This is a genomic window from Kitasatospora sp. NBC_00240, assembly GCF_026342405.1.
In the GTDB taxonomy this organism is placed as follows: Bacteria; Actinomycetota; Actinomycetes; order Streptomycetales; family Streptomycetaceae; genus Kitasatospora.
In genome coordinates this window covers 1890728-1947706 of sequence record NZ_JAPEMU010000001.1, presented here as the reverse complement: position 1 = coordinate 1947706, position 56979 = coordinate 1890728, and the positions used below count along the sequence as shown (strand labels likewise).

The 56979-nt window shown below is 73.4% G+C and carries 48 protein-coding genes, 7 tRNA genes and 1 pseudogene (2 of these 56 only partly in view); 37 read left to right on the top strand and 19 right to left on the bottom strand.

Annotated elements, in window-relative coordinates; translation table 11 throughout:
• A protein-coding gene (gene cobA / locus OG689_RS08155) for a uroporphyrinogen-III C-methyltransferase (RefSeq protein ID WP_266318984.1) crosses the window boundary here: on the top strand, positions 1-1203 show its 3' portion. Its footprint begins 54 nt before the window's first position; only the last 1203 of its 1257 coding nucleotides appear in the window; the start codon falls outside the window, past its left edge; the stop codon is at positions 1201-1203.
• 75 nt (positions 1204-1278) lie between these two features.
• Here cobA and OG689_RS08150 read toward each other — a convergent pair whose 3' ends face one another.
• Complete coding sequence (locus tag OG689_RS08150; RefSeq protein WP_266318983.1) at positions 1279-4053, bottom strand: SpoIIE family protein phosphatase; 2775 nt, start codon at positions 4051-4053, stop codon at positions 1279-1281.
• Positions 4054-4285: 232 nt separating this feature from the next.
• On the opposite strand from OG689_RS08150, the gene OG689_RS08145 reads away from it, so the two are divergent.
• A complete protein-coding gene (locus OG689_RS08145) occupies positions 4286-5092 on the top strand; it encodes an RNA methyltransferase (RefSeq protein ID WP_266318982.1) in 807 nt (268 codons plus the stop codon).
• A gap of 680 nt (positions 5093-5772) precedes the next feature.
• Here the strand turns inward: OG689_RS08145 and OG689_RS08140 are convergent.
• Positions 5773-7005, bottom strand: a pseudogene (locus tag OG689_RS08140) (serine/threonine-protein kinase); the annotation flags it as partial.
• A 616-nt stretch (positions 7006-7621) separates the two neighbouring features.
• Here OG689_RS08140 and OG689_RS08135 point away from each other — a divergent pair.
• Positions 7622-7813 carry a hypothetical protein gene (locus tag OG689_RS08135; RefSeq protein WP_266318981.1) on the top strand — a complete coding sequence of 64 codons (192 nt, stop codon included), beginning with the start codon at positions 7622-7624 and terminating at the stop codon, positions 7811-7813.
• Between the two features lie 324 nt (positions 7814-8137).
• Here the strand turns inward: OG689_RS08135 and OG689_RS08130 are convergent.
• From OG689_RS08130 to OG689_RS08110, 5 genes are all read right to left on the bottom strand, one after another.
• Positions 8138-8209: transfer RNA gene (locus OG689_RS08130), tRNA-Val, on the bottom strand.
• 40 nt (positions 8210-8249) lie between these two features.
• Positions 8250-8321 (bottom strand) — tRNA-Val (locus OG689_RS08125).
• Positions 8322-8361: 40 nt separating this feature from the next.
• Positions 8362-8433, bottom strand: a tRNA-Val gene (locus tag OG689_RS08120).
• Positions 8434-8466: 33 nt separating this feature from the next.
• Positions 8467-8540, bottom strand: a tRNA-Cys gene (locus OG689_RS08115).
• 40 nt (positions 8541-8580) lie between these two features.
• Positions 8581-8653, bottom strand: a tRNA-Gly gene (locus tag OG689_RS08110).
• Positions 8654-8971: 318 nt separating this feature from the next.
• Between OG689_RS08110 and OG689_RS08105 the strand changes: the two genes are divergently transcribed.
• The 3 genes from OG689_RS08105 to OG689_RS08095 all read left to right on the top strand — a co-directional run bounded on the left by OG689_RS08105 (position 8972) and on the right by OG689_RS08095 (position 11900).
• A complete protein-coding gene (locus tag OG689_RS08105) occupies positions 8972-10021 on the top strand; it encodes a chorismate-binding protein (protein ID WP_266318980.1) in 1050 nt (349 codons plus the stop codon).
• Positions 10022-10121: 100 nt separating this feature from the next.
• Positions 10122-10937, top strand: a complete 816-nt coding sequence (locus OG689_RS08100; RefSeq protein WP_266318978.1) for an aminodeoxychorismate lyase — start codon at positions 10122-10124, stop codon at positions 10935-10937.
• A gap of 120 nt (positions 10938-11057) precedes the next feature.
• Positions 11058-11900, top strand: coding sequence for a GNAT family N-acetyltransferase (locus OG689_RS08095; protein ID WP_266318976.1), 843 nt, complete (start codon positions 11058-11060; stop codon positions 11898-11900).
• A 20-nt stretch (positions 11901-11920) separates the two neighbouring features.
• On the opposite strand, the gene OG689_RS08090 is transcribed toward OG689_RS08095, so the two are convergent.
• Positions 11921-12421, bottom strand: a complete 501-nt coding sequence (locus tag OG689_RS08090; protein ID WP_266318975.1) for a DsbA family protein — start codon at positions 12419-12421, stop codon at positions 11921-11923.
• Between the two features lie 108 nt (positions 12422-12529).
• On the opposite strand from OG689_RS08090, the gene OG689_RS08085 reads away from it, so the two are divergent.
• Entirely contained in the window at positions 12530-13015 is a 486-nt protein-coding gene (locus OG689_RS08085) for a hypothetical protein (protein WP_266318974.1), read from the top strand.
• A gap of 93 nt (positions 13016-13108) precedes the next feature.
• On the opposite strand, the gene OG689_RS08080 is transcribed toward OG689_RS08085, so the two are convergent.
• On the bottom strand, positions 13109-13678 hold the full coding sequence (locus OG689_RS08080) for a CGNR zinc finger domain-containing protein (RefSeq protein WP_266318973.1): 570 nt from the start codon (positions 13676-13678) through the stop codon (positions 13109-13111).
• A gap of 343 nt (positions 13679-14021) precedes the next feature.
• On the bottom strand, positions 14022-14435 hold the full coding sequence (locus tag OG689_RS08075) for an SsgA family sporulation/cell division regulator (protein WP_030056266.1): 414 nt from the start codon (positions 14433-14435) through the stop codon (positions 14022-14024).
• A gap of 195 nt (positions 14436-14630) precedes the next feature.
• Here OG689_RS08075 and OG689_RS08070 point away from each other — a divergent pair, with 195 nt between their 5' ends.
• The 3 genes from OG689_RS08070 (at position 14631) to OG689_RS08060 (ending at position 15521) form a co-directional block, all read left to right on the top strand.
• Positions 14631-15092, top strand: coding sequence for a TIGR02611 family protein (locus OG689_RS08070; RefSeq protein ID WP_266318971.1), 462 nt, complete (start codon positions 14631-14633; stop codon positions 15090-15092).
• 75 nt (positions 15093-15167) lie between these two features.
• Positions 15168-15239 (top strand) — tRNA-Val (locus OG689_RS08065).
• 210 nt (positions 15240-15449) lie between these two features.
• A tRNA-Val gene (locus OG689_RS08060) sits at positions 15450-15521 on the top strand.
• Between the two features lie 147 nt (positions 15522-15668).
• Here OG689_RS08060 and OG689_RS08055 read toward each other — a convergent pair.
• Positions 15669-16436 carry an exonuclease domain-containing protein gene (locus OG689_RS08055; protein WP_266318970.1) on the bottom strand — a complete coding sequence of 256 codons (768 nt, stop codon included), beginning with the start codon at positions 16434-16436 and terminating at the stop codon, positions 15669-15671.
• A gap of 235 nt (positions 16437-16671) precedes the next feature.
• Here OG689_RS08055 and OG689_RS08050 point away from each other — a divergent pair, with 235 nt between their 5' ends.
• The 4 genes from OG689_RS08050 to OG689_RS08035 all read left to right on the top strand — a co-directional run bounded on the left by OG689_RS08050 (position 16672) and on the right by OG689_RS08035 (position 21236).
• Complete coding sequence (locus tag OG689_RS08050) at positions 16672-17256, top strand: DUF4365 domain-containing protein (protein WP_266318968.1); 585 nt, start codon at positions 16672-16674, stop codon at positions 17254-17256.
• Positions 17257-17290: 34 nt separating this feature from the next.
• Positions 17291-18448 carry a hypothetical protein gene (locus OG689_RS08045; protein WP_266318967.1) on the top strand — a complete coding sequence of 386 codons (1158 nt, stop codon included), beginning with the start codon at positions 17291-17293 and terminating at the stop codon, positions 18446-18448.
• Positions 18449-18606: 158 nt separating this feature from the next.
• Complete coding sequence (gene thrS / locus OG689_RS08040) at positions 18607-20583, top strand: threonine--tRNA ligase (protein ID WP_266318966.1); 1977 nt, start codon at positions 18607-18609, stop codon at positions 20581-20583.
• 92 nt (positions 20584-20675) lie between these two features.
• Positions 20676-21236 (top strand): HIT domain-containing protein, encoded by a 561-nt coding sequence (locus tag OG689_RS08035; RefSeq protein WP_266318965.1) that lies wholly within the window; start codon positions 20676-20678, stop codon positions 21234-21236.
• A 115-nt stretch (positions 21237-21351) separates the two neighbouring features.
• Here OG689_RS08035 and OG689_RS08030 read toward each other — a convergent pair whose 3' ends face one another.
• Positions 21352-23001 (bottom strand): hypothetical protein, encoded by a 1650-nt coding sequence (locus OG689_RS08030; protein WP_266318964.1) that lies wholly within the window; start codon positions 22999-23001, stop codon positions 21352-21354.
• Positions 23002-23196: 195 nt separating this feature from the next.
• Between OG689_RS08030 and OG689_RS08025 the strand changes: the two genes are divergently transcribed.
• Positions 23197-23631, top strand: a complete 435-nt coding sequence (locus OG689_RS08025) for a DUF393 domain-containing protein (RefSeq protein ID WP_266318963.1) — start codon at positions 23197-23199, stop codon at positions 23629-23631.
• A 190-nt stretch (positions 23632-23821) separates the two neighbouring features.
• Here the strand turns inward: OG689_RS08025 and OG689_RS08020 are convergent, their stop codons facing one another.
• The 4 genes from OG689_RS08020 to OG689_RS08005 form a co-directional block, all read right to left on the bottom strand.
• Positions 23822-24610, bottom strand: a complete 789-nt coding sequence (locus OG689_RS08020) for a hypothetical protein (protein WP_266318962.1) — start codon at positions 24608-24610, stop codon at positions 23822-23824.
• Between the two features lie 241 nt (positions 24611-24851).
• The gene (locus OG689_RS08015; RefSeq protein ID WP_266318961.1) at positions 24852-27173 is read right to left on the bottom strand and encodes a bifunctional polysaccharide deacetylase/glycosyltransferase family 2 protein; all 2322 of its coding nucleotides are present in this window, start codon (positions 27171-27173) and stop codon (positions 24852-24854) included.
• A gap of 35 nt (positions 27174-27208) precedes the next feature.
• The gene (locus OG689_RS08010; protein WP_266318960.1) at positions 27209-27784 is read right to left on the bottom strand and encodes a hypothetical protein; all 576 of its coding nucleotides are present in this window, start codon (positions 27782-27784) and stop codon (positions 27209-27211) included.
• Between the two features lie 371 nt (positions 27785-28155).
• Positions 28156-30222 carry an elongation factor G-like protein EF-G2 gene (locus OG689_RS08005; RefSeq protein WP_266318958.1) on the bottom strand — a complete coding sequence of 689 codons (2067 nt, stop codon included), beginning with the start codon at positions 30220-30222 and terminating at the stop codon, positions 28156-28158.
• Between the two features lie 276 nt (positions 30223-30498).
• Here OG689_RS08005 and pgsA point away from each other — a divergent pair, with 276 nt between their 5' ends.
• The 16 genes from pgsA to OG689_RS07925 all read left to right on the top strand — a co-directional run bounded on the left by pgsA (position 30499) and on the right by OG689_RS07925 (position 46552).
• Entirely contained in the window at positions 30499-31158 is a 660-nt protein-coding gene (gene pgsA / locus OG689_RS08000) for a phosphatidylinositol phosphate synthase (protein WP_266318956.1), read from the top strand.
• Positions 31155-32138 (top strand): phosphatidylinositol mannoside acyltransferase, encoded by a 984-nt coding sequence (locus OG689_RS07995; protein ID WP_266318955.1) that lies wholly within the window; start codon positions 31155-31157, stop codon positions 32136-32138. The genes pgsA and OG689_RS07995 overlap by 4 nt, the downstream gene beginning before the upstream one ends.
• Positions 32139-32158: 20 nt before the next feature.
• The gene (locus tag OG689_RS07990) at positions 32159-33346 is read left to right on the top strand and encodes a glycosyltransferase family 4 protein (RefSeq protein ID WP_266318954.1); all 1188 of its coding nucleotides are present in this window, start codon (positions 32159-32161) and stop codon (positions 33344-33346) included.
• A 162-nt stretch (positions 33347-33508) separates the two neighbouring features.
• A complete protein-coding gene (locus OG689_RS07985) occupies positions 33509-33877 on the top strand; it encodes an isomerase (RefSeq protein ID WP_266318953.1) in 369 nt (122 codons plus the stop codon).
• 74 nt (positions 33878-33951) lie between these two features.
• The gene (locus tag OG689_RS07980; RefSeq protein WP_266326956.1) at positions 33952-34452 is read left to right on the top strand and encodes a hypothetical protein; all 501 of its coding nucleotides are present in this window, start codon (positions 33952-33954) and stop codon (positions 34450-34452) included.
• A gap of 136 nt (positions 34453-34588) precedes the next feature.
• On the top strand, positions 34589-35500 hold the full coding sequence (gene pdxS / locus OG689_RS07975) for a pyridoxal 5'-phosphate synthase lyase subunit PdxS (protein ID WP_073921495.1): 912 nt from the start codon (positions 34589-34591) through the stop codon (positions 35498-35500).
• 89 nt (positions 35501-35589) lie between these two features.
• Positions 35590-36222: a pyridoxal 5'-phosphate synthase glutaminase subunit PdxT gene (pdxT, locus tag OG689_RS07970; RefSeq protein ID WP_266318951.1), complete on the top strand. Its 633-nt coding sequence runs from the start codon at positions 35590-35592 to the stop codon at positions 36220-36222.
• Positions 36223-36301: 79 nt separating this feature from the next.
• Positions 36302-37060: a YebC/PmpR family DNA-binding transcriptional regulator gene (locus OG689_RS07965; protein WP_266318949.1), complete on the top strand. Its 759-nt coding sequence runs from the start codon at positions 36302-36304 to the stop codon at positions 37058-37060.
• A 144-nt stretch (positions 37061-37204) separates the two neighbouring features.
• Positions 37205-37789, top strand: a complete 585-nt coding sequence (gene ruvC / locus OG689_RS07960) for a crossover junction endodeoxyribonuclease RuvC (RefSeq protein WP_266318948.1) — start codon at positions 37205-37207, stop codon at positions 37787-37789.
• Complete coding sequence (gene ruvA / locus OG689_RS07955) at positions 37786-38397, top strand: Holliday junction branch migration protein RuvA (RefSeq protein WP_266318946.1); 612 nt, start codon at positions 37786-37788, stop codon at positions 38395-38397. The genes ruvC and ruvA overlap by 4 nt, the downstream gene beginning before the upstream one ends.
• A gap of 187 nt (positions 38398-38584) precedes the next feature.
• Positions 38585-39694, top strand: a complete 1110-nt coding sequence (gene ruvB / locus OG689_RS07950) for a Holliday junction branch migration DNA helicase RuvB (protein ID WP_266318944.1) — start codon at positions 38585-38587, stop codon at positions 39692-39694.
• A 167-nt stretch (positions 39695-39861) separates the two neighbouring features.
• Entirely contained in the window at positions 39862-40281 is a 420-nt protein-coding gene (gene yajC, locus OG689_RS07945; protein WP_266318942.1) for a preprotein translocase subunit YajC, read from the top strand.
• Between the two features lie 237 nt (positions 40282-40518).
• A complete protein-coding gene (secD, locus tag OG689_RS07940) occupies positions 40519-42246 on the top strand; it encodes a protein translocase subunit SecD (RefSeq protein ID WP_266326954.1) in 1728 nt (575 codons plus the stop codon).
• A 4-nt stretch (positions 42247-42250) separates the two neighbouring features.
• Positions 42251-43363, top strand: coding sequence for a protein translocase subunit SecF (gene secF, locus OG689_RS07935; RefSeq protein WP_266318940.1), 1113 nt, complete (start codon positions 42251-42253; stop codon positions 43361-43363).
• A gap of 25 nt (positions 43364-43388) precedes the next feature.
• Positions 43389-43940 (top strand): adenine phosphoribosyltransferase, encoded by a 552-nt coding sequence (locus tag OG689_RS07930; RefSeq protein WP_266318938.1) that lies wholly within the window; start codon positions 43389-43391, stop codon positions 43938-43940.
• A gap of 179 nt (positions 43941-44119) precedes the next feature.
• A complete protein-coding gene (locus tag OG689_RS07925) occupies positions 44120-46552 on the top strand; it encodes a bifunctional (p)ppGpp synthetase/guanosine-3',5'-bis(diphosphate) 3'-pyrophosphohydrolase (RefSeq protein ID WP_266318936.1) in 2433 nt (810 codons plus the stop codon).
• Between the two features lie 67 nt (positions 46553-46619).
• Here the strand turns inward: OG689_RS07925 and OG689_RS07920 are convergent, their stop codons facing one another.
• Positions 46620-47849, bottom strand: coding sequence for a DUF349 domain-containing protein (locus OG689_RS07920; RefSeq protein WP_266318934.1), 1230 nt, complete (start codon positions 47847-47849; stop codon positions 46620-46622).
• A gap of 262 nt (positions 47850-48111) precedes the next feature.
• Positions 48112-48930 (bottom strand): peptidylprolyl isomerase, encoded by an 819-nt coding sequence (locus tag OG689_RS07915; protein WP_266318932.1) that lies wholly within the window; start codon positions 48928-48930, stop codon positions 48112-48114.
• A gap of 315 nt (positions 48931-49245) precedes the next feature.
• On the opposite strand from OG689_RS07915, the gene OG689_RS07910 reads away from it, so the two are divergent.
• The 4 genes from OG689_RS07910 (at position 49246) to OG689_RS07895 (ending at position 53627) form a co-directional block, all read left to right on the top strand.
• Positions 49246-49953: an MBL fold metallo-hydrolase gene (locus OG689_RS07910; protein WP_266318930.1), complete on the top strand. Its 708-nt coding sequence runs from the start codon at positions 49246-49248 to the stop codon at positions 49951-49953.
• A gap of 11 nt (positions 49954-49964) precedes the next feature.
• On the top strand, positions 49965-51227 hold the full coding sequence (gene hisS / locus OG689_RS07905) for a histidine--tRNA ligase (RefSeq protein WP_266318929.1): 1263 nt from the start codon (positions 49965-49967) through the stop codon (positions 51225-51227).
• Complete coding sequence (aspS, locus tag OG689_RS07900; RefSeq protein ID WP_266318927.1) at positions 51224-53020, top strand: aspartate--tRNA ligase; 1797 nt, start codon at positions 51224-51226, stop codon at positions 53018-53020. The genes hisS and aspS overlap by 4 nt, the downstream gene beginning before the upstream one ends.
• 100 nt (positions 53021-53120) lie before the next feature.
• Positions 53121-53627, top strand: coding sequence for a GNAT family N-acetyltransferase (locus tag OG689_RS07895; RefSeq protein WP_266318926.1), 507 nt, complete (start codon positions 53121-53123; stop codon positions 53625-53627).
• Here the strand turns inward: OG689_RS07895 and OG689_RS07890 are convergent.
• Positions 53600-54556, bottom strand: coding sequence for a LysR family transcriptional regulator (locus tag OG689_RS07890; RefSeq protein ID WP_266318924.1), 957 nt, complete (start codon positions 54554-54556; stop codon positions 53600-53602). The two genes, OG689_RS07895 and OG689_RS07890, sit on opposite strands and share 28 nt — an antisense overlap.
• A gap of 408 nt (positions 54557-54964) precedes the next feature.
• Here OG689_RS07890 and ppk2 point away from each other — a divergent pair, with 408 nt between their 5' ends.
• On the top strand, positions 54965-55777 hold the full coding sequence (gene ppk2, locus OG689_RS07885; RefSeq protein ID WP_266326952.1) for a polyphosphate kinase 2: 813 nt from the start codon (positions 54965-54967) through the stop codon (positions 55775-55777).
• Positions 55778-55839: 62 nt separating this feature from the next.
• Positions 55840-56979: the 5' portion of a replication-associated recombination protein A gene (locus OG689_RS07880; protein ID WP_266318922.1), read on the top strand. The gene runs 372 nt beyond the window's last position; the window shows 1140 of its 1512 coding nt (coding positions 1-1140); it begins with the start codon at positions 55840-55842; its stop codon lies off the right edge, out of view.

The window sequence follows — 56979 nt, the reverse complement described above, 5'->3', positions numbered from 1 at the left end:
CCGTACCCCGTCGGCCTGCTCCTCGACCGCCGCCGGGTGGTCGTGGTCGGCGGCGGCCAGGTGGCCCAGCGCCGGCTGCCCGCCCTGATCGCCGCCGGTGCGGACATCCAGCTGATATCGCCGACCACCACCCCCGCCGTGCAGGCGATGGCGGACGCCGGCGAGCTCACCTGGCACGCCCGCCCGTACACGGAGGGCGACCTGACCGACACCTGGTACGTGCTGGTCGCCACCGACGACCCGGCGGTGAACATCGCCGTCAGCGCCGAGGCCGAGCGGCTGCGGGTGTTCTGCGCCCGCAGCGACGACGCCTCCGCCGCCACCGCGTGGACCCCGGCCTCCGGCCACGACGGCGGTGCGACCGTCGCGGTCCTCACCGGCGACCCCCGCCATTCGGCCGCCCTGCGCAACGCCATCGTGGACGGCCTGCGGGACGGTTCGCTGGCCGCCCGCCAGTACCGCGAGCGCCTCCCCGGGGTGGCCCTGGTCGGCGGCGGCCCGGGCGACCCGGACCTGATCACCGTGCGCGGCCGCCGGCTGCTCGCCGACGCGGACGTGGTGGTCGCCGACCGCCTCGCCCCGCGTGAGCTGCTCGCCGAGCTGGCCCCGCACGTCGAGGTCATCGACGCCTCCAAGATCCCCTACGGCCGCTACATGGCGCAGGAGGCGATCAACCGGACGCTGATCGAGCACGCCAAGGCCGGCAAGTTCGTGGTCCGGCTCAAGGGCGGCGACCCGTACGTCTTCGGCCGCGGCGGCGAGGAGCTGCTGGCCTGCGCGGAAGCCGGTCTGCCGGTCACCGTCGTCCCCGGCATCTCCAGCTCGATCAGCGTCCCGGCGGCCGCCGGCATCCCGGTCACCCACCGCGGGATGACCCACGAGTTCACGGTGATCTCCGGCCACGTCGGCCCGGACGAGCGGTCGCTGACCAACTGGGACGCCGTCGCCGGGATGACCGGCACCGTGGTGCTGCTGATGGCCGTGGACAAGATCGGCGCGATCGCCGCCCGGCTGATCGAGGCCGGCCGCTCGGCAGACACCCCGGTCGCGGTCGTCCAGGAGGGCACCACCGCCGGCCAGCGGCGGATCGACGCCACGCTCGGCACGGTCGGCGCGACCGTCCTCGCCGAGCAGGTCCGCCCGCCCGCGGTGATCGTGATCGGCGAGGTGGTCGGCGTCCTCGCGGACGCCTTCCGGCTCTGACCGCGACGCCCCGGCCCCGCACGGGGGCCGGGGCACGCGTGGCACCCCTCGGCCGGGCACCGGGCCGGCCGGGTCCTACGCCAGCGGTTGCTCCGTCCAGATGACCTTGCCCGAACCCGTGTACCTGGTGCCCCAGCGCTCGGCGAACTGGGCCACCAGGAAGAGCCCGCGCCCGCCCTCGTCCATGGTGGCCGCGTACCGCAGGTGCGGCGAGGTGCTGCTGGTGTCGGAGACCTCGCAGATCAGCGTCCGGTCGCGGAGCAGCCGGACCCGGATCGGTCCGGTGGCGTAGCGGATCGCGTTGGTGATCAGCTCGCTCAGGATCAGCTCGGTGACGAACGCCGCCTCGTCCAGCCCCCAGTCGGCCAGCTGCGCGCTGACGGCGGCCCGCACCCCCGACACCGCCGCCGGGTCGGAGGGCACCTCCCATTCGGCGACCCGGTCGTCCGACAGCACCCTGGTCCGGGCCACCAGCAGGGCGATGTCGTCGGTGGGACGGCTGGGCAGCATCGCGTCCAGCACCTCCGTACAGGTCTCCTCGGGGGTGCGGCCCGGGTGGGCCAGCGCGGCGCGCAGCAGGTCGAGGCCGACGTCGATGTCCCGGCTGCGGTCCTCGACCAGCCCGTCGGTGTACAGCACCAGCAGGCTGCCCTCGGCCAGCTCCAGCTCGGCCGTCTCGAAGGGCATGCCGGCCAGCCCGAGCGGCGGCCCGGCGGGCAGGGTGGGGAACTCCACCGTGCCGTCGGGGTGCACCACGGCGGGCGGCGGGTGGCCGGCCCGGGCCAGCGTGCAGCGCCGGGAGACCGGGTCGTAGACCGCGTACAGGCAGGTCGCGCCGGTGACCGGGGAGTCGCCGAGGTTGGCCGCCTCGTCCTGGTCGATCCGGTTGACCAGCTCGTCCAGGTGGCCCAGCAGTTCGTCGGGCGGCAGCTCCAGCGCGGAGAAGTTGTGGATCGCGGTCCGCAGCCGCCCCATCGTGGCGGCCGCGTGCAGGCCGTGCCCGACCACGTCGCCGACCACCAGCGCGACCCGGGTGCCGGCCAGCGGGATCACGTCGAACCAGTCCCCGCCCACACCCGCCTGGGCGGGCAGGTAGCGGTGGGCGACCTCCAGCGCGTTCTGCGGCGGCAGCGTGCGGGGGAGCAGGCTGTGCTGGAGCGTGACCGCCATCGCGTGCTCGCGGGTGTACCGCCGGGCGTTGTCGACGCAGACGGCGGCGTGCGCGACCAGCTCCTCGGCCAGCGAGAGGTCGTCCTCCTCGAAGGTCTCGGTCTGCTCCAGCCGCCAGAACCGCACCACCCCGAGCAGCACGCCGCGCGCCCGCAGCGGGACCCTGATCAGCGAACGCACCCCGTACGCCACGATCTGCGCGGCGCCCTCCGGGTCCTGCGTCCGCCAGTGGTCGGCCCCCGCCAGGTCGGGCTCCAGCACCGCCAGCCCGCCGCTGAGGCTGGCGGCCAGCGGGGTGTCCGGCACCACGTCGAACAGCGCGCCCACCGGCTTGAACGGCGAGCCCGGGGTCACCGCGCCGAACGCGGCCCGGCGCATCCGGCTGATGCCCGCCGGCGGCTCGTCGCCGTCCAGCACCTGCTCCGCCAGGTCGACGCTGACGAAGTCCGCGAACCGGGGGACCATCACCTGCGCGAGCTCCTCGGCGGTCCGGGTCACGTCGAGCGTGGTGCCGACGGTGACCCCGGCGTCGTACAGCAGCCGCAGCCGGCGCCGGGCCACGTCCGCCCGCCCGGCCAGGCCGAGCAGCTCGGTCGAGTCGCGCAGGGTCGCCACGCTGCCGGGCGGCCCGCCGTCGCGGTCGGTCGGCCGGATGTTGACCGCGATCAGCCGCTCGCCGGCCGGCACCACGTCGTCCGTGACCATCCGGCCCGAGGCGAACAGGTCGGCCATCGCCGGGTCCAGGCCGATCTCGCCGACCGGCCGCCCCTCGGCGTCCGGCGGCAGGGCGAGCAGCCGCCGGGCCTCGTCGTTGGCCAGCAGCAGCCGCCCGCTGCCGCTGAAGATCAGCACACCCTCGCGGACGGCGTGCAGCACCGCGTCGTGGTGCTCGTACATCCGGGTCATCTCGCCCGGGTCCAGGCCGTGCGTCTGGCGCCGGAGCCGCCGGCTGACCAGCGCCGTCCCACCGGTGGCCAGCACCAGCGCGCCCGCGGCGGCGCCGAGGACGATCGGCAGCTGGCGGTCCGAGGCGCTGACCACCCGGTCGATGGTGATGCCGGCCGACACCAGGCCGACCACCTGCCCGCTGGGCGCCCGTACCGGGACGATCGCCTGCACCAGCGGGCCGATCGTGCCGGTGATCTGCTCCACCACCACCCCGCCGCCCAGTGCCGGCTCGATGTTGCCGACGAACTTCTTGCCGATCCGGTCCGGCAGCGGGTGGGTGTAGCGGATGCCGTCGGTGTTCAGCACCACCACGAAGTCCACCCCGGTCTGGATCCGGACGGACTGCGCCTTCGGCTGGAGGACGGCGGTCGGATCGGGGCTCTGCAGCGCGGCGACGATGCCCGGCGAGTTCGCGAAGGTCTGCGCGACGGCCACCGACCGGTTCTTGGCCTCCTCGACGCTGTCCCGGTTGGACTGCACCACCAGCGCCACCACGGCGGCCGCCACCAGCAGCAGCACCACCAGCACCTGGAGCGCGAACACCTGGCCGGCCACGCTGAGTCGCGACGGGGCCGACCGGACCCAGTGCCTGGTCGCCCAGATCGGAGCCGTCCTGCCCGGGCGTCCCGAGGGATCGCGCGACGCGCGCGGCTGATCAGGCCGACCCGACGGGTGACCGCCGGCCGAGCCAGCGGCCGGGCGCGCCCCGGACCGGCCCGGAATTCGGGCCATATGCCATGTCTACACTGCCTGCGGCGAGCCGGCCAAGGGAGCTGCGGCGCGCCGGTCCGCGCATTCACCGGCGCCGCTCCGGCCGCCGGGCGCCCCCGACCTCGCCGGTGGACGGCCCGGGCGGCCGCGCGGCCGGTCACCGCCTGTGCCCGCCGGGGCCGCCGCGGCTCCCGGGTGGCCCCGGCAGGTCGCCCGTTTGGCCTTGGCCACCGTGACCGGGCAAGATCGCAGGGTGTCCGAACCCCGCACCGTCACCGACCCCGCCGACCCGCGCCTCGCCGACTACACCGGTCTGACCGACGTCGAGCTGCGCCGCCGCCGCGAACCCGCCGAGGGCCTGTTCATCGCCGAAGGTGAGAAGGTCGTCCGCCGCGCGCTGGCCGCCGGCTACCGGATGCGGTCGATGCTGCTGACCCCGAAGTGGCTGGAGGTGATGGGCGACCTGATCGCCGACGCCGAGGCCCCCGTGCACGTCGTCGAGGCCGCCCTCGCCGAGCAGGTCACCGGCTACCACGTGCACCGCGGCGCGCTCGCCTCGATGGAGCGCAAGCCGCTGCCGCCCGCCGCCGAGGTGCTGGCCGGCGCCCGCCGGGTCGCCGTGCTGGAGGGTCTGGTCGACCACACCAACCTCGGCGCGATCTTCCGGAGCGCCGCGGCTCTCGGCATGGACGCCGTCCTGCTCTCCCCGGACTGCGCCGACCCGCTCTACCGGCGGGCCGTCAAGGTCTCGATGGGCGCCGTGTTCGCCGTCCCGTACGCCCGGCTCGAACCGTGGCCTGCCGCCCTGGACACCGTCCGGCAGGCGGGGTTCCAGCTGCTCGCCCTCACCCCGGCCGAGTCGGCCGTCTCGCTGGCCGACGCCGCACCCCGCCGGCTGCCCAAGGCCGCCCTGATGCTCGGCGCCGAGGGCGACGGGCTGACCCGCCGCGCCCTGGAGGCCGCCGACCACCAGGTGCGGATCCCGATGGCGCACGGCATCGACTCGCTGAACGTCGGCGCGGCGGCTGCGGTGGCCTTCTACACCGTCACGGCGGGCTGACCGCCGGGGCCGCCCGGGAGGGCGCCGGGACGGCGTGGGCCCGGCGCGGATCAGCCGCCCGTGCCGCCGGAGACGCCGGCGCCGGGCCAGGACTCCTCCCAGGTGCCGTCGCCGCGCACCGTGTAGCGGGTGGAGGAGACCGCGCCGGTCTGCGAGACCCGCTCCTCGCGCACCAGCGAGCCGCTGTCGATCCGCCAGCTCGCCACCGCCTGCGGGTTCGCGGCGGAGGAGCGGGCGGCCAGCGCCACGGGCGCGCCACCGCTGAAGCCGAAGAGCTGCACCAGGTCCACCGGCACCGACCCCTCGGCCCGCCGGAGCACCACCAGCGCCGCCGCAGCGCCCCGGTACTGGGCCGGCAGCACGGCGCTGAGCGCCACCTGCGGGCCCTCGCCGGCCGAGCGGCCGTCGCGCAGCCGGATGCCGCTGCCGCCCGCGGGGTCGGGGAAGCTGCGGTTGGGCCAGTCCACCGCGGGCAGCGCGCCGACGGCCGGGCCGAGCCCGGCGTCGGGGCCCGGCGGGTTGCCGCGCGCGGCCGCGGCCAGCGCCGCCGTGGACTGCGGGGCGGGCGACCGGTCGCCGGCCGACTGCGGGTCGCCGGCCGGCTGGGTGGCCGCCACGTCCACCGACAGCCCGCCCGGGGCGGCCGGGGCGGAGGCGGCCGCAGGGACGGCGCCGGGCCGGCCGAGACCCTGGTCGGCGCGGTTCTCACAGCCCTGGGCCGCGGCGATGGCCAGCGCCACCCCGACGGTCACTGTGACGAAGACGATCACCCGCTGCCGCAGCAGCCGCTGCCGGGAGCCGCTCGGACGGCCGGGCGCGGGCGTGTGCTGGCGGTCCCGCTGACCGCCGGCGCGGCCGGGCGGCGGGGTCTGCTGGCGCGGCCTCAGCGGCCGGGTTCGCTGCGCGGCGTCCGCGCGGGGCAGCGGCGAGGTGTCCGGCTGGCCGTAGGGCCGGCGCCCGGCCGCCGGGCGCTCCGCACCGGCCCGGACCCGGGCCCCGACGGCCGGACCGGGCTCCCGCCCGGGCGCGGGTACCGCCTGCGGCGGGGCGGCGGCCGGGCGGGCCGGCGCGATACGCCCGCCGGTCGCGGCGGCGCCCCGCGCGGCCAGTTCGCTGAGCCGCTCGTGCAGCGCGGCGGCGCCGGGCCGCTCGGTGGGCTCCTTGGCCAGACAGGCCTTCACCAGCGGCGCCAGCTGAGGCGGTACGGCCGACAGGTCGGGCTCCTCGTGCACGACCCGGTAGAGCATCACCTCGGAGGAGGCACCGGAGCCGAACGGGGAGTCCCCGGTGAGCGCGTAGGCGAGGGTCGCGCCGAAGGCGAAGACGTCGGTGGCGGGTGTGACCGCCGCCCCGCGCACCTGCTCGGGGGCGAGGAAGCCGGGCGAGCCGACCGCGGTGCCGACGTGGGTGAGTGTGCTGGCGCCGCGCGACCAGGCGATGCCGAAGTCGATGATGCGCGGGCCCTTGGGGGAGAGCAGGATGTTGGACGGCTTGAGGTCGCGGTGCACCACCCCGGCCTCGTGCACCTTGACCAGCCCGTCCGCCAGCGCGGCGCCGATCCGGGCCGCCTCCGGCCAGCCGAGCGGCCCCTCGTCGCCGACCCGCTTGTACAGCGAGGGTCCGGGGACGTACGCGGTGGCCAGCCAGGGCCGGTCCGCCTCGATGTCCGAGCCCATCACCCGCGCCGTGCAGCCGCCCCGGATCCGGGAGGCCGCCGCGATCTCGCGCGCGAAGCGGGTCCGGAACTCCGCGTCCTCCGCCAGCTCGGCGCGGATCAGCTTGAGCGCGACCCGCTGCCCCCGGCGGTCGGAGCCGAGAAAGACCACGCCCATGCCGCCGGCCCCCAGCCGCCGGTGCAGGCGGTACGGTCCGACGATGCGGGGGTCCTCACGCCTCAGCCGCATCATCGCCATCTTCGTTCCCGTCAGCCCGTGGGTGAGACCCCGTCGGTTGGGGCATCGTCAGATCCTGTCCGGCACAGCTTACGGACTGCCTGCTGCGGTGTGCTGATACGCAACACCCCAACGGCCCGTGGGATTGTCGGATCTTCCCCTGCCGACGGCCGCCGTACCCGCGCTGACCAGCTGCGGGAGCGGTTCCGTGATGATCGCCCGAGGGTCCTCCACAGGCCGCTCCAGGGCCTCTTCGCGCGCTCCCTCGGGGTCGCTCTCAGGGTTCCCTCGGGGATGTGATCCCCGTCATCTCCCCCTGCGGTAGTAGGCCGCCGGGCCGGGCGTCATCCTCCGGGATGCCCGGGGAACCGTACGCGGGCATGACGCGCGGGTACCCCCCTGCGCCATAGCGTTGCCTTTAGCGGTGGGCGGGAGGCTCGTCCCCCGAGGTAGACCGCCCACCGCGCCAACCACGGGCCGCTTCCGCGGCACCCGTGCCACACCGGGAGCACCCAGCACCAGCAGCACGAACAGCACCAGCGGTCGAGCGGCAACGACAGTGCGCCGCACCGACAGCAGGCCGGTTCCACCCGGCAGAGCACACCACCGATCACCGGAACGGGTAGGAGCAGGGCAGATGGCACCGCAGGTCACCGGACCAACCCGCCGCCGGCCTTCTGCGGCCCGGCGCCCGGGCGCCCAGACCAGGCACCCGGCCGTCGCGCTGGCGATGGCGCTGCCCTGCGCGGTGCTGCTGGTCATGCTGTTCGGCGGCTGGGAGCAGATGGCGACGCAGGCCCAGGCCGTCGCCGACCTGATCGGGCACTGACCCCCTGGGGACGGGGAGACGGTGCCGGCCGAGGCGCCGCGCCCGCGATGACACGCGGACGGGCGGGAGCGGAGCGCGGAGCGCCTCGGCAGACGGAGTTGCCGCGTACGGATGCCGGTGAGGGCGCCCGTACGCGGCTCTCCCACGTCCGGGCCGCCTCGGCGTGGTTCCCTCGCCGGGCTCCTCGGTCGGGTGCCCCTGCCGGGCCGATGTGCACGGACGTCACGCCCGCCCGGGGGCCGCAGGCCGCTCCCGGCTTCGCCGCGGATGCCCGGACACGAAGAAGGCCGTGATCCTCGCGGACCACGGCCTTCGGTCGAACTGTGCGCGATACTGGGATTGAACCAGTGACCCCTACCGTGTCAAGGTAGTGCTCTCCCGCTGAGCTAATCGCGCCTGGTGAGGCGGTACTACGGCGAACCCCGAGAGGTCCGAGTGCGCGATACTGGGATTGAACCAGTGACCCCTACCGTGTCAAGGTAGTGCTCTCCCGCTGAGCTAATCGCGCCTGGTGAGGCGGTACTACGGCGAACCCCGAGGGGATCGAGTGCGCGATACTGGGATTGAACCAGTGACCCCTACCGTGTCAAGGTAGTGCTCTCCCGCTGAGCTAATCGCGCGGGGAGGGCTCCTGGCGAACCAGGGGCACCTCTTGGAGGTGGAGACGGGATTTGAACCCGTGTAGACGGCTTTGCAGGCCGTTGCCTCGCCTCTCGGCCACTCCACCAGGCAACACACGAAGGACGATCTTACACTGTCCTTCTTCGAGCGGACGACGAGATTCGAACTCGCGACCCTCACCTTGGCAAGGTGATGCTCTACCAACTGAGCCACGTCCGCCTGTCTCCCGGGGGCTTCACCGCTTTTCTTCGGCTGCGCTCCCTGGCGACGTGTTGAACTCTAGCGGATTCCCGGGCCAGCTAAAAATCCGTTCCCGCAGCGTGCCGCGGGGATGCCCCCCGGGTGGTGCTCCGTCAGCCCGCCCGGACCCTCCACCCCGACGTTCGCGCCCGCTCCCGGCGCCGGGCGCCCGGCGCCCGCACGCCGGGTGCGCCCGCGCCCCGCGCGCCCCCCGACCTACACTTCAGGCACCGCAGCCCACTCCTTCGCCGCGCCCCACCACCGCGCGGCACAGCACCGAATCCGCGCAGGAGCACCGTGTCCGGCCCAGCACTTCCCCCCAGCCCGCTCGCCCGCTTCGGCGGCCGCCTCGCCACCGGGCTGCGTGACGTCACCTCGGACCCGGCCGCACTCGACTCCGCCGGCTTCTGGGCCGTCGCGTACGACTTCGAGGGCCGCCTCACCTGCGCCCGCTTCGACGACGTCCGCCCGGCCCCCGCCCCGCCGCGCACCGAGGGCTGGCACGGCCCGGGCCCCGACAGCTGGCACAGCTCGCTGGACCGGGACGCCTACACGGCGGGGGTGCGCCGGATCCGCGACCACATCGCGGCCGGCGAGGTCTACCAGGCCAACCTCTGCCGGGTGCTCTCCGCACCGCTGCCGGACCCGGACCGCAGCGACGTCGACGCCCTCACCGGGCTGCTCGCCCACGGGAACCCGGCCCCCTACGCCGGCACCCTGCGGCTGCCCGCCCACGGCGTCGAGATAGCCACCGCCTCGCCGGAGCTCTACCTGCGCCGGGACGGCCGCACCGTCTCCTCCGGGCCGATCAAGGGCACCGGCCGTACCGAGCACGACCTGCTGGACAAGGACCACGCCGAGAACGTGATGATCGTGGACCTGGTCCGCAACGACCTCGGCCGGGTCTGTGCGACGGGCACCGTCACTGTCCCCGACCTGTGCGCGGTGGAGAAGCACCCCGGCCTGGTCCACCTGGTGTCCACCGTCGAGGGCCGCCTGCGGGAGGGGGCGGGCTGGCCCGAGCTCTTCGACGCCACCTTCCCGCCCGGCTCGGTCACCGGCGCGCCCAAGTCCAGCGCCCTGCGGATCATCGAAGACCTGGAACGGGCGCCGCGCGGGCCCTACTGCGGCGCCGTCGGCTGGGTCGACGCCGACCGCGGCGAGGGTGAACTCGCGGTCGGCATCCGTACGTTCTGGATCGACCGGACCGACGCCGCCGCGCCCGTCCTGCGCTTCGGCACCGGCGCCGGCATCACCTGGGAGTCGGACCCCGCCCGGGAATGGGCGGAGACCGAACTCAAGGCCGCCCGCCTGGTCGCGATAGCGTCTGGCCAGGGCGCCCCCTAGCCTCGCCCGGCCGGGACGGTTCCGCGGTCCGACAGCCCCGCGGTCCGACAGCCCCGCAGTGCAACAGCCCCCACCCGCCCTGCCCTAGGAGCAGCCACCGATGATCTGGGTCAACGGCTCACTGGTCGCCACCGACGCCGCCACCGTCTCCGTGCTCGACCACGGACTCACCGTCGGAGACGGTGTCTTCGAGACCGTCAAGGCCGAGGACGGCCGGCTCTTCGCCCTCACCCGCCACCTGGAGCGCCTCACCCGCTCCGCCCGCGGCCTCGGGCTGCCCGACCCCGACCACGACCTGGTCCGCGAAGCCTGCGAGCAGGTGGTGGCCGCCAACCCGATGCCGCTCGGCCGGCTGCGGGTCACCTACACCGGCGGCACCTCGCCGCTCGGCTCCGAGCGCGGCGACCAGGGCACCAGCCTGGTGGTCGCGGTGGGCACCGCCGCACGCCGGGCCGACACCACCGCCGTGGTCACCGTGCCGTGGCGGCGCAACGAGCACAGTGCCGTGGCCGGCCTGAAGACCACCTCCTACGCCGAGAACGTCGTCGCCCTGGCCGCCGCGCACCGCGAGGGCGCCACCGAGGCGCTGTTCGCCAACACCGCCGGGCAGCTCTGCGAGGGCACCGGCTCCAACGTCTTCGTCGTCCTCGGCGGGCGGCTGCTCACGCCCACCCTCGCCTCCGGCTGCCTTGCGGGCATCACCCGCCGGCTCGTCGTCGAATGGTGCGACGCGGAGGAGACCGACCTCCCGCTGTCCGCGCTGGCGGAGGCCGAGGAGGTCTTCCTGACCTCGACCCTGCGGGACGTCCAGGCCGTCACCCGGATCGACGGCCGGGAGCTGCCCGGCCCCGGTCCGGTCACCGCCAAGGCCATGATCCGATTCACCGAGCGCAGTGCCGACGACCTCGACCCCTGAGCGCCCCCGGCCGCCGGCCGGGCGCCGCCGGGCCCCGGCCACGCGCCGTCGGCCCCGGCCCGCCGTTCTCGGTGCGCCGGGCGGGGTACAACCACCGGGCAGCGGGGAAGGGACCTCGGCATGACCACCACCCTCCGTCCGGAGAGCCCCGAATCCCCGGTCCCCGGCGGCGGCCGCACCCGGCGCTGGCAGATCTGCGCCAACGGCCGGCCGGTCGGCGCCCTGCGCACCACCGCGACCCCGCGCGGCGACCAGTCCTGGGGGAACATCTCCGAGCTGGAGGTCCGCGAGGGGCACCGGCGCGGGCGCGCCACCGTCGGTGCGCTCGCCGCCGAGGAGGTGCTGCGCGGCTGGGGCTGCAGCCGCGTCGACGCCGACATCCCGGAGACGGCGACGGCGGCCCGCCGACTGGCCGAGGCGCTCGGGTACACCGAGCGGATGCGGAACATGACCAAGGGCCTGGCCGCCGGGCCGGCACTGCCGCCGGGCCTGGCCGCCCGCCCGGTCGACGCCGTGGGCTACCCGGCCTGGCTGGCCGAGGCCAAGGACGGCTATCTGCACGACCTGTGCGCCTCCGGGCTCACCGAGGACCAGGCGCGCGCCAAGTCCGACGCCGACCACGCGCATCTGCTGCCGCAGGGCCACGCGACCCCCGGGGTGGCCCTGCGGCAGCTGTACGACGCCGACGGCGGGCTGCTCGGCAGCCTCTGGGTGGCCCTGCACCAGCGCGACCTGCCGGACGGCCGGCCGCTGGCCTGGGTGATGACCGTGGAGGTGGCCCCGGACCGTAGGGGCCGGGGCCACGGGCGCACGCTGATGCTGCTGGCCGAGCGCGAGTGCCTGGCCGCGGGCGTCCGCGACCTGGGCCTCAACGTCTTCAGCAGCAACGAGGTGGCGGTCGGCCTCTACACCTCGCTCGGCTACGCCGTAACCAACCGGGTGTACGGCAAGCCGTTGTGCTGACGGATCGTGCCGACCGGACGTCAGGACACCTGGTGCTGCCCGATGATCTCGAGGATCCGGGCACGCAGGCCGTCCTGGCTCGCGCCGCCGTCCAGGCGCTGCCCGGCGATCACGTAGGTCGGGGTGCCGCTCACCCCGATCGCCTTGCCCTCGGCCTGGTCGGCGTCCACGATCAGGGTGTGCCGGCCGTCGATCAGCGCCAGCTCGACCTCCTCGGCGTCCAGGCCGGCGTCGCGGGCCACCTCGACCAGCAGCGCCTCGCCGCGGGTGCCCAGCTCGTTCACCCGGGCCAGCAGAGCCTCCACGTACGGCCAGCCGAGGCCCTGGGCGAACGCCTCCTCGGCCGCCTGCGCGGCGGCGTACGCGTGCTTGTGCTTCTCCAGCGGGAAGTGCCGCAGCTCCACCGGCAGTGCGTCGCCGTACTCGGCGCGCAGGGCGCGGATGTCGTCCAGGGCGGTGCGGCAGTCCGGACACTGGAGTTCGCACCAGAACTCGAGCCGGGGGAGGGAACCATCGATCATTCCCCCAGTGTTCCACTAGTGGGCGGCCCGCCACGGAGCGGTGCGCCCCGAGCGACGCGGACGGGAGGCCTGCATGTCCAGGACCGACGAGCGCGTGACCGGGCAGCCGTGCTGACCGCGGCGGCGGCCTTCACGCTGACGGCGGCCGGCGTGGCCGTCGCGGGCCTGACCGCGTACCGGCGCCGGTACCTCGCGGCCACCCGGTGGTTCGCGGTGGCGCTGCTGCCGGCCGGCCTCTACCTGACCGGGCTCTTCCCGGTCGCCCGGACGATCGGCGGGGAGATCGCCGACTGGGCGACGCAGCTGGTGTTCGATCCCCGGGTGTGGATCGGCATCGCGCTGCTCGCGCTCTCCACCGGCCTGCTGCTCGGCAGCCGCGGGGTCGCCCGTCGCCGGCTCAAGGCCTCCGCGACGGCGTCCGGTGCGCCGGCGGCGGCGGGTGTCGCACCGGCCCGCCCGGCGGTCACCGGCGCCCGGCCCCCGGTCGGCGGGACTGCGAAGGCACCGGGTCGTCCGGGGACGGCCGCGTCCGCGGACGACGGCCTCGGCGACTTCGCCGACATCGAGGAGATCCTCCGCAAACGCGGGATCTGAGCGGCCGGCCGGGCCCCTACGAGCGGGAGGCCGGCCCCGGTAAGCGCTCCCCCCGGGCCAGGAGGCCGCGGGGCACGCCCGGCCGGCGCCGCCTCAGGCGCTGGGCACCGTCTCGGCGGAGCGCTGGCGGGCCCGGTAGGCGGCGACGTGCAGGCGGTTACCGCAGGTCCGGCTGTCGCAGTAGCGGCGCGAGCGGTTGCGGGAGAGGTCGACGAAGACCCGTGCGCAGTCCGGTGCCTCGCAGTTGCGCAGCCGCTCCCGCTCGCCGGCCATCACGATGAACGCGAGCGCCATCCCGAGTTCGGCCGCCAGGTGGTCGCCCAGGGCCGCGTGCGGGGCGAAGTAGTGGATGTGCCATCCGTGGTGGTCGTGGTTGGTCAGCCGGGGAGTCGTCCCCGCGGCCGCGACCACGGCGTTCACCAGCTCGGCGGCCTGGTCGGTGGAGCCGGCCGAGAACACCTCCCGCAGCCGGGCGCGCAGCTGCTGCACGGCGCGCAGGTCGGCGGGGGTGAGCGAGTCGATCTCGCTGATCTCCTGGCCCACCACGAAGGCGTCGAGCGCGGCCACGTCCGGCAGCAGCTCGCTGCCGCAGGCCTCCGGCGACGTGTTGAGGAGCTCGACCAGAATGCTCAGTGCGCATTCGGTGTCATGGGTGATCAGCACGTGGGGGCTCCTCGCGCGGCGGGCGGCTCTCGGCCACCCGCGTCGACTGTCACCCCAGACCTTACCGGGCGGCGGGCGCCGCCGGGGGAGCTCCCGCGGGTCGGACGGCGGCCGGACGCCCGGGCACCCGGCAGACAGGCCGGCCACCCGTGAGGGCGGCCGGCACCGGTGCCGGGTGCTTCCGGGTCCCCGGTCCGCCCCTGGAAGGGAGCGGACCGGGGACCCGGCCCCGAGGCCGCGTCGTGCGCGGCGAGACGTGCGGCCGTGCCCCCGAGTAGGACGGCCGCGGTACGGCAGGGGGGTGTCACCTCGCGCTGCGGCGGGGTGGCGCCCTGCGGCGGGGTCAGCTTTCGGCGAGGATGTGCGACAGCTCCCGGTCGAGGTCGAAGTGGCGGTGTTCGGTGCCGGGGGGCACGGCGGCGTCCGTTCGCTTGAGAAAGGACTCAAGCGCCCGGGCCGGGGCTTCCAGCAGGGCTTCTCCTTCCGGAGAGCTCAGCGCGATGCAGACCACTCCCTGCCCGTGACTGCGCGAGGGCCACACCCGGACGTCGCCGGTACCGGTGGGTCGGTGCAGCCCCTCCGCAAGGAGATCTCGGGCGAACACCCACTCCACGGTCTCGTCGGCACCGGTGTGGAAGGTGGCGTGCACGGCATAGGGGTCGGCGGTGTCGTAGCGCAGGCCCGCGGGGACGGGCAGCGAGGACTCGCTGGACACGATGAGGCGCAGGTGCAGCTCGCAGCTGACCGTGGTGTTCATAAGCGCCATGGCCTTTCGCTCAGTGTGCGCTCGGGGAATCGCACGTCGGCGAACGGACCATCCCACCTCCAAGACCGATGTAAACCCCTCTGTCCCGATTCGAGGGCGAGTCGTACCCCTTCCGGCGCATTGCGGAATCGGCACGGTGCGGAGGGCGACCGATTACCGGCCCGGCATCTCGGCTAGTTTCCTGACATGGCTGTACGAAGCGACAGGACGGGAACGGGTGAGGCCGTGCAGGACGGGACGGGGACCGGTCAGGACGCGCCGGACGGGCAGGACGGGGGCCGGCCGCTGGGATCCAGGGCGCCGCACTTCATCCGGCGGTCGCGGCCGCTGCACCTGAGCTGGCAGGTGGTGATCTTCCTGGCCGGCCTCGCGGTCGTGGTGCTCGGTGTGGTCATGCTGCCGCTCCCCGGACCGGGCTGGGTGGTCATCTTCCTGGGCATGGGCATCTGGGCGACCGAGTTCGTCTGGGCCCAGCTGGCCCTTCGCTGGACCAGGCGCAAGGTGGCCGAGGCCGCGCAGAAGGCGATGGACCCCAGGGTGCGGCGGCGCAACCTCACGTTGACCGCCGTCGGCCTGGCGGTGATCGCCGGGCTCGGCGGCTGGTACCTCTGGAAGTACGGGCTGGCCATGCCCTGGAACGTGACCTGAGCCGCCCGGCCGACGGGTCCGGGCGAGGGGTGTTCGGAGCAGCCTTCGGGATGCGGTAATGTTTTCCCTGCACCCGGGCGATTAGCTCAGCGGGAGAGCACTTCGTTCACACCGAAGGGGTCACTGGTTCGATCCCAGTATCGCCCACCGGAATGCATTGGTGAGACGTGGAGCCCCGGCCATTAAATGGCCGGGGCTCCACGTCTTTTTCCGATAATCCCGGTCCGCCGGCGGTGAATCCGACTGAGGCGCAGTCATCTTCCCTGCGGTGCGCGAGTTCTGCGGGTCCGCCAGCTGCGGAGGGCGGGCAGGTTGCGGGGCGGCCCCCGAATGGTGCTAGTCTTCTTCTCGTTGCCCGGGCGATTAGCTCAGCGGGAGAGCACTTCGTTCACACCGAAGGGGTCACTGGTTCGATCCCAGTATCGCCCACCCGGACAGCACGGTTGATTCACAACCGGCAGCGCATAGGCCCCGATCGGTTCACCGATCGGGGCCTGTCGCATGAAACGGCACCGCCATGGGCGCCGGGCCGCGGCCCCGCGACCGTCAGGCTGCCACGCCGCCGCCTCGCGACCGTCACGCCGCCGCTTCGCAGCGGTGCTCCGGCGACAGCCGCCGGCCGCAGGAGCACCGCACCGGGCGCAACGGCCAGGACAGGTCCACCCGTTCCGGCGTGCCCGAGCGGTCGAACCACGCCTGCAGCCCGCGGGCCTGCGCCGCGTGCCAGACCCGCTGCCGCAGGTGCAGGTCGTCCGGACCGATCGCGCCGAGCGCCCCCGGGTAGCGGGCGGCCAGGATGCGGACCAGGTCCATCGCGGCCGTGGCGTCGGCCGCGGCGTCGTGCGCGCCGGCCAGCTCCACCCCGTAGTGGGCACACAGGTCGGTCAGCGTGCGGCGCCCCTTGCGGTACCGGTCGACATGCTTGTCGAGCACCCGCGGATCCAGTATCACCAGCTCGGCCGGGCCCAGGCAGTCGGCCAGCGTGATGCCCCGGTGCCGGCGCAACTCGCGGTCCAGCAACGTCAGGTCGTACGGCGCGTTCATCACCACCACCGGGGTGCCGGCCCGCGCCTGTTCACCGAGCGCGCGGGCGACCTCGGCCACCACGGTGCGCGCCGGCCGGCCCTCGGCGCGGACCCGCTCGTCGGTGATGCCGTGCACCGCGCGGGCGCCGTCCGGGATCGGCACCCCGGGGTCGGCCAGCCAGGTCGTGGCCTGCGGCACGGCGCCGGGCGCGAGTTGGACGACCAGGGCGGCCGAGACGATGCGATCGGTCTCGACGTCCACGCCGGTGGTCTCGGTGTCGAAGGAGGCGAGCGGGCCCGTGAACCATTGCTGCTGCATAACTGCCCCTCAGGTACTGCCCTCAGGAGATGCGGACTCTCAACCGGAGCCGGGGAGACCGGGCGGGCGGACCGCCGAGGACCGGCGGTGCGCCCGCCCGATCTCGTCCTGTCCAGGTGATACCCCGTTCTGACAGGCCCTCAACCGTTTGCCGCCGGCCTGCTCGGGGATGATTCCGACGGCGGTCTGTTCGAACGGGGCGGGCGCCGCGCGCCGAGGTGGGGAGGCGGGAGCCATGGCGCTGACGCAACCGCAGTCCGGGGACACGACGCGGGCCGTGAGCACGGCCGGAGGAACGGCGGCCGCGCCGCGCGGCAACCTGGCGACCACCGCCTGCATGGAGACCCTGCAGGTGGCCTACCTGCACGCGGTCGCCGCGGCGGCCGGCTGCTCGCTCTCCCAGCCCTTCCCGGACAACGGGATCGACTGGCAGGTCAGCCACGGCTCCCCGGCGCACACGGTCGACGACGAGGTCACCGTCAAGATCCAGCTGAAGGCCACCCAGCAGATCGCGGCGGCCCCGGCCGGGCCGCACTTCAGTTTCACGCTCGACAACGCCCACCTGCGCAAACTGGCCCGCGCGCAGGTCGCGGTGCCGAAGATCCTGGTGGTCATGCTGCTGCCGCGCCAGGTCGACCGGTGGCTGCAGGCCCGGCCGGACGCCCTGGAGCTGCGGCACTGCTGCTACTGGGTCAACCTGGCCGGCCACCCGGTCACCGGGCAACGGCGGACCAACGTGCGGGTGCCGGTGGCCAAGGTCTTCGACGACCGCGCACTGTGCGAGATCATGGCGAGGGTCGGCGCGGGCGGCAGCCCGTGACCGGGCGGCGCCCCCGGCTGGGAGGAGCGGACACATGACGGGTACCCGGATGTCCGAGGACGGGGCGCCGGCGCTGCCGGACCCCGCGGCGGTCGACCCGGCGGTGCTGGCCACCCTGCTCGCCCGGCACGGCTGGGTGCGGCGCGGCGGCCCGACGGCCCGTTACGGGCGGTGGACGCCGCCGGGCGACAGCGACCCCGGCACCAGCGTGCTGGTGCCGGCCGGTGGCGGGTTCGACGACGCGGTGGAGCTGCTCGGCGACGCGGTGACCGCCCTCTCCCGCTCGCACACCCCGTCCGCCCGCTCGATCCTGCTGGCGCTCACCGTGCCGGGGGACGAGATCCAGTGGCGGCGCGAGCAGCCCGGCGTGCCCGGTGCGGTGACCTGGGAGGGCGAGGAACGGCTGCACGAGGCGGCCCGGGCGATGCTCTCCGCCGCCGCCAAGGCCGCCCGCACCAGGGCCGCCTACTTCGGCGCCCGGTTGGACGGCTGGGCCGGGGACTTCGTGCAGCGGGCCCTGGTGGTCGGGCCCGCCGCAGCCGGCGGCCTCACCGCCTACACCCCGGCGCCGGAGGGCCGAGCCGCCGTCACCACGCTGGTCCGGGCACTGGAGGCGATGCGCGACGCCGTCGACTACCGGCGGGTCAGCGGCGGACTTGAGGCCTTCGAGAACGCCGTGCAGAGCGGCGTCAGCCGCGAACTGGTGGAGGCCGTCCAGCAGTTGGTGCGCGGCGCGACCGCGGCGCAGGTGTCGGTGGCCTGGTCGGCCGCGGTCGGCACCCCGGGCGGTTTCGGCGACCGCCGGATCGCCCTGGAGTTCTCCCCCGGCGACCTGCCCGCCCTGGAGGAGGCCGCCGAACTGCTGGAGCGGATCGAGCCGGCGGTGACGGTCACGGTGGTCGGTGTGGTGGTGCGGCTCAAGCGCGGCGGCCCGACCGGCCCCGGGTCGGTACGGCTGCGGGTGCTCAGCGGCGCCGAGGTCGCCGAGGTGAAGGTCCGACTGGACGACCGCGCGTACCGGCTGGCCGCGGAGGCCCACCTGGCCGGCGTCCCGGTCCGGGTCGGTGGCCGGCTGGAGCGGCGTGGGGGGTTCCGCAAGCTCGGCCGGCCGCACGGCCTGGAGCTGGTCCGGCTGGAGGACGCCGAGCGCGAGCGGCTGCTCAAGACGCTGGGGGAGGGCGCTCCGGACTGAGCGGCCCGGCCCCTGGGGGGCGCACCCTACCGCCGCCCGCGGCCGCCGCGGGCGGCGGAACCGTATATGGGTGCGCGAGGCGGTCGCCGCTCTCGGTACCATCGTGAACGCGCAGCGAAGTGCTGCGTCTCACGCTTCCAGCACGTCAGGAGAGACCGGTGACGGACGTCCGGGTAATCATCAACCGCGAACCCGATCGGGAAGAGCGCGTGGTGACCACGGGCACGACGGCCGCCGAGCTCTTCGCCGACGACCGCTCGATCATCGCTGCCCGGGTCGCCGGCGCGCTCAAGGACCTCGCGTACGCCGTCCAGGACGGCGACGAGGTCGAGCCCGTCGAGATCGGCAGCAAGGACGGCCTGGACATCCTGCGGCACTCCACCGCGCACGTGATGGCGCAGGCCGTGCAGCAGCTCTTCCCCGAGGCCAAGCTCGGCATCGGCCCGCCGGTCAAGGACGGGTTCTACTACGACTTCGACGTCGAGAAGCCGTTCCACCCCGATGACCTCAAGGCCATCGAGAAGAAGATGCAGGAGATCATCAAGCGTGGGCAGAAGTTCTCCCGCCGGGTGGTCGCCGACGACGCCGCCCGCGAGGAACTGGCCGCCGAGCCGTACAAGCTGGAGCTGATCGGCCTCAAGGGTTCCGCCTCCGCCGAGGACGGCTCCGCCGTCGAGGTGGGCGGCGCCGAGCTGACCATCTACGACAACCTGGACGCCAAGACCGGCGACCTGTGCTGGGGCGACCTCTGCCGTGGCCCGCACCTGCCGAGCACCCGGCAGATCCCGGCGTTCAAGCTGATGCGCAACGCGGCCGCCTACTGGCGCGGCAGCGAGAAGAACCCGATGCTGCAGCGCATCTACGGCACCGCCTGGCCGTCCAAGGACGAGCTGAAGGCCCACCTGGACTTCCTGGTGGAGGCCGAGAAGCGCGACCACCGCAAGCTCGGCAACGAGCTGGACCTCTTCTCGATCCCCGAGGAGATCGGCTCCGGCCTCGCGGTCTTCCACCCCAAGGGCGGCATCATCCGCCGCACCATGGAGGACTACTCGCGCAAGCGGCACGAGGAGGAGGGGTACGAGTTCGTCTACACCCCGCACGCCACCAAGGGGAAGCTCTTCGAGAAGAGCGGCCACCTGGACTGGTACGCCGACGGTATGTACCCCCCCATGCAGCTCGACGAGGGCGTGGACTACTACCTCAAGCCGATGAACTGCCCGATGCACAACCTGATCTTCGACGCGCGCGGCCGCTCCTACCGCGAACTGCCGCTGCGCCTCTTCGAGTTCGGCACCGTGTACCGGTACGAGAAGTCCGGTGTGGTGCACGGTCTGACCCGCGCCCGCGGCTTCACCCAGGACGACGCGCACATCTACTGCACCCGTGAGCAGATGGCGGACGAGCTCGACTCCACGCTGACCTTCGTGCTCGACCTGCTGCGCGACTACGGCCTCACCGACTTCTACCTGGAGCTCTCCACCAAGGACCCGGTCAAGTACGTGGGTTCGGACGAGACCTGGGAGGAGGCCACCGAGGTCCTGCGCAGCGTGGCCGAGAAGCAGGGCCTGCCGCTGGTGCCGGACCCGGGCGGCGCGGCCTTCTACGGCCCGAAGATCTCCGTCCAGGCGAAGGACGCGATCGGCCGCACCTGGCAGATGTCCACCATCCAGCTGGACTTCAACCTGCCGGAGCGCTTCGACCTGGAGTACACCGCGGCGGACGGCTCGCGCCAGCGCCCGGTCATGATCCACCGCGCCCTGTTCGGCTCGATCGAGCGGTTCTTCGCGGTGCTGCTGGAGCACTACGCCGGCGCCATGCCGCCGTGGCTCGCCCCGGTCACCGTGGTCGGCATCCCGATCACCGACGAGCACGTGCCGTACCTCCAGGAGGTCGCGGCCGAGCTGAAGAAGCGCGGGATCCGGGTCGAGGTGGACGCCTCGGACGACCGGATGCAGAAGAAGATCCGCAACGCGCAGAAGCAGAAGTTCCCGTTCATGCTGATCGCGGGCAACGAGGACATCGAGGCGAACGCGGTCTCCTTCCGCTACCGCAACGGTGAGCAGAAGAACGGTGTGCCGGTCGCCGAGGCGATCGCCGAGATCGTGGACGCCGTGGAGCGTCGTATCCAGGTGTGACGCCCCCCGGTGGTGACACCGGGGCGGTGAGCGGTGCGGGGCGGACTCCACGAGTCTGCCCCGCACTGCTTTGCAAGCGGCCCTCGGCGAATATGCTGATCAGCATGACGAGTGAGCCGGAACTGCAAAGGGGCGTCGGGGAGCCGGACGGCTTCCGCCGCCTGTGGACCCCCCATCGGATGGCCTACATCCAGGGCGAGAACAAGCCCACCGGCCCGGCTCCGGACGACGGTTGCCCGTTCTGCTCGATCCCCTCGCTGAGCGACGAGGAGGGGCTGGTCGTCGCCCGCGGCGCCGCGGTGTTCGCGGTGCTCAACCTGTACCCGTACAACGGCGGCCACTTGATGGTCGTCCCGTACCGGCACGTGGCCGACTACACCGAGCTGGACGCGGCCGAGACCGACGAGCTCGCGGTCTTCACCAAGAAGGCGATGACCGCGCTGCGCGCCGCCTCGGGGGCGCACGGCTTCAACATCGGGATGAACCAGGGCACGGCCGCGGGCGCCGGCATCGCCGCGCACCTGCACCAGCACGTGGTGCCGCGCTGGGGTGGGGACACCAACTTCATGCCCGTGGTCGGCCACACCAAGGTGCTGCCGCAGCTGCTCGCCGACACCCGCAAGATGCTGGCCGAGGCCTGGCCGCAGGGCTGACCCGGCCCGGGCCACCCGGCCTGCGGGCGGGTGGCCCGGACACGACTGCGGGGCCCGTACCGGTCGCACCGGTACGGGCCCCGCAGTCGTGTCCGGGCTCAGCGCCCGGTCGGGCTCAGCCCGCCGGGTACTCGTCGGACAGGAACGGCCGCACGCTCTGCAGCTCGGACTTCAGGATGCCCACCCGGTTGCTGAACCGGCTGGTGTCGATGTCGTGCTCGTCCAGGAAGTCGACCAGCGCCGCGGTGACCGCCGAGACCACCGGGGTGGCGCTGCGCAGCACGTCGTCGCTCTTGTCCCGGCTGGCCCAGGTCTTGGTCACCCAGGCGGAGCGCAGCCCGAACGGCTCCGGCAGGCCCATCCCGCCGCCCAGCCAGCCGAGCAGCACCGGGGCCCGCATGAAGGGCGCCCGCAGGGCCTGGCGGATCACCTCGTCGTTGTCGATGAGCGGCAGCTGGACGGTCTCCTCCTCCCAGAACTTGCCGGTCTTCTGGCGGGTCAGCTCCTTGGGCTTGGGCTTGCCGGTGAAGAGGCCGTGCACCGGCCCCAGGGCGTAGCCGGAGACGGTGATCTGCAGGATGTTGGACAGGACGACGATCTCCACCAGCACGGTGGAGACCAGTTGCCCCTGGTGCAGGACGAACTGGGTGGCCACCGCGTGGCGCGGGCCGCTCTGGCCGAAAGTCTGCTTGTTGGCGATCTCCTGGACGGCGTGGTCACGCATCACGAAGCCTTCGCCGTCCATGCTGGCGCCGCCCGGACGTCCGATCTCGTCCGCGCCCTCCGGGATGTGCTGGATCACCCAGTGGTTCACCGAGTAGGCCGGCATGCCGCCGTTCGCCACGTCGCTGCGGCCGAGCCCGCCCAGCCGTTCGCCGATCTTGCGGGCGAGGTCCCAGGTGTGGAAGGTCCGGAAGTCCGGGTGGCCCTCGGCGGGTTTGAGCTCGGCGCTGACGTCCCAGGAGCCCCAGCGCCGCCCGGCCCCGAGCAGGCCCTTCGGCCCGGCGTAGTGGTGGAAGTTGGTCTCCTGCTCGGCCTCCAGGCGCCCCAGCTGGGCCTTGAGGGCGGTGGCCTTCTTGTCCATGTCGTCGCGCGGCACCGCCTTGGGAACGGTGGCCGCGGGGCCGTTGCCCTCGACCAGCCCGAGCCAGCGGGCCCGGAGATCCTCGGTGCTGCGCAGCACGATCTGCTTGGCGATGAACCAGCCGGCCACGGGGGCGAGCGTCACCACCCGGAAGTACGGCGCCCACAGGCCGCTGATCGGGGGCCGGTAGGCGAGCAGGGCGGCGATCAGGCCGACGCCGACCAGCACCAGGGTGCCGTAGACGTCCTGGCGGCCGGCGGCGTCCTTCTTGAGCCAGGCCCGGATCTGGAAGGCGGCCAGCCAGAGCAGGGCGCCCGGCAGGAAGAGCAGGCCGCTGACCAGTGTCACGATCATGAGCTTGCGGTCCCGGGCGTCGCGGAGCTCCTGGGCGGCCAGGCAGTGCTGGACGACCATCCGGGCGTCCACACCGACGGAGGGCACCAGCGGGTTGCGTTTGGCACCGAGGGTGCGGGCCACGACGGCCTTGCTGAAGGCCTCGCCGAGGTTGGGCCGCAGCAGCTTGAAGCGGCCGCCCTTGATCTTGCCGGGCTGGACGTCCTCGAAGGCCGTGAGGTCCGAGTCGCGGTATGCGACCGAGGAGAGCGCCTGGGTGACCGCCGTCTGCGGGCCCGCGTCCGTACGGGGTATCTGCGCGCCCGGGGTCATGTCGAGTTTGGTCACGGGTGGTGTGCCCTCCTCCCCTTGTCAGCGGCAGGTTACCGTGCAGCGGTGCCGCCGCGCGGGTGATCGTCTGAACAGTTGTCACGCAGCGTCGGGTACCGGCCGTTTCGGCATCGTTCCCCGGATTCGGCCGCTTCGACCCTCGGACGGCGGTTCCGGTGCCCGAGGTGCGGCCGGATGGGGGACGATCGGGTCATGAGCCGAGCGGTGACGAGGGATCCGGTGCTGGTCTTCGACGGGGACTGCGCCTTCTGCACGACCTGCGTGAACGTGGCGGAGCGCTATCCGCGGCAGACCCTGGCCTCGGGCGGCTGGGAGGCGGTGCCGTTCCAGTTCGCCGATCTCGCGGAGCTGGACGCCCGGGCCGGCGGGCGGGGCGAGGTGAGCCGGGAGCGGGCCGAGCGGGAGGTGCTCTGGGTGACGCCGGACGGGCGGGTGTACGCCGGCGCGCAGGCGGTGGCGCGGCTGCTGATGCGCTCCGGCGGCGCGTGGGCGTACCTGGGCGGGGTGCTGGCGCTGGCGCCGGTGCGGCCGGTGGCGGCCGCGGTGTACCGCTGGGTGGCGGCCAACCGCGGCCTGATGCCGGGCGGGACGCCGGCCTGCGCGCTGCCGGGGCGCGGCCCGCAGTAGGGGGCGCAGGGGGCGCGGCAGGTGGCGGTCGGGCCGGCCGGTGACCGATGCCGGCAGAGGTCGGGCGGGTGGTGCGACGCGTCGCGGACCGCTGCGTCGCGGACCGCTGCGTCGCGGTCCGCTGCGGGTGGTGACGACAGGGCGGGCCGGGTGGCCCGCCCTGTCGGCACCCCGCCGGTGGGCGGTCGGGTCAGTGCTGACCCGCCCGGCGGCGGCGCATGACCAGGACGGTGCCGGCCCCGACCAGTCCGAGGGCGGCGAGCAGGGTCAGACCGATGTTCGCACCGGTCGAGGCCAGGCTGCCCGAACCGGTCGCCTCCGCGCTCGCCGAGGGCGAGGGGGACCCGCCGGCGGCCGCGTCGACCGTCGAGCCGGTCGAGGGGGTGGATGTCGCGGTGGGGCCGGCCGAGGTCCCGGTGGTGGCCGACGCCGACGGGGAGGCGGAGGCGGAGGGCGACCCGGACGTGGACGGCGTCGCGGTGGTCGTCGCGCTCGGCGAGGCGGTGGTACCCGGCGTCGTGGAGGTCGACGGGACCGGCGTGGACGGGGTGGGGCTCGGGGAGGTGCTGACGGCCGGGCAGGTGTGCGAGAGGTTGAACCACTTCACCTCGCCGCCCTTCACCTCGGCGCTGGCCGAGGTGAGCTTGGCGCCCGGGGCCGACGCGACGTAGGCGTGCTTGGTGGTGGGCGGTCCGAAGACGGTGACCACCTGCGGTGCGCCGTTGTCGAAGGCGACCGTGAGCTTGACGAAGTCCGTCGAGTTGCCCGGCAGGACGAAGTGCCAGCCGTCCTGGTCGGTGCCGATCGTCCCGCACTTCGCCTCGTGCTCGCCGAATCCGGCGGCCGTGAGCGGAAGGTCCTGGTGGACCGGGACGGTGTAGGTGCCGGCGGTGGCGAAGGCCGAGGGCGCCGCGGGCAGGATCATGAGGCCGGCAGCCGCTGCCGTGAAGACGGCGCGGGCGGTGAGAGAAGCGCGCATGGGTGACCGTTCACTGTCAGTGATGGGGGCGGGTGAGAGCCGGCCTGTCCGGTGGGACCGGCGGTGGCCGTCTCTCATGTCCCTCAGCGCGGCCGCCGTCCCGTTCGTCACACCCTGGACGCAACTTTTCGGTACCGGTGTCCGTGCCGTTCGTGGAGCACCCCCGGTGACCCTCCCCGGGGCACCCGCCGGGCTGCCCCGAGGTCTCCCGGCGACCGGGAGCCCCGGGGGCAGCGGCGCCTCAGCCGAAGTCTCCGCGGGCCGGGCCGCCGGGCGGGTGTGCGGCCGGGTCCGGGGCCTGCCGGGGAAGGCCGGGCGGGCCGGTGTGCAGCCCCGGCCCGGTGCCGGCGGCCGCCGCGGCGTGGGCCTCACGGGTCCACGCGTGGGCGAGTTCGAGGCCGGCCGGCACCGGCGGCTCCGCGGGCGCCGGACGTGCGCCCCCGGGCACCCGCAGGCTCCCGTACCGCTCCATCCGCTGCCAGCGCAGCCGCGACCCGGCGACGGCGGTGAAGACCGACTGGATGACGACCAGGTACATCAACTGGCGGTAGACGAACTGCTGGAGCGGCAGGCTCCAGAGCGGCCCGGCGCGCTCCTTGTCCAGGCGGAAGGCGTAGAGACCCATCAGGACCTGGAGGAGCAGGAAGGCGCCCCACAGGCCGACGATCCGCACCGGGTCGAGGAAGATCAGGCCGTACACGGCGAAGACGTCCACGACGGGGGCGAGCAGCGGCAGCAGGACCTGGAACATCAGCAGGTAGAGCAGCCCGCGCCGGCCGAGCTTGCCGGCCTGTCCGCGCTGGACGAGCGCTCCGCGGTGCTTCCACATCGCCTGCAGGGTGCCGTAGCACCAGCGGTAGCGCTGCTTCCACAGGGCGCCGAGCGAGGCGGGCGCCTCCGTCCAGGCCTTGGCGCGCTCCTCGTACACGACGCGCCAGCCGTCCCGGCAGAGCGCCATGGTGAGGTCGGTGTCCTCGGCGAGGGTGATGTCGCTGACGCCGCCGACCCGCAGCAGGGCCTCGCGGCGGAACGCGCCGACGGCGCCGGGCACGGTGGGCATGCACTCGGCGAGGTCGAAGAGCCGGCGGTCGAGGTTGAAGCCGACGACGTACTCGATGTGCTGCCAGCGACCGAGCAGGCCACCGCGGTTGACGACCTTGGCGTTGCCCGAGACGGCGCCGACCCGGCGCTGGGCGAAGGGCTGGACGATCATGCGGACGGCGTCCGGTTCGAAGACGGTGTCGCCGTCGACCATCACCAGGAGGTCGCACGAGGCGGCGGCGATACCGGTGTTGAGGGCGGCCGGCTTGCCGGCGTTCGGCTGGCGGATCACCCGGACCCCGGGCAGGTTCAGCGCCTCGACGAGGTCGGCGGTGCCGTCGGTGGAGCCGTCGTCGACGACGATGATCTCCACCGGGTGGTCGGAGGCCAGCAGGGAGCGCACGGCTGCCTCGATGCCCGCGCTCTCGTTGTACGCCGGCACGATCACGCTCACCCGTTCGGTGATCGGTCTGCCCCAGGGCTTGCGCCGCATGCGCACATGGCGCCGGGCGGCCACCAGGACGGCGACGGCGCGCAGCACGCTGATCGCCCCGGCCGCCCAGAGCAGCCAGGAGAGGCCCCGCAGCAGCAGGTCGCTGGTGCGCAGCGCGGTGATGAGGGCGAGCCCCTGCCAGTGGTCGGCGGCGGTGGCGGGCCGCTCGGCGGTGCTGAGGCCGACCGCGTCGGCGACCGTGGCGAAGCGGAATCCGGCGGAGGTGAGCCGGGGGATGAGCTGGTCCAGGGCGGCGACGGTCTGGCTGCGGTCACCGCCCGCGTCGTGCATGAGCAGGATCTGGCCGTCGGTGCCCCGGGGGGTGGCGTCGGCGACGATCCGGTCGACGCCGGGCCGGCGCCAGTCCTCGCTGTCCTGGGTGGTGAGGACGCTCAGATAGCCCTCCCGGCCGGCCTGGAGCAGGGCGCTCCAGTCGGCGTCGTCCAGTGCGTCGGCGCCGGAGGAGTACGGCGGGCGCAGCAGCGGGGTGGTGACGCCGGTGGCGCCGGCGATGGCGAGTTGGCTCTCGCGCAGTTCCAGGGATCGCCGCCAGGCGGGTGCGGCGCCCAGGTCGGTGTGGGTGAAGGTGTGCAGGCCGATCTGGTGGCCCTCGGCGACGATCCGCCGGGCCAGCTCGGGGTGGGCGGCGACCTGGGTGCCGACGGTGAAGAAGGTGGCGTGCACGTGGTGGCGCCGCAGGACGTCCAGGATCTGCGGGGTCCAGACCGGGTCGGGTCCGTCGTCGAAGGTCAGGGCGACGGTGCGGGCGGCGGGCGAGGCGGTGCGGGCGGCGGTGCTCTCGATGACGGGGCCGCCGGCGGTGATCTGCGCAGGGACGCCGCCGGCCGGACCCTGCGCCCGGGGTGCGCCGTCGGCCGTGCCGTCGAACATGTGCTGGGTGTAGCCCTGGATCAGCAGGGCGGCGGCGAGCGTGGCGACGAGGGCGGTCAGCAGCAGCCAGTGGGTGCGCAGCGGGACGTTGCGGACGGTGCCGCGCCTGCCCCGGCGCCGGCGGCGGTTGTTCGACAAGGGGGGTGCTTCCTGGCTGGTACCGGTGGGGCGGTTCACGGGTGGGTGGTCGGCTTGCCGCTCTGGCCCGGCGCGGCGCCGGAGCGGCCGTGTTCGGCGGCGGTGGCCGTGGGGGTGCTGCCGGTGCCGGGGGCGGGGGAGGACTGGACGGCGCTCGGGGCGGGTGTCGCCCCGGCCGTGCCGGTGCTGCGGGGGCCGGTCGGCGGCGCGGCGGGCGCGGTGCGCGAGGGGGCGGCCGGCGGCTTCGTCGCGCCGGCCTTGGCCGGGTCGTCGGCCGGGGCCGGCGGTGCGGGCGCGGGGGCCGGGGTGCTGGGGGCGGGCTGGGGGGCCTGCGCCGAGGGCAGGAAGGGGGACTCGACGGTGGGGCCGCCGAGCAGCGAGCTGATCAGCAGGACGAGGTAGCCGGCCGCGGGCACGACGAGCAGGCGGCCGAGGCGGCGGACGCGGCGCTGGCGGCGACCGGAGGAGTCGACGAAGACGGGGCGGGGCGCGGGGGCGTCCGCCCGGCCGGCCTCCGGCCCGGGCTGAGCGCCCTGGTACGGCTGAGCGCCCTGGTACGGGTGCGGGACCAGGGCGGTGTCCTCGGCTGCCGGGTGGGGGAGTTCTTGCATCGCTGGACGGCCTCTGCGGTGGGGACGGGCGTGGACGGGTACCGACGAGCCGGACGGACCGGCGCGGGCCCACGGCCGTCCAGGAGCCGGGCGCCCGCCCGGGGGGCGCCGCCGGTGGGCGGCGGGAGGGCGGTGCGGCTGCCGGGTGGACCGCTCGGCTCGGGTTCGGACCGGTGGGCCGGCCGTTCGGCGTTCGTCTCAGGAGGTACAGCGCCGCGGGCGCCGCGGGTGTCACTGTCCGCCGGGCCCGGCGGTGTGAACACCTGGTGAACCGTTGATCGGTTCGTCCCCGCTCCGGCGACGCGGTCGCCACCCGTCGGCCCACGACGGGTGCCGGACGGGGACGGCCCCGGGCGCCGGGTGGGGCGGGGCTACTCCTCGCCCTGCGCGGTGACCTGGGCCGCGAGCGCGGCGGGCATGGGCTCGTGCCGCAGGTGGGCCCGGGAGAACTCGGCGGTGCCGTGGGTGAGCGAGCGCAGGTCCACGGGGTAGCGGGCGAGTTCGAGTTCGGGGACCTCGGCGCGCAGCAGGGTCAGGCCGGGGCCGCCGATCTCGGTGCCGAGGACCCGGCCGCGGCGGGCGGAGAGGTCGCCGAGCACCGCGCCGAGGTAGTCGTCGGGCAGCAGGACGCCGACGGCGGCGACCGGTTCCAGCAGCCGGATCACCGCGTGCCCGGCGGCGTCGCGCAGGGCGAGGGCGGCCGCGTTCTGGAAGGCCGAGTCGGAGGAGTCCACCGAGTGCGCCTTGCCGTCGACCAGGGTGACCCGGACGTCGGTGAGCGGATGGCCGGTGGTGACGCCCTTGGCGAGCTGCGCCCGGACGCCCTTCTCGACGGAGGGGATGAAGTGCTTGGGCACGCTGCCGCCGACCACCCGGTCCTGGAACTCGAAGCCGGAGCCGGTCGGCAGCGGCTCCACCTCCAGGTCGCAGATCGCGTACTGGCCGTGGCCGCCGGACTGCTTGACCAGCCGGCCGTGCCCGGCGGCGGCGGTGCCGAAGGTCTCGCGCAGGGCCACCCGGTGCGGGACGGTGTCGACGTGCACGCCGTACCGGCCCCGGAGCCGGTCGAGCACGACCTCGGCGTGCGCCTCGCCGGTGCACCACAGGACCAGCTGGTGGGTGTCGGCGTTCTGTTCCAGCCGCAGCGCCGGGTCCTCGGCGGTGAGTCGGGTGAGGGCCTGGGAGAGCTTGTCGTCGTCGGCCTTGCTGTGCGCCTCGACGGCGATCGGCAGCAGCGGCTCGGCGAGCGGCCACGGGTCGAGCGGGGCGCCGTGGCCGGGGTCGTTGAGGGTGTCGCCGGCCCGGGCGGAGGTGAGCTTGGCGATGCAGACCAGGTCGCCGGGCAGGGCGTGCGGCACGGGGTGGTGCTGCTTGCCGAACGGGCTGGTGAGGGTGGTGACGCGCTCCTCGGTGGGTTCCCGGCCGTCCGGGCCGGTGATCTCCACGTGGGTGTCGGGGCGCAGGGTGCCGGCGAGCATCCGGACCAGGCTGATCCGGCCGACGTAGGCGTCGCCGGTGATGCGGATCACCTGGGCGGTGAGCGGCGCTTCGGGGTCGCAGTCGGGTGCGGGCGGGCGGCGGTGGGTGGGGTCGGGGAAGGCGGTGACGATCAGGTCGAGGAGCTCGGCGGCGCCGAGGCCGTTGTCGGTGGTGGCCAGCGCGGGGTGCAGGGCGCAGTCGAGCACCTCCCGGCGCAGCCCGTCGGCGAGGGCGTCGGCGTCCAGTTCCTCGCCGGCGAGGTAGCGCTCCATCAGTGTGTCGTCCTGGCCGGAGATGGCCTCGACCAGGCTCTCGCGGGCGGCGGCGCTCTCCGGGGTGGGGTCGGGGGCGGGTCCGTCGTCGCCGTAGCCGCGGCCGGTGAGCAGGTCGAGCGAGCCGGTGGGGCGGCCGCCGTGGTCCAGCGGGAGGTAGCGCGGCCGCAGGGTGTCGGGGCCGAGGCCGAAGGCGTCGTGGCAGGCGGTCAGGATCTCGTCGAAGCCGCTGCGGGCGATGTCGAACTTGGCGACGGCGACGGCCCGGGGGATGCCGGCGGCGGCGCACTCGCGCCACAGGGCGCGGGTGGGGGCGGTGACCGGGTCGGTGGCGGAGACCACGAAGACGGCGCCGTCGGCGGCGTGCAGGGCGGCGCGCAGTTCGGCGGCGAAGTCGGGATGGCCGGGCGGGTCCAGCAGGTTGATCTTGGTGCCACGCCACTCCAGCGGCAGCACGGCCAGCTGCACCGAGCGCTGCTGCTTGTGCTCGATCTCCTCGTGGTCGGAGACGGTGTTGCCGTCGGGGACCCGGCCGGCCCGGGTGACGGCACCGGCGGCGAGGGCGAGGGACTCCGCGAGGGTGGTCTTGCCGGCGCCGCTGCAGCCGATCAGGACCACGTTGCGCAGCTGCCGGGGGTGTTCCACAGGCGGGGCCTGCCCTGTTCGTACCGTGGCGCGGTCGGGCATCGGGGTTTCTCCTCCCGTGGCGACGGACGGCTCCAAGTCTAGGTCGACCACCCCGGCCCCGGCGTGCGGTGGCGCCCGACGATCACCCGCTGTGCGCGTGGATGCGCTTTGAGTAGTTGACAGTTGGGCCGAAAGCCTGCTTGCCGGTGCGGTGCGCGGGAGTGCGTGGCGGGCGTGGATACCATGGGTCAGCCGGGTGGGCCGATCCACTCGGCCGCCTGCCGCGGATCGCGGCCCTCGGCGGACACCGGTGAGATCGGAGCGGTCCGGAAGGCCATGCTCAACAAATACGCGCGTGCCTTCTTCACACGTGTCCTGACCCCCTTCGCCGCCTTTCTGATCCGCCTGGGCGTGAGCCCGGACGCCGTGACGCTGATCGGGACGGCCGGTTCGGTCGCCGGTGCGCTGGTGTTCTTCCCACGCGGGGAGTTCTTCTGGGGCACCATCACGATCACCCTGTTCATCTTCTCCGACCTGGTCGACGGGAACATGGCGCGCCAGCTGGGCCGTACCAGCAAGTGGGGCGCGTTCCTGGACTCGACGCTGGACCGGGTCGCGGACGCGGCGATCTTCGGCGGACTGGCCATGTGGTACGCGGGCAAGGGCGACAACAACCTGCTCTGCACGGTGGCGATCTTCTGCCTGGCGAGCGGCCTGGTGGTCTCGTACACCAAGGCCCGGGCGGAGAGCCAGGGCCTGCCCTGCGACGTGTCGGGGCTGGTGGAGCGGGCCGAGCGGCTGGTGATCAGCCTGGTCGCGGCCGGGGTCGCGGGCCTGCACACCTTCGGGGTGCCGTACGTCGAGTGGCTGCTGCCGTTCGCGCTCTGGGTGGTGGCCGCGGGGAGCCTGGTGACGGTGTTCCAGCGGATGCTGACCGTGCGCCGGGAGGCGTTCGAGGCGGACCGCCTGGAGGCGGGGAGTCGGGGGACGGCGTGAAGGACCGGTTGGTCTACTCGGCGTACGCGCTGGGCTGGGCGGCACTGAAGCATCTGCCCGAGCGGGCGGCCCAGGGGCTGTTCGACCAGATCGCCGACGCGGCCTGGCGCAAGCGGGGCAAGCGGGTGCTCCAGCTGGAGGCGAACCTGCTGCGGGTGCGCCCGGACGCGGACGAGGCCCGGCTGCGGGAACTGTCCCGGGCCGGCATGCGCTCCTACCTGCGGTACTGGATGGAGTCGTTCCGGCTGCCGGTCTGGAGCCGGGAGCGGATCGCCCGGGGCCTCGCGATCGAGGGGCTGGAGCACCTCACCGGCGCGATGGAGTCCGGGCGCGGTTCGGTGATAGCGCTGCCGCACATGGGGAACTGGGACCTGGCCGGCGCCTGGGTGGCCTCGCACGTCGGGTACCCGTTCACCACGGTCGCCGAGCGGCTGGAGCCGGAGCGGCTGTTCGAGCGCTTCGTCGCGTACCGGGAGAGCCTCGGCATGGAGGTGCTGCCGCTGACCGGCAGCGACGTCTCGGTGGTCGGCACGCTGGCCCGGCGGCTGCGGGCCGGCAAGCTGGTCTGCCTGGTCGGTGACCGGGACCTCTCGGCGGCCGGCGTGGAGGTGTCCTTCTTCGGGGAGGCCACCCGGATGCCGGCCGGCCCGGCCGCGCTGTGCCTGCGCACGGGGGCCGCGCTGCTGCCGGTGACACTCTGGTACGACGGCCCGGTGATGCGGGGCCGGATCCACCCCGAGGTGCTGCCGCCCGCCGGCGACGACCCGAAGGCGCGGACCGCGGCGATGGTCCAGTCGATGGCCGACGTGTGGGCCGACGGCATCCGCGAGCACCCCGAGGACTGGCACATGCTGCAGCGGCTGTGGCTGGCGGACCTGCCGGTCCGCGAGCCGTCCGCCGCCGAGCCGTCCGCCGCGGAGCCGGCCGCGCCGGTGCCCGCCCCCGGTACCGAGCCGGCCGCCGAGCCGGCCGGCCCCTGAAGCAGCGTGAGAGGAACCTGGTGAAGATCGGCATCGTCTGCCCGTACGACTGGGACGTCCCCGGTGGCGTGCAGTTCCACATCCGGGACCTCGCCGAGCACCTGATCGCGCTGGGCCACCAGGTGTCCGTGCTGGCACCGGCCGAGGACGACGAGGCGCTGCCGCCGTACGTGGTCTCGGCGGGGCGTGCCGTGGCCGTGCCGTACAACGGCTCGGTGGCCCGGCTCAGCTTCGGCATCCTGTCGGCGGCCCGGGTGCGGCGCTGGCTGAACGACGGGCGCTTCGACATCCTGCACGTGCACGAGCCGGCCTCGCCGAGCCTGTCGATGCTGGCCGCCTGGTCGGCCACCGGCCCGATGGTGGGGACCTTCCACACCTCCAACCCGCGGTCGCGGGCGATGATCGCGGCCTCGCCGATCCTCCAGCCCGGGCTGGAGAAGATGCGGGCCCGGATCGCCGTCAGCGAGTACGCCCGGCGCACCCTGGTCGAGCACCTGGGCGGCGACGCGGTGGTCATCCCCAACGGCGTCGACGTCGGCTTCTTCGCCGAGGCCGAGCCGGACGCCCGCTGGACCGGCGGCGCCGCGGACGGCGAGCCGGGCACGATCGGCTTCATCGGCCGGATCAACGAGCCGCGCAAGGGCCTGCCGACCCTGCTGGCGGCCCTGCCGAAGATCCTCGAGCAGCGCCCCGGCGTGCGGCTGCTGGTGGCCGGCAAGGGCGACGAGGAGGAGGCCGTGGCCGGCCTCGCCCCCGAGGTCCGCGCCCAGGTGGAGTTCCTCGGCATGGTCAGCGACCGGGAGAAGGCCCGGCTGCTGCGCAGCGTCGACCTGTACGTGGCGCCGAACACCGGCGGCGAGAGCTTCGGGATCATCCTGGTCGAGGCGATGTCGGCGGGCGCGCCGGTGCTGGCGAGCGATCTGGACGCCTTCAAGCAGGTGCTGGACGGCGGCGACGCGGGGGAGCTGTTCCCGGTCGAGGACGCCGACGCGCTGGCCGCCGCGGCGCTGCGGCTGCTGGGCGACCCGGGCAGGCTGGAGGAGCTGCGCAAGGCGGCCTCGCGGCACGTCCGGCGCTTCGACTGGTCGACGGTGGGCGCGGACATCCTGGCGGTGTACGAGACGGTCACCGACGGTACGCCCGCGGTGGTGCGGGTGGAGGACGAGCGGACGGGCTGGCGCGGCCGGCTGGGCCTGGCCCGGGACTGAGCGCCGGCCCGGGGCCGGCCGTTGCGACGGTCGGCGGGGCCCGCCCGGCCGCCGGCGGTCCGGGCCCGGGCCGTCCCGGCCCGCGGGGTGGTTAGGGTGTCCCGGGGGCCCGTCAGGACGGCGGGCGCCGTCACCGACGCCCGTCCGAGCCCGGAGGCCCAGATGCCGCAGATCTCCGTCGACTACTCCGCGAACCTGGCGGACACCTTCGACCGACAGGCCCTCGGCCTGGCCCTGAACCAGCTCGCGGTGAAGTACCTCGCCGCGGCCCCGGACGCATGCAGGACGCGCTTCCGCCGGGTCGACGAGACCGTCGTGGTGGGCGAGCGGGCCGAGGGACAGGACCTCGTCCTGGTCGACTTCCCGATCTTCCCCGGCCGCAGCCCGGAGGCGAAGGCGGGGCTCAGCGAGGCGGTGCTGGCGCTGCTGGCCGAGCACCTGCCGACGGCGCCGGGCCGGCGTCTGCACACCGCGGTGAACGTGGTGGACATCGACAGTGACAGCTACCGGGGCACCACGCTCGACGGCTGACCGGCGGGCACCCGGTAGCGTTGCGCCCCGTGACTACCTGGATCTGGGCGGCCGTGGCCGTGGTGTTGTGCGGGATGTACCTGAGTTGGACGGCGGGGCGCCTCGACCGGCTGCACGCCCGGATCGACGCGGCCCGCGCCGCGCTGGACGCCCAGCTGGTGCGGCGGGCCTCGGTGACGCTGGAGCTGGCCACCTCCGGTCTGCTGGACCCGGCGGCCTCGCTGCTGCTCTACCAGGCCTCGCACTCGGCCCGGCAGTCCGAGGACGAGCACCGCGAGGTGGCGGAGAGCGAGTTGAGCCTGGCGCTGCGCGCGGTGTTCGCCGAGCCGGAGCAGCTCGCGGTGTTGGTCGCGGCCCCCGGTGGTGAAGAAGCTGTGAAGGATCTGACGGCCGCCGTCCGCCGCGTTCCGATGGCCAGGCGGTTCCACAACGACGCCGTCCGGGCCGCCCGCGCGGTGCGCGAGCACCGGCTGGTGCGCTACTTCCGCCTTGCGGGGAAGGCGCCGTTCCCGATGGCCTTCGAAATGGACGACGCCCCTCCGCTCGCCCTGACCCCCGAGGGGGCCCCGGCCTAGGGGGCCGGCCGGCCCGCCTGGCTTCGGCCTGTTTGTCGTATCCCGGAAGCCTGGATGGACTTGGTGGCGCATGGGGCTGAGTCCATGTCCGCCTAACATAAGGCGATAGCACTTTCATCTTCGAGTGAGGTCTCACGTGTCCACCACCCCCATCACCGCAGACCAGCCGCAGATCGGTACCGCCCGGGTCAAGCGCGGCATGGCCGAGCAGCTCAAGGGCGGTGTGATCATGGATGTGGTCAACGCCGAGCAGGCGAAGATCGCTGAAGACGCCGGCGCCGTGGCCGTCATGGCCCTGGAGCGGGTCCCCGCCGACATCCGCAAGGACGGCGGCGTGGCCCGGATGTCCGACCCGGACATGATCGACGGCATCATCAACGCCGTTTCCATCCCGGTGATGGCCAAGTCCCGGATCGGCCACTTCGTCGAGGCCCAGGTCCTGCAGGCGCTCGGCGTGGACTACATCGACGAGTCCGAGGTGCTGACCCCGGCCGACGAGGTCAACCACTCCGACAAGTGGGCGTTCACCACCCCCTTCGTCTGTGGCGCCACCAACCTGGGCGAGGCCCTGCGCCGCATCGCCGAGGGCGCGGCCATGATCCGCTCCAAGGGCGAGGCCGGCACCGGCAACGTGGTCGAGGCCGTCCGCCACATGCGCCAGATCCGCGCCGACATCAAGCGCCTCACCACCCTCGACGAGACCGAGCTCTTCGTCGCCGCCAAGAACCTGCAGGCGCCGTACGAGCTGGTCAAGGAGGTCGCGCAGCTGGGCAAGCTCCCGGTCGTGCTGTTCTCCGCCGGTGGCGTGGCCACCCCGGCCGACGCGGCCCTGATGATGCAGCTCGGTGCCGAGGGCGTCTTCGTCGGCTCCGGCATCTTCAAGTCCGGCGACCCGGCCAAGCGTGCCGCCGCCGTCGTGAAGGCCACCACCTTCTTCGACGACCCGAAGGTCATCGCGGACGTCTCGCGCGGCCTGGGCGAGGCCATGGTCGGCATCAACTGCGACACCCTGCCCGAGGCCGAGCGGTACGCCAACCGCGGCTGGTAGTCCCTGCCCGACGGCCCGCCGCGCGGATTCACGGAGCGCGGCGGGCCGTCGTGCGTCGTCCGTACGAGAATTCTGAAGAGGTAGCAACCGTGTCGAGCCGTACTCCAGTCATCGGCGTCCTGGCCCTGCAGGGCGACGTCCGCGAGCACCTGATCGCACTTGCCGAGGCCGACGCGCTGGCGCGCCCGGTGCGCCGCCCCGAGGAGCTCGCCGAGGTCGACGCGCTGGTGATCCCCGGTGGCGAGTCCACCACCATGTCCAAGCTGGCGCTCGCCTTCGGCATGATGGCGCCGCTGCGCGAGCGGGTCGCGGCCGGGATGCCCGTCTACGGCTCCTGCGCGGGCATGATCATGCTGGCCGACAAGATCCTCGACGGCCGGGACGACCAGGAGACGGTCGGCGGCATCGACATGACGGTGCGGCGCAACGCCTTCGGCCGCCAGAACGAGTCCTTCGAGTCCGCGGTCGCCTTCAAGGGCATCGAGGGCCAGGGCCCGGCCGGCGAGGCCGTGCACGGTGTCTTCATCCGCGCCCCCTGGGTCGAGGCCGTGGGCGCGGGCGTCGAGGTGCTGGCGGAGCTGTCGGCGGCGGACGGTCCGGAGAGCCGGATCGTGGCGGTCCGTCAGGGAAACCTGCTGGCAACCTCGTTCCACCCCGAGCTGACCGGCGACCACCGGGTGCACGAGTACTTCGTGCGGATGGTCGAAGCCGCCGCGCGCTGAACCGGTGCCCCCGCCGCACTGCGGCACCGGTAAGATCTCTCCTGTTCATTTCCCTTTTGGCGACGTAAAGGAGCTGGCGATGTCCGGCCACTCTAAGTGGGCTACCACCAAGCACAAGAAGGCCGTGATCGACGCCAAGCGCGGCAAGCTCTTCGCCAAGATGATCAAGAACATCGAGGTGGCGGCGCGCACCGGCGGCAGCGACCCGGCCGGCAACCCGACGCTGTACGACGCCATCCAGAAGGCGAAGAAGAGCTCGGTCCCGATCGACAACATCAACCGCGCCGTCAAGCGCGGCGACGGTGCCGAGGCCGGCGGGGCCGACTACTCGACCATCATGTACGAGGGCTACGGTCCCAACGGTGTCGCCGTGCTGATCGAGTGCCTCACCGACAACCGCAACCGCGCCGCCTCCGACGTGCGCGTGGCGATGACCCGCAACGGCGGCAACATGGCCGACCCGGGCTCGGTGTCGTACATGTTCACCCGCAAGGGCGTCATCATCGTCCCCAAGGCCGACGGCGTGGACGAGGACAAGGTCTTCGAGGTCGTCCTGGAGGTCGGCGCCGAGGAGGTCAACGACCTCGGTGACACCTACGAGGTGATCAGCGCGGCGACCGACATGGTCGCGGTCCGCACCGCGCTGGTGGACGCCGGGATCGACTACGACTCGGCCGACGCCAACTTCGTGCCCAGCGTGCAGGTCGAGCTGGACGCCGACGGCGCCCGCAAGATCTTCAAGCTGATCGACGCGCTGGAGGACAGCGACGACGTGCAGAACGTCTTCGCCAACTTCGACATCTCGGACGCCGTGGGCGCCGAGCTCGACGCCGAGTAGGGCCCCGACGCCCCGCTCACCGCGCCCGGTGGTCCGTGGGACCACCGGGCGCGGTGCGTCCCGCCCGGCCCCGGGTGTGTTCGGCCGGTTCGTTGTCAGCGGTGCCCGATACCCTTCGGGTGGTCTTGGAGAGGCGGGCGCGACGTGCGGGTACTGGGAGTGGACCCCGGGCTGACCAGGTGCGGGGTCGGCGTGGTCGACGGCGCGCCGGGCCGCCCGCTGAAGATGGCCGGCGTCGGTGTGGTGCGTACCCCGGCCGACGCCGAGATCGGGCCCCGGCTGCTGCTCGTCGAGCAGGGCATAGAAGCCTGGCTGGAGGAGTACCGGCCGGACATGGTCGCCGTCGAGCGGGTCTTCGCCCAGCACAACGTCCGCACCGTGATGGGCACCGCCCAGGCCAGCGCGGTCGCCATGCTCTGCGCGACCAGGCGCGGCATCCCGGTCACCCTGCACACCCCCAGCGAGGTCAAGGCGGCCGTCACCGGCTCCGGCCGGGCCGACAAGGCCCAGGTCACCGCCATGGTCACCCGCCTGCTGCGGCTCGACGCCCCGCCCAAGCCCGCCGACGCCGCCGACGCCCTGGCGCTCGCCATCTGCCACATCTGGCGCGGCGCCGCCGCCGGCCGGATCGCCGCCGCGGTGGCCAAGGCCCCGCCCGCGCGCTCCGCCGCCGCCGCCGTCGTCCGGGCCGCCGCCCGCCCCGCCGTCCGACAGGAGCACCGCCCGTGATCGCGTTCGTCCAGGGCCAGGTCGCGGCCCTCTCCACGGGCAGCGCCGTGGTCGAGGTCGGCGGCGTCGGCCTCGCCCTCCAGTGCACCCCCACCACGCTCGCCGCGCTGCGGCTCGGCGGGCCGGCCCGGCTCGCCACCTCGCTCGTGGTCCGCGAGGACTCCCTCACCCTCTACGGCTTCGCCGACGAGGATGAGCGGGCCACCTTCGAGCTGCTGCAGAACGCCAGCGGCGTCGGCCCCCGGCTGGCCCAGGCCATGCTCGGCGTGCACAGCCCGGACGCGCTGCGCCTGGCGGTGGCCACCGGCGACGAGAAGGCGCTGATGGCGGTGCCGGGGATCGGCAAGCGCGGCGCGCAGAAGCTGCTCCTGGAGTACAAGGACAAGCTCGGTGCCCCGCACGGCAGCGTCCCGGCGCAGAAGCCGCTCGCGGCCGGCCCGGCGCCGTGGAGCGAGCAGCTGCAGGCCGCCCTGGTCGGTCTCGGCTACGCTCCGCGGGAGGCCGAGGACGCGGTCGCGGCCGTCACCCCCGAGGCCGAGGCGCAGTCCTCGCCGGACATCGGCGCCCTGCTCAAGGCCGCCCTGCGGACCTTGAACCGCACCCGTTGAACCCCGTCCGCCGAACCCCGGCCGCCGGCCCACCCGGTCGACGTGTCGACCTTTCCGGTCGGGCGGCCTGACCGTACGACCCGCTGACCGACCGATCTGCCGACCGGGCGTCCGACCCGCTGACCGTCCGACCGGCCGGCCGACCGCAGGCCGATCCACCGAACCGCCGAGACTGGAGCCCGCCCCGATGACCCCGTACGACTCCGAACCGGCAGACCGGCTGGTGACCGCCGCCGCCGACGGCGAGGACCAGGCGGTCGAGGCGGCGCTGCGCCCCAAGCTGCTGGACGAGTTCATCGGGCAGGAGCGGGTCCGCGAGCAGCTCTCGCTGGTGCTGCAGGCCGCCCGCAAACGCGGCACGGCGCCGGACCACGTGCTGCTCAGCGGTCCGCCCGGACTGGGCAAGACCACCCTGTCGATGATCATCGCGGCCGAGCTGAACGCCCCGATCCGGATCACCTCAGGGCCGGCCATCCAGCACGCGGGCGACCTCGCGGCCATCCTGTCCTCGCTCACCGAGGGTGAGGTGCTCTTCCTCGACGAGATCCACCGGATGTCCCGGCCGGCCGAGGAGATGCTCTACATGGCGATGGAGGACTACCGGGTCGACGTGATCGTCGGCAAGGGCCCGGGCGCCACCGCCATCCCGCTGGAGCTGCCGCCCTTCACGCTCGTCGGTGCGACCACCCGGGCCGGCCTGCTGCCGCCCCCGCTGCGCGACCGCTTCGGCTTCACCGGTCACATGGAGTTCTACGCCCCGGCCGAGCTGGAGCGGGTGGTGCACCGCTCGGCGGCGCTGCTGGACGTGGAGATCGACCCGGCCGGTGCCGCCGAGATCGCCGGCCGCTCCCGGGGCACGCCCCGGATCGCCAACCGGCTGCTGCGCCGGGTCCGGGACTACGCCCAGGTCAAGCACGACGGCACGGTCGACCAGGCGATCGCGGCCCAGGCCCTGCAGGTCTACGAGGTGGACGCCCGGGGCCTGGACCGGCTGGACCGCGCGGTGCTGGGCGCCCTGCTCCGGTTGTTCGGCGGCGGCCCGGTCGGTTTGTCGACACTGGCGGTCGCCGTGGGTGAGGAGGCCGAGACGGTCGAGGAGGTCGCCGAGCCCTTCCTGGTCCGGGAGGGACTGCTGGCCCGTACCCCCCGCGGCCGGATCGCCACTCCCGCCGCCTGGCAGCACCTCGGACTGACCCCACCGGTCCAGACCGGTCCTTCCCGGGCGGCGTCCGGGCAGGGCCCGCGCGGCGCGGTGCCCGCACAGTCGGACCTGTTCGGGGCCGTGGAGGAAGCCTGAGGAATCTGTGCATGCGGAGGGTCGCCACTTTCGGCGGCAGGATGCGATGCTTGGCGTTGTCCGATCAGTTCGGGTCGCCTAGACTCCGCCGGACCGCCCCTCTCACCTGACGGGCCGACCATCACCACAGGCCGCCGGGCGGCGGCCCGTAAAGGACCCTGGCTGCAGTGAACCTCATCATCCTTCTCCTCCCGATTATCGCGATCGTCCTGATGTTCCGGTCGCAGAAGAAGCGCCAGCAGCAGCAGCAGTCGCTGCAGACCGCGCTGGAGCCGGGGGCCGGAGTGCGCACCATCGGCGGCATCTACGCCCAGGTGAAGGCGGTCAACGACGAGACCGTCGAGCTGGAGATCGCGCCGGGCGTGGTCGCCCACTTCACCAAGGGCGCCATCGCCGCGGTGCTGGACCCGCAGGAGTTCGACGCGATCATCAACGGCCGCCCCCTCGAGGACGAGCTCGCCGAGCTGGCCGAGTCCGTCGAGGCGGACGAGACCGAGCCCGCCGAGGCGGACGAGAAGCCGCTCTCGCTCTCGAAGGACGGCGCGGACAAGGGCGACGCCGACGGCGGGGCTCCCGCGAGCAAGTAGTACGGTCGGGCACATCCGGCCGCCGCGGCACTCCGCCGCGCGCCCACAGGACCTCAGGGCCTTCGCTCGTCACGTCTTCCCCCCGTCCCGCCCCACGCCGGACGGGGGCCCGGCGGGCGCTGGCATGGACAGGGAGAAACGAGCAAGGTGGCAACACCCAAGTCGCGTCCGCGCGACGGTTACCCGGGACGGGCCCTGGCCCTCATCCTGGTGGTCACCGTCGGACTGGTCGCCCTCATGTTCGGGACGGGCAACACCAAGCCCCGCCTCGGGATCGACCTCGCCGGCGGCACCAGCATCACGCTGACCGCCGAGTCGGACGACCCCAAGGCGATCAACAAGTCCAACATGAACATCGCTGTCGCGATCATCCAGAAGCGTGTCAACGCGATGGGTGTCTCCGAGGCCGAGGTGCAGACCGAGGGCGACAAGAACATTGTCGTCAACATCCCCAAGGGTGGGGACAAGGAGTCTGCGGCCGACCAGGTCGGCACGACTGCGAAGCTCTTCTTCCGCCCGGTCCTGGCCTACGCCCCCAGTGGCGTGCAGCCCCAGGCGCCGACCGCGAGCCCGAGCGCCTCGGCCTCCGGCGCCCCGGCTCCGGCACCGACCGCGAGCGCGACGGCCACCGGCGGCTCCACCGCCGCCGCCCCGACGCCCGCCGCGAGCGGCACCAAGGCCGGCCGTGCCCTCGGTGAGGCCCTGACCGCGGACGCCGCCTCGCCGTCGCCGACGGCCAGTGCCCCGGCCGCCAGCGCCCCGGCTGCCAGCGCTCCGGCCGCGGCCCCGAGCGCCGCCGCCACCGCGCCGTCCGCCGCGGAGCTCTCCGCCGCGCTGACCCAGGGCACCGTCCCGGCCGACCTGCAGGCGCAGTTCGCCGCGCTGGACTGCTCGGTCGACGCGCAGCGCAAGGACTACCAGACGGCCGACCTCACCAAGCCGACGGTCGCCTGCAGCGCCGACAAGGAGCAGGGCTACTACAACAAGTTCGCCCTCGGCCCCGTCCAGGTGAACGGCTCGGACATCTCCAAGGCCCAGGCCACCATCGACACCCAGAACGCCGCCGGCTGGCAGGTCCAGCTGCAGTTCAACGACAACGGGTCGAAGGCCTTCGCGACCACCACCGGTCAGCTGGCCACCCAGGCCCCGCCGGCCAACCAGTTCGCGGTCGTCCTGGACGGCGGCGTGGTCTCCCACCCGCAGGTCCGCGAGTCGATCCCGGGCGGCTCCGCCGTCATCTCCGGCAGCTTCACCCAGGACGAGGCCCAGGGCCTCGCCAACGTGCTGAACTTCGGCGCCCTGCCGCTCAGCTTCGCGCAGAGCGACGTGGTCACCGTCTCGCCGCAGCTCGGCGGGGACCAGCTCAAGGCGGGCCTGATCGCCGGCCTGATCGGCATGATCCTGGTCATCCTGTACTCGCTGGTCTACTACCGCGGCCTCGGCCTGGTCTCGATCGCCGGTCTGCTGGTCTCGGCCGCGCTGACCTACTCGATCATGAGCCTGCTGGGCGCCGGGATCGGCTTCGCGCTGAACCTCCCGGCGGTCTGCGGCGCGATCGTCGCGATCGGTATCACCGCGGACTCCTTCATCGTGTACTTCGAGCGCATCCGCGACGAGGTCCGCGAGGGCGCGCCGCTGCGCCCGGCCGTCCAGCGGGCCTGGCCGCGGGCCCGGCGCACCATCCTGGTGTCGGACTTCGTCTCCTTCCTCTGCGCCGCGGTGCTGTACCTGGTCTCGGTCGGCAAGGTGCAGGGCTTCGCCTTCACCCTCGGCCTGACCACCGCCCTCGACGTCGTGGTGATCTTCCTCTTCACCAAGCCGATGATCACGCTGCTCGCCCGGAAGAAGTTCTTCTCGGACGGCCACCCGTGGTCCGGTCTGGACCCGAAGCGCCTGGGCGCCCGCCCGCCGATCCGCGGCACCCGTCGCCGGAACTCCGCTCCCGCCGCCACGAAGGAGGCCTGACGCAATGTCACGCTTCTCCAATCTGGGCCACCGGCTCTACCAGGGCGAGGTCAGCTTCGACTTCGTCGGGCGCCGCAAGCTCTGGTACAGCATCTCCGGCGTCATCGTGCTGGTCGCGGCCATCGGTCTGGCCATGGGCCTGCACCTGGGCATCGAGTTCAAGGGCGGCTCGGTCTACACCGTCCAGAAGTCCGGCCTGACCGTCGCCCAGGCGCAGACCGCCGTCAACGACGTGACCCACGGCACCACCGCGCTGGTGCAGTCCACGGACAACGGCAAGGTCCGGATCCAGATCAGCTCCGAGGTCGAGCAGTCCCCGGACAGCATCCGCAGCGGTCTCGCCAAGGAACTGAGCGTTCCGGTCGCGGAGATCGACAGCCAGGTGATCGGCCCCAGCTGGGGTGAGCAGATCTCCCACAAGGCGCTGCTCGGCCTGGTCATCTTCATGGTCCTGGTGACGGTCTACATGGCCATCGCCTTCGAGTGGCGGATGGCGGTGGCCGCCCTGGTCGCCCTCATCCACGACCTCCTGATCACCATCGGCGTCTACGCCCTGGTGGGCTTCGAGGTCACCCCCGGTACGGTGATCGGCTTCCTGACCATCCTCGGGTACTCGCTCTACGACACGGTCGTCGTCTTCGACACCGTGAAGGAGAACACCAAGGGGCTCACCAAGCAGAGCAAGCTCACCTACAGCGAGGCGGCCAACGCGGGCCTCAACCAGACCCTGGTGCGGTCCATCAACACCACCGTGGTCGCCCTGCTGCCGGTCGCCGCGCTGCTCTTCATCGGCGGCGGCCTGCTGGGCGCCGGCACCCTGAACGACATCTCGCTCGCGCTGTTCATCGGCCTCGCCGCCGGTGCCTACTCCTCGATCTGCGTCGCCACCCCGCTGCTCGCGCAGCTCAAGGAGGAGCAGCCCGAGATGAAGGCGCTGGCCAAGCGGGTCGCGCAGCGGCGCGCCTCGGAGGCCAAGGCCGCCGCCGAGGCGGCCGGTGAGGGCACCCCCGAGGGCGAGGAGTTCGCCGACGAGGACCTGCCGGCCGGTATGGTCGGTCAGCGTGGCCAGGCGGCCGGGCGCTCCCGCGCCAAGGGCCGTTCCACCGGCAAGCGCTGATCCCTCCCCGTCGTAAGGACTGCTCGTGACCTCCCCCGCCACCGACCTCGCCGGCCTGCTGACCAGCAGGATCCGCGATGTTCCGGACTACCCGAAGTCCGGCGTGCTGTTCAAGGACATCGCGCCGCTGCTCGCCGACGCCGAGGCCTTCGCGGCCCTCACCCAGGCGCTGGCGGAGCGGGCCACGGCGCTCGGGGCGACCAAGGTGGTGGGCCTGGAGGCGCGCGGCTTCGTGCTGGCGGCCCCGGCGGCCTTCGCGGCCGGGCTCGGCTTCGTGCCGATCCGCAAGAAGGGCAAGCTGCCCGGCGAGGTCCACGCGCAGTCCTACGACCTGGAGTACGGCTCGGCGACGCTGGAGGTCCAGTGCGACGCCTTCACCCCGGGTGAGCGGGTGCTGGTGGTCGACGACGTCCTGGCGACCGGTGGCACCATCGGCGCCTCGCTGGACCTCGTCCGGCGGGCCGGCGCACAGCTGGCCGGCGTGGTCGTCCTGATGGAGCTGGGCTTCCTGGACGGCCGGGAGCGCCTGGCGGCGCATCTCGACGGCGCTCCGCTGGAGACGCTGGTCGTGGTCTGAGGGACACCCTGCGCAAGCAGTCGAGGGCGGTGGTCGCGGTCGCGGCCACCGCCCTCGGCGCGTCCCGGGCCGACACGTGCGGGGACGCGGCGGAACACCGGCCCGCCAGGCTCGGTACCATGAAGATTCATCCCTTGCCGCTTGCGTGAGGGGTCGGCCCCGCGCCCCGAGGAGTGTCCTTGCCCGACGAGGTTGTGCCCACGGCCGCACCGGCCGCCCCCGAGAACGAGCCCGCGCCCGCGGGGGCCGCCCCGGCACGCCCGGCCGCACCCTCGTCGCGTCCGGTGGCGCCCGCCGCCCGCCCGACCTCCGCGAGCGGTATGCGGGCCCGACTGGCGCGGCTCGGCGGCCAGCGCAGCACGGTGCTCAACCCGGTGCTGGAGCCGCTCTTCCGCAGCATCAGGGCCAACGACCCGAAGGCCGACCCGGCGCTGCTGCGGGACATCGAGCGGGCCTACGCGGTGGCCGAGAAGTGGCACCGCGGGCAGAAGCGCAAGAGCGGCGACCCGTACATCACCCACCCGCTGGCCGTCTCCACCATCCTGGCCGAGCTGGGCATGGACGCCGCGACGCTGATGGCCGGGCTGCTGCACGACACCGTCGAGGACACCGACTACGGCCTGGAGACCCTGCGCAAGGACTTCGGCGACTCGGTGGCCCTGCTGGTCGACGGCGTCACCAAGCTGGACCGGGTGAAGTTCGGCGAGGCCGCGCAGGCCGAGACCGTCCGCAAGATGGTCGTGGCGATGGCCAAGGACCCGCGGGTCCTGGTGATCAAGCTCGCCGACCGCCTGCACAACATGCGCACCATGCGCTACCTCAAGCGGGAGAAGCAGGAGGCGAAGGCCCGCGAGACGCTGGAGATCTACGCCCCGCTGGCGCACCGCCTGGGCATGAACACCATCAAGTGGGAGCTGGAGGACCTCGCGTTCGCGATCCTCTACCCCAAGATGTACGACGAGATCGTGCGGCTGGTCGCCGAGCGCGCCCCCAAGCGGGACGAGTACCTGGCCACCGTCATCGACCAGGTGCAGGGTGACCTGCGCGGCGCCCGGATCACCGCCTCCGTGACCGGCCGGCCGAAGCACTACTACTCGGTCTACCAGAAGATGATCGTGCGGGGCCGCGACTTCGCCGAGATCTACGACCTGGTGGGCATCCGGGTCCTGGTCGACACCGTCCGCGACTGCTACGCGGCGCTGGGCACCATCCACGCGCGGTGGAACCCGGTGCCGGGGCGGTTCAAGGACTACATCGCGATGCCCAAGTTCAACATGTACCAGTCGCTGCACACCACGGTGATCGGCCCCGGCGGCAAGCCGGTCGAGCTGCAGATCCGTACCTTCGACATGCACCGCCGGGCCGAGTACGGCATCGCGGCGCACTGGAAGTACAAGCAGCGCGCGGTGGCCGGTGCCTCCAAGGTCCGCACCGACACCCCGTCGCAGGTCCGCAAGGACGACAAGGCCGGCGCCGTCAACGAGATGGCCTGGCTGCGGCAGCTGCTGGACTGGCAGAAGGAGACCGAGGACCCGAGCGAGTTCCTGGAGTCGCTGCGCTTCGACCTCTCCAACAACGAGGTCTTCGTCTTCACCCCCAAGGGCGACGTGATAGCGCTGCCCGCCGCCGCCACCCCGGTGGACTTCGCGTTCGCGGTGCACACCGAGGTCGGGTACCGCTGCATAGGGGCCCGGGTCAACGGCCGGCTGGTGCCGCTGGAATCCACCCTGGAGAACGGCGACACCGTCGAGGTGTTCACCTCCAAGGCGGAGAACGCCGGCCCCTCCCGGGACTGGCTGGGCTTCGTCAAGTCCCCGAGAGCCCGGAACAAGATCAAGGCCTGGTTCTCCAAGGAGCGCCGCGAGGAGGCGATCGAGCAGGGCAAGGAGTCCATCGCCCGCGCGATGCGCAAGCAGGGCCTGCCGATCCAGCGGATCCTCACCGGGGACTCGCTGGTCACGCTGGCGCACGAGATGCGCTACCCCGACATCTCCTCGCTGTACGCGGCGATCGGCGAGGGCCATGTCTCGGCCCAGAACATCGTCCAGAAGCTGGTGCAGGCGCTCGGCGGCGAGGAGGGTGCCACCGAGGACCTCGCCGAGACGGCCACCCCGACGCACGACGGCGGCCGGGCGGCACGCCGCCGGGCCAAGGGCGACCCGGGCATCATCGTCAAGGGCGTCGAGGACCTCTGGGTCAAGCTCTCGCGCTGCTGCACCCCGGTGCCCGGCGACCCGATCGTCGGCTTCGTGACCCGTGGCAACGGCGTCTCGGTGCACCGCGCGGACTGCGTCAACGTGGAGTCGCTGAGCCAGCAGCCCGAGCGGATGATCGAGGTCGAGTGGGCGGCCACCCAGTCCTCGGTCTTCCTGGTGGCCATCCAGGTCGAGGCGCTGGACCGCTCCCGGCTGCTCTCGGACGTCACCCGGGTGCTGTCCGACCAGCACGTCAACATCCTGTCGGCGGCGGTGCAGACCTCCCGCGACCGGGTGGCGATGAGCCGTTTCACCTTCGAGATGGGCGACCCCAAGCACCTGGGGCACGTGCTGAAGGCCGTCCGCGGCGTCGAGGGCGTCTACGACGTCTACCGGGTCACCTCGGCCCGCAAGTAGTCGGCAACGTGTGAGGGGCCCCACCGCCGCGGCGGTGGGGCCCCTCACACGTGGAGCGCGGCGGTGATCAGCCGCTGAACTCCTCCAGGCTCTTCTGGGCCTGGTCCAGCAGGGTCTGGAGGCCCGCCAGCTCGCCCTCCAGCTTGGCCACCCGGGAGGCGTTGCCGGCCGCGCGGGCCTTCTCCAGGTCGGCGTTCAGCTTGTCGGCCTTGCCCTGGAGCAGACCGGCCATGCCGGCCGCGCGGGCCTTGGCCTCCGGGTTGGAGCGCTGCCACTCGGCGTCCTCGGCCTCGCGGATCGCCCGCTCGACGGTGCCCAGCCGGCCGTCCAGCTTCGGACGGGCGTCGCGCGGGACGTGGCCGATGGCCTCCCAGCGCTCGCTGATGTCGCGCAGCGCCGCCTTGGCCGCCTTGAGGTCGCCGATCGGCAGCAGCGTCTCCGCCTCGGCCGCCAGCACCTCCTTGAGCTTCTGGTTCTCGACCTGCTCGGCGTCGCGCTCGCTGAACACGGCGGAGCGGGCCTGGAAGAAGACGTCCTGCGCGCCGCGGAACCGCGCCCACAGCTCGTCCTCGATGTCGCGCTGGGCACGGCCGGCGGCCTTCCAGCGGGTCATCAGGTCGCGGTACTTGGCGGCGGTGTCGCCCCACTCGGTCGAGCCGGAGAGCGCCTCGGCCTCGGCGACCAGCTTCTCCTTGGCCGCGCGGGCGTGGTCACGCTCGGCGTCCAGGGTCGCGAAGTGCGCCTTGCGGTGCTTGGAGAAGACCGAACGGGCGTGCGAGAAGCGGTGCCACAGCTCGTCGTCGCTCTTGCGGTCCAGGCGCGGCAGCGCCTTCCAGGTGTCCACCAGGGCGCGCAGCCGGTCGCCGGCCTCCCGCCACTGGGTGGACTCGGCGAGCTGCTCGGCCTCGGCGACCAGCTTGTCCTTGGCTGCGCGGGTCTCGTCCTGCGCCTTGGCGCGGGCGACCTTGCGCTCCTCACGGCGGGTCTCGATGTCGGCACCCAGCGCGTCCAGGCGCTTGGCCAGCGCGTCCAGGTCACCCACCGCGTGCGCCTCGACGACCTGGGTGCGCAGGTGCTCCAGCGCCGCCTGGGCGTCCTTGGCCGCCAGGTCGGTGGTGCGCACCCGCTTCTCCAGCAGGCCGATCTCCACGGCGATGCCCTGGTACTTGCGCTCGAAGTAGGCGAGGGCCTCCTCGGGGGAGCCGGCCTGCCAGGAGCCGACGACGCGTTCGCCGTCCGCCGTCCTCACATAGACGGTCCCCTGCTCGTCCACACGGCCCCACGGGTCGCTGCTCATAGCGCGTCCTCCACATGACGTCGCGCCCGCGCCGGGGCGGCACGCGTCCGTCGTCCACAGTTGATGTGCGGCGGACCGATGAGTCCGCCGTCCCGCCCGTCGTGTACTGATGCCGAGGGTGACGGCCGACGGGTCTGGGCACCCTATACAACGCCAACATAGGCGACCGGGGCGGGTGCTGTCCGCATACCCGGCCGGGCGATTTCGGCCCCGCGCCGCGCGGCCGTCCCCGCAGGGTACCGGTCGCGCGGCGCGGATAGGATCAACCCTTCGCGGTGGTCACCGAGTTGAGGGTGACGTCGGCCATCGGCGCACCGTCCGAGCCGCCGTCCAGGGTGCCCGCGGCGGCGATCTTCTGGAGGGCCTCCAGACCGCCGGTGATCTTCCCGAACGGGGTGTAGTTCGGCGGCAGCTGGGTGTCCTTGTAGACCAGGAAGAACTGGCTGCCGTTGGTGCCCGCGCCGGCGTTGGCCATCGCCACGGTGCCCGCCGGGTAGGTGGCGCCGGTCAGGTTCTCGTCGGCGAACTTGTAGCCCGGGCCGCCCGATCCGCTGCCGGTCGGGTCGCCGCACTGCAGCACGAAGATGCCGTCGGTGGTGAGCCGGTGGCACTTCACGTGGTCGAAGTACTGCTCCCCGGACAGGAACGCGAAGGAGTTGACGGTGTGCGGCGCCTTGGCGGCGTCCAGCGCGATCGTCACCTTGCCGCAGTTGGTGTCCAGGGTCGCGGTGTACGCGGCCTTGGTGTCGACCGTCAGGGCCGGCTCGGCCGTCCACTGCTTGCCGCCCGGCTTGCCGTCCGCCGGGGCGGCGCAGCCCTCGACGGGCTTGCGGGTCGGCGCCGCCGTCGGGTCGGCGACGGTCGGGGTGGGGGCGGCCTGGGCGGTCTTGTCCTTCTTGTCGCCCGAGTCGAACACCCCGCCGATCACGGCGCCGCCGCCCGCGAGCACGACGACCGCGAGCGCGGCGCCGATGATGGTGTTGCGGCGACGGGCCTTCTGCTGGGCCTCGGCCCGGCGCTCGGCCTGTCGCTCGTACTTCTCGCGGGCGAGCTGCCGCCGCCGCTGTTCGCTGGTGACCACCGGCCGTGTCTCCTACATATGTGCTGTGGGCCTCCCGCCCACTGGCGGACGAGGAGGGACTGTGGGTTGCTGCGTCCGCCCGAGGGTGTCGCCTGCGGATCATCGCACCCATTGGCGGCCAAGTGTAGGGACCTCGCGTGTAAGACGGAGGTGAGGCGCCGCCTCCCACCCCCTCGGCGTGGCCCGGGTGGTCCGTGGACGAGCCGGGGCGGCGGCGCCTATCTGGTTCGCAACCGGTGCCGCGGCGCCGGTAGGCTGCACGGAGACTTGTACCGAACCGCCCACCCGACCGACGGACGACCACAGAGGACTCGCGTGTTCATCGCCGGATTCCCCGCGGGAGCCTGGGGCACCAACTGCTACCTGGTCGCGCCCGCTCCCGGTGAGGAGTGCGTGATCGTCGACCCGGGCCACGAGGCCACCCAGGGCGTCGAGGACCTGATCCGCGAGCACCGGCTGAAGCCGGTCGCGGTCGTCCTCACCCACGGGCACATCGACCACGTCGCCTCCGTCGTGCCGATCTGCGGCGCCCGCGGCGTCCCGGCCTGGATCCACCCCGAGGACCGCTACATGCTGGCGGACCCGGAGCGGGCGCTCGGCCGTTCGCTCGGGAAGCAGCTGATGGGCTCCCTCACGGTCGGCGAGCCCGACGACGTCCGCGAGCTCAAGGACGGCAGCGTCCTGGACCTGGCCGGGCTGCAGCTCACCGTCGACCACGCCCCGGGCCATACCAAGGGGTCGGTGACCTTCAGGACACCGGCAGCGGCGGACCTCCCTCCGGTGCTGTTCTCGGGCGACCTGCTCTTCGCCGGCTCCATCGGGCGCACGGACCTCCCAGGCGGCGACAGTGACGCGATCATGCGGTCGCTGGCCCGGGTCTGCCTGCCCCTCGACGACGCCACCGTGGTCCTCTCCGGCCACAGCACCCAGACCACCATCGGCCGCGAGCGCGCCACCAACCCCTACCTCCAGCAGGCAGCCGGTGCGCAGGGCGCACCCGGCTTCCCGCGACGAGGAATGTGACGGAAGAGAAGTTGAGCACCTTCACCGCCCCCAAGGGCACCTACGACCTGCTGCCGCCGAGCTCCGCGACCTACCTGGCGATCCGCGAGCGCCTCTCCGCGCCGCTGCGCCGGGCCGGCTACGGCTACATCGAGACCCCGGTCTTTGAGGACGTCAAGCTCTTCTCCCGCGGTGTCGGCGAGTCCACCGACATCGTCAACAAGGAGATGTACACCCTCACCACCAAGGGCGGCGACGAGCTCGCGCTGCGCCCCGAGGGCACCGCCTCCGTCGTCCGGGCCGCCCTCCAGGCCAACCTGCACAAGCTCGGCAACCTGCCGGTCAAGCTCTGGTACTCCGGCTCCTTCTACCGCTACGAGCGGGCCCAGAAGGGCCGCTACCGCCAGTTCGCCCAGATCGGCGCCGAGGCGATCGGCACCGAGGACCCGGCGCTCGACGCCGAGGTGATCATCCTCGCCGACGACGCCTTCCGCTCGCTCGGCCTGCGCAACTACTCGCTGCTGCTCAACAGCCTCGGCGACAAGCAGTGCCGCCCGGTCTACCGTGCCGCCCTGGTCGCGTTCCTGGACGGCCTGGACCTGGACGAGGACACCCGCCGCCGCGCCGCGATCAACCCGCTGCGCGTGCTGGACGACAAGCGCGAGAGCGTGCAGGCCCAGCTGACCGAAGCGCCCAAGCTGCGCGACTTCCTCTGCGAGGACTGCAAGGCGTACGACGAGCAGGTCCGCGAGCTGCTCACCGCCGCCGGCGTCGCCTTCGTCGACGACCCCAAGCTGGTCCGCGGCCTGGACTACTACACCCGCACCACCTTCGAGTTCGTGCACAACGGCCTCGGCGCCCAGTCCGCGATCGGCGGCGGCGGCCGCTACGACGGCCTGTCCGAGATGCTCGGCGGCCCCGCGCTGCCGTCCGTCGGCTGGGGCCTGGGCGTGGACCGCACCTTCCTGGCGATGGAGGCCGAGGGCATCGTCCTCGACCTGCCCGCCACCACCTCCGTCTACGCCGTCGCGCTCGGCGAGGAGGCCAAGAACGTCCTGTTCGCCAAGGTGGTCGAGCTGCGCCGGGCCGGCGTCGCCACCGACCTGGCGTTCGGGGTCAAGGGCATCAAGAACGCCATGAAGTCCGCCGACCGCTCCGGCGCCCGCTGGGCCCTGGTCGCGGGCGACCGCGACCTCGCCGAAGGCGTCGTCCAGCTCAAGGACATGACCACCGGCGAGCAGAACCCCGTCGCCCTGGACGCACTCGTCACCACCCTGAAGGAGAAGCAGCAGTGATCCGCACGCACGACGCGGGCACGCTCCGCGCGGAGCACGCCGGCACCACCATCACCCTGGCCGGCTGGGTCGCCCGCCGCCGCGACCACGGCGGCGTCGCCTTCATCGATCTGCGCGATGCCTCCGGCACCGTGCAGATCGTGGTGCGCGACCTGGACTCCGTCCACGGCCTGCGCGCCGAGTACTGCGTCAAGGTCACCGGCGACGTCCGGGTCCGCCCCGAGGGCAACGAGAACACCGAGATCGCCACCGGGGCCGTCGAGGTCGTCGTCAGCGAGATCGAGGTGCTCTCCGAGGCCGCCCCGCTGCCCTTCCCGGTCGCCGAGTACGAGCCGGGCACGGTCAACGAGGAGGTCCGCCTCCGGTACCGCTACCTGGACCTGCGCCGCGAGGGCCCGGCCCGCGCGCTGCGCCTGCGCTCCAAGGTCAACCACGTCATCCGCACGGTGATGGAGGAGAACGGCTTCCTCGACATCGAGACGCCGTACCTCACCCGCTCCACCCCCGAGGGCGCCCGCGACTTCCTCGTCCCGGTCCGCCTGCAGCCGGGCCACTGGTACGCCCTGCCGCAGTCGCCGCAGCTGTTCAAGCAGCTGCTGATGGTGGCCGGGATGGAGAAGTACTACCAGATCGCCCGCTGCTTCCGGGACGAGGACTTCCGCGCCGACCGGCAGCCGGAGTTCACCCAGCTGGACATCGAGGCCTCCTTCGTCGACCAGGAGGACATCCTGGCCCTCGGCGAGAAGACCGTCGCGGCGATCTGGCGCGAGGTGCACGGCTACGAGATCCCGAACCCGCTGCCCCGGATGACCTACGCGGACGCGATGAACCGCTACGGCTCCGACAAGCCGGACGTCCGCTTCGGCCAGGAACTCACCGACCTCACCGAGTACTTCAAGGGCACCGAGTTCCGGGTCTTCCAGGCCCCGTACGTCGGCGCGGTCGTCATGCCCGGCGGTGCCTCGCAGCCGCGCAAGCAGCTCGACGCCTGGCAGGACTGGGCCAAGGCGCGCGGCGCCCGCGGTCTCGCGTACGTCGTCATCGACGCCGAGACCGGCGAGCTGCGCGGCCCGGTCGCCAAGAACCTCAAGGAGGAGCACCTGGCCGGCCTCGCCGCCGCCGCCGGGGCGAAGAACGGTGACGCGATCTTCTTCGCGGCCGGCAAGAAGACCGCCTCGCAGGAGCTGCTCGGCGCGGCCCGCCTGGAGATCGGCCGCCGCTGCGACCTGATCGACGAGTCGCAGTGGGCCTTCCTCTGGGTGGTCGACTTCCCGATGTTCGAGCCGATCGAGGACGACAAGGGGCAGTTCCAGGGCTGGCACGCCGTCCACCACCCCTTCACCGCGCCGACCGCCGAGTCGCTGGCCACCTTCGACACCGACCCGGGCAGCGCACTCTCCAACGCCTACGACCTGGTGCTGAACGGCTCGGAGCTGGGCGGCGGTTCGATCCGTATCCACCAGCGCGACGTGCAGAAGCGGGCGTTCGACGCGATCGGCCTCTCCGAGGAGGAGGCGCAGTCGCAGTTCGGCTTCCTGCTGGACGCCTTCAACTACGGCCCGCCGCCGCACGGCGGGGTCGCCTTCGGCCTGGACCGCATCGTCACGCTGCTGGGCGGGTACGACACCATCCGGGACGTCATCGCGTTCCCGAAGACGTCCACCGGCGGTGACCCGCTGACCGGAGCCCCCACGGCGATCACCCCGGCGCAGCGCCGCGAGGCGGGCGTCGACGCGCAGCCCAAGGTTCGTGAAGAGGCGAAGCCCAAGGGCGAGACCGAGCAGCAGGCCTGACGCCCGGTCTGGTATACCTTCACGGCCCCGGACCGGACGCTGACGACGCGTCCGGTCCGGGGCCGGTCCACAATGGCGTGCGACACCGAAGGAGCGGGGAATGACCCTGCGTACGAGAGTTGAGACCCCTGAGGACGCCCCGGCCACCCGGCGGGTCCACATGGCGGCCTTTCCCGGGCCGGACGAGGCGGACCTGGTCGACGCGTTGCGCCGTGACCCGGCCTGGCTGCCGGAACTGTCCGTGGTGGCGGTCGACAAGGGCGGACTCGTCATCGGGCACGCGCTGCTGACCCGGCTCCGGGTCGGCGACGGGGACGGACTGGCGCTGGCCCCGGTCGCGGTGGCGCCCGAGTGGCAGCGCAAGGGCGTCGGTGAGCTGGTCGTGCGGGCCGCGCTGACCGCCGCCGACGAGGCGGGGGAGCGGGTGGTGGTGGTGCTGGGCGACCCGGACTACTACGGCCGGTTCGGCTTCGCCCCGGCCGTCGAGCACGACCTGTCCGGCCCGTTCGAGGTGCCGGACAGCTACTTCCAGGCGCTCACCCTCTCCGCCTACGACGGCGGTCCGAGCGGACTCTGTTGTTACCCGGAGCCCTTCGAGTCGGTCTGAGCCCGACCGTCCTGAGCCCCGGCGGCGGCCGGGTCGCCGATCTCCACCGTCGCGCGGCAGCTGCGGATGAAGGCGGTCATCGCCGGGGTGCACGGCCGCTCCCGGGGCCAGTACAGCCCGACCTGCCCCGGGCCGAGCCCCCGGACCGGCCGGTACACCACGCCGGGCCGGGTACTCAGCCGGCTGATCGTCTCCGGCGCGATGCCGATGCCCTGGCCGCAGGCCACCGCGGCCAGCCACTCGTCCGCGTTGTGCGCGACGGCGCCGATCCGGGCCGGACGCCCGCCGCGTTCCTGCGCCCCCAGCCAGTAGTCCCGCCAGTGCCCGGCCTCCGCGGGCATCGCCACGAACGGCTCCTCCAGCAGCTCGGCGAAGTCGATCAGGCTCTCCCCGGCCAGCCGGTGGCCGGCCGCCAGGGCGATGCACCGCCGGTCCGTCCCCAGCAGGCTGGTCGCGTAGCGCTCCGCCATCCACGGCGGCGCGTGCCACAGTGCGAGGTCCACCTCGCCGGCGGTGAGCCCGGCCGCCGGGTCGAACCAGCTGTTCTGCCGGATCTCGACCTGCCAGCCCGGCATCCTGGTGGTGAAGTCGGTCACGGTCTGCCGGCTGATCAGATTGATCGTGCCGCCCTCGAAGCCCACCCGGAGCTTGGCCCCGCCCTGCGCCGCCGCGTCCCGGGTGGCCCGCAGCGCGTCGTCCCAGGAGCCGAGCAGCTCGGCGGCGTGCGCGGCCAGCGCGTTGCCGGCCGCCGTCGGGGTCATCCCGGCCCGTGAACGCCGGAACAGCTCCGCGCCCACCCGCTCCTCCAACTGCCGGATCTGCTTGGTGAGCGCCGGCTGGGACACCCGCAGCCGCGCCGCCGCGGCGGTGAGCTGGCCCTCCTCGCAGACCACCGCGAAGGAGCGCAGCAGACGGGTGTCGATGTCCATGCCGCCAGGTTATGGAACGAGGAATTGGACCCGTCGGGCGGGTCTGGGCCAAAGTTGGCCAGCCGGACGGGGGACGGCGGCCGGGGGGGGGATCCCGGGCCGTCTGCCGGCTGCTCGGCGCGCCGTGGGGGGCTTGCGCCGGGCGAACGGGGGCGGTGGCGTTGGGAGTCGGACGGGGGCCGGTTTCCAACGCCCGGTCCCGCCCCGCCGGCGGGGCCGCAGCCCGCCGCCGGCCCGCCCGGCCGTCAGGTTCCGGCCGCGACGCCCGGCCGGTGCCCGCGCCACGCCGTCAGCACCGGCCAAGACCTGCGCCCGCCCCTGATCCGGCCTAGCGTGAGTGCTCATCGGCACCTCCCGGACCTCGCCGGGCGGGACTTCGTGCGGGACTTCGTGCGGGAGGGCACCCAGATGGCAGGCAAGGCCGGAACCGAACGCCTCGCGAAGAAGCCCTACGAGCGGGAGCTGCTGCGGCTGCAGGGCGAGCTGGTGAAGCTCCAGGAGTGGGTGCGCGCCGAGGGGGCCAGGCTGGTGGTCGTCTTCGAGGGCCGCGACGCCGCCGGCAAGGGCGGTGCGATCAAGCGGGTCACCGAGTACCTGAACCCGCGCATCGCCCGGGTCGCCGCCCTTCCCACCCCGACCGAGCGCCAGCGCACCCAGTGGTACTTCCAGCGTTACGTCGAGCACCTGCCGGCCGCCGGCGAGATCGTGCTGTTCGACCGCAGCTGGTACAACCGGGCCGGCGTGGAGAAGGTGATGGGCTTCTGCACGGAGGAGGAGTACTGGCAGTTCCTGAACCAGTGCCCGACCTTCGAGCGGATGCTCACCGAGTCGGGCATCCTGCTGCGCAAGTACTGGTTCTCGGTCAGCGACACCGAGCAGGAGCGCCGGTTCCGGGGCCGCCTGGAGGACCCGATGCGGCGCTGGAAGCTCTCCCCGATGGACACCGAGTCGATCACCCGCTGGGAGGAGTACTCCCGGGCCAAGGACGCGATGTTCGTCCACACCGACACCCCCGATTCGCCCTGGCACGTGGTGGAGAGCGACGACAAGCGCCGGGCCCGGATCAACATGATCGCCCACCTGCTGTCGGCGGTCCCGTACCGCGACGTGGTCCGGCCCGAGATCGAGCTGCCGGTCCGCCCGCCGTCCGAGGGCTACCGGCGGCCGCCGCGCGACCTGCAGAAGTACGTCCCTGACCACGCGGCCACCCTGGAGGGCTGACCGCGGGGGCGGTCGCCGGGCACCGGCGCCGGGCTGTCGGCGCCCTCGCATAGGCTGCCGGTGTGGACGAACCGGACCTCTTCACCGCAGCCGCCGAGGAACGCCAGGCCAAGGAGCCCGGGCGGGCCCCGCTCGCCGTACGGATGCGCCCGCGCACCCTGGACGAGGTCGCCGGCCAGCGGCAGCTGCTCAAGGACGGCTCACCGCTGCGCCGCCTGGTCAGCGGCTCGCGCGGCCCGGCCGCGACCAGCTCGGTGATCCTCTGGGGGCCGCCCGGGACGGGCAAGACCACCCTGGCGCACGTGATCAGCCAGGCGGTCGAGGGCCGCTTCGTCGAGCTGTCCGCGATCACCGCCGGGGTCAAGGAGGTCCGCGCCGTCATCGAGGGCGCCCGCCGGGCCGTCGGCATGAGCGGCAGGGAGACGGTGCTCTTCCTGGACGAGATCCACCGCTTCTCCAAGGCGCAGCAGGACTCGCTGCTGCCGGCCGTGGAGAACCGCTGGGTCACCCTGATCGCCGCCACCACCGAGAACCCGTACTTCTCGGTGATCTCCCCGCTGCTCTCCCGCTCGCTGCTGCTCACCCTGGAGTCGCTCACCGACGACGACGTCCGGGCGCTGCTGCACCGCGCGGTGGCCGACGAGCGCGGGCTCGGCGGCGCGCTGGAGCTGAGCCCGGAGGCCGAGGACCACCTCGTCCGGCTGGCCGGCGGGGACGCCCGGCGGGCGCTGACCACGCTGGAGGCCGCGGCGGGGGCGGCCCTGGAGAAGTCCGAGCCGACCATCACCCTGGCGACCACCGAGACCGCCGTCAACAAGGCGGCGGTGCGCTACGACAAGGACGGCGACCAGCACTACGACGTCGCCAGCGCGCTGATCAAGTCGATCCGGGGCAGCGATGTGGACGCCACCCTGCACTACCTGGCCAGGATGATCGAGGCGGGGGAGGACCCGCGGTTCATCGCCCGGCGGCTGATGATCTCCGCCAGCGAGGACATCGGCCTGGCCGACCCGACGGCCCTGCAGACGGCCGTGGCGGCCGCGCAGGCGGTGGCGCTGATCGGCTTCCCGGAGGCGCGGATCATCCTCTCCCAGGCGGCCGTCGCGCTGGCCCTGGCGCCCAAGTCGAACGCCGCCTACCTGGCGATCGACGCGGCGCTGGCCGACGTCCGGCAGGGGCTGGCCGGCGCCGTGCCGCCGCAC

What these genes read in the sequence shown, in the direction of transcription:
- OG689_RS08150 (WP_266318983.1), bottom strand. Translation starts at nt 4,053, where the DNA reads ATGGCCCGAATTCCGGGCCGGTCCGGGGCGCGCCCGGCCGCTGGCTCG.
- OG689_RS08135 (WP_266318981.1), top strand. Translation starts at nt 7,622, where the DNA reads ATGGCACCGCAGGTCACCGGACCAACCCGCCGCCGGCCTTCTGCGGCC.
- OG689_RS08100 (WP_266318978.1), top strand. Translation starts at nt 10,122, where the DNA reads ATGATCTGGGTCAACGGCTCACTGGTCGCCACCGACGCCGCCACCGTC.
- OG689_RS08095 (WP_266318976.1), top strand. Translation starts at nt 11,058, where the DNA reads ATGACCACCACCCTCCGTCCGGAGAGCCCCGAATCCCCGGTCCCCGGC.
- OG689_RS08090 (WP_266318975.1), bottom strand. Translation starts at nt 12,421, where the DNA reads ATGATCGATGGTTCCCTCCCCCGGCTCGAGTTCTGGTGCGAACTCCAG.
- OG689_RS08075 (WP_030056266.1), bottom strand. Translation starts at nt 14,435, where the DNA reads ATGAACACCACGGTCAGCTGCGAGCTGCACCTGCGCCTCATCGTGTCC.
- OG689_RS08070 (WP_266318971.1), top strand. Translation starts at nt 14,631, where the DNA reads ATGGCTGTACGAAGCGACAGGACGGGAACGGGTGAGGCCGTGCAGGAC.
- OG689_RS08055 (WP_266318970.1), bottom strand. Translation starts at nt 16,436, where the DNA reads ATGCAGCAGCAATGGTTCACGGGCCCGCTCGCCTCCTTCGACACCGAG.
- OG689_RS08050 (WP_266318968.1), top strand. Translation starts at nt 16,672, where the DNA reads ATGGCGCTGACGCAACCGCAGTCCGGGGACACGACGCGGGCCGTGAGC.
- OG689_RS08045 (WP_266318967.1), top strand. Translation starts at nt 17,291, where the DNA reads ATGACGGGTACCCGGATGTCCGAGGACGGGGCGCCGGCGCTGCCGGAC.
- OG689_RS08035 (WP_266318965.1), top strand. Translation starts at nt 20,676, where the DNA reads ATGCTGATCAGCATGACGAGTGAGCCGGAACTGCAAAGGGGCGTCGGG.
- OG689_RS08025 (WP_266318963.1), top strand. Translation starts at nt 23,197, where the DNA reads ATGAGCCGAGCGGTGACGAGGGATCCGGTGCTGGTCTTCGACGGGGAC.
- OG689_RS08020 (WP_266318962.1), bottom strand. Translation starts at nt 24,610, where the DNA reads ATGCGCGCTTCTCTCACCGCCCGCGCCGTCTTCACGGCAGCGGCTGCC.
- OG689_RS08010 (WP_266318960.1), bottom strand. Translation starts at nt 27,784, where the DNA reads ATGCAAGAACTCCCCCACCCGGCAGCCGAGGACACCGCCCTGGTCCCG.
- OG689_RS08005 (WP_266318958.1), bottom strand. Translation starts at nt 30,222, where the DNA reads ATGCCCGACCGCGCCACGGTACGAACAGGGCAGGCCCCGCCTGTGGAA.
- pgsA (WP_266318956.1), top strand. Translation starts at nt 30,499, where the DNA reads ATGCTCAACAAATACGCGCGTGCCTTCTTCACACGTGTCCTGACCCCC.
- OG689_RS07985 (WP_266318953.1), top strand. Translation starts at nt 33,509, where the DNA reads ATGCCGCAGATCTCCGTCGACTACTCCGCGAACCTGGCGGACACCTTC.
- OG689_RS07980 (WP_266326956.1), top strand. Translation starts at nt 33,952, where the DNA reads ATGTACCTGAGTTGGACGGCGGGGCGCCTCGACCGGCTGCACGCCCGG.
- OG689_RS07965 (WP_266318949.1), top strand. Translation starts at nt 36,302, where the DNA reads ATGTCCGGCCACTCTAAGTGGGCTACCACCAAGCACAAGAAGGCCGTG.
- ruvB (WP_266318944.1), top strand. Translation starts at nt 38,585, where the DNA reads ATGACCCCGTACGACTCCGAACCGGCAGACCGGCTGGTGACCGCCGCC.
- secD (WP_266326954.1), top strand. Translation starts at nt 40,519, where the DNA reads ATGTTCGGGACGGGCAACACCAAGCCCCGCCTCGGGATCGACCTCGCC.
- secF (WP_266318940.1), top strand. Translation starts at nt 42,251, where the DNA reads ATGTCACGCTTCTCCAATCTGGGCCACCGGCTCTACCAGGGCGAGGTC.
- OG689_RS07920 (WP_266318934.1), bottom strand. Translation starts at nt 47,849, where the DNA reads ATGAGCAGCGACCCGTGGGGCCGTGTGGACGAGCAGGGGACCGTCTAT.
- OG689_RS07895 (WP_266318926.1), top strand. Translation starts at nt 53,121, where the DNA reads ATGACCCTGCGTACGAGAGTTGAGACCCCTGAGGACGCCCCGGCCACC.
- OG689_RS07890 (WP_266318924.1), bottom strand. Translation starts at nt 54,556, where the DNA reads ATGGACATCGACACCCGTCTGCTGCGCTCCTTCGCGGTGGTCTGCGAG.
- ppk2 (WP_266326952.1), top strand. Translation starts at nt 54,965, where the DNA reads ATGGCAGGCAAGGCCGGAACCGAACGCCTCGCGAAGAAGCCCTACGAG.